The sequence below is a fragment of the Companilactobacillus sp. FL22-3 genome (assembly GCF_054881455.1).
Window position 1 is genome coordinate 57,672 of sequence record NZ_JBTYYZ010000006.1, and the last position, 57,671, is coordinate 115,342.

The following is a 57,671-nucleotide window of genomic DNA, read 5'->3' on the forward strand; positions in this document are numbered from 1 at the left end:
GATTAATGATATGGAAATTGTTAAGCGAGTTCATGAAGTTGCTGATAAATATCAAGCAACAATGGCGCAAGTAGCACTAGCATGGCTGTTGCAAAAGAAACAAGTTGTTGCTCCAATCATTGGCGCTACGAAACCAGATCACTTGGCAAGCTCAGTTGATGCCTTGGAATTGAAGCTGACTTCAGAAGATGTAGCTTACCTCGAAGAACCATATCAACCTCATGCAGTCGTTGGCGCTTTTTCCAAACAAAATCACGATTATACACGTTAAGGAGAAGTTTATGAAAATTGACAGTTTTGCCCATGTTTTGCCGATTGGTTTACTTAAACAGCTGCAACATGCTGTACCTGATATTATCGAACAAAATCCTTTTTTGAAGATTCCGGCTTTAACTGATATGACGATTAGAAAAGAGTCTTTCCCTACAGATGTAAAACAAATCATTTCTAACGTCAATCTGAATCCAGAAGATTACTTAGATGGTGCAAGTTCTAGCAAGTTATGTATTGCTGTGAATGAAGAACTACTTCAGTTAGTTCATGATAATTCTGATATTTTTACGAAGGCTGTCGCAATGGTACCAATGAATAATATCCCTAAAGCTGTACAAATAATTGAACAACAAGTAAAAGGTCAGTTTGTAGGAATCCAACTCTTTACAAGGGCTTTAGGTAAGTCGATTGCTGATCCGGAGTTTGAAGCGGTCTTTGAAACGATGGCAAAAAAAGATTTGCCGATTTTTTTACATCCAGTTTTTGATGATAGGAAACCAGATAACAATATTACTTTTAGTTGGGAATATGAATTGACACAAGCAATGTACCAAATTGTTCAAGCGGGTTATTTTGAAAAATACCCTAACTTAAAAATCATCGTTCATCATGCTGGAGCGATGGTGCCATTTTTTGCTGGTCGGATCAAATATACGATGTCAGAACAACAATATGAAGATTTTCAAAAGTTTTATGTCGACACGGCTATTTTGGGCAATCCTAAGGCATTAGAGCTAGCAGTCGATTTCTTTGGTGCTGATCATGTGTTATTTGGAACGGATGCACCTTTTGCCGTGATGCCAAATGGTGATACATCAGAAATTATTCAGGCAATTGCACAGATGAATGTTTCAAAAGCGATTAAAGAAGATATTTATAATAATAATATTTTGAAATTGATTTAAGAGAGGGATACTAATGCCAAAAACACTTTATCTCATGCGCCACGGTCAAACTTTATTCAATCGACAACATAAGATTCAAGGTGCTTGTGATTCACCACTGACAACTCAAGGGATTGCTGATGCCAAATCAGTTGGACAGTATTTTCAAACAAAAGGAATTGCCTTCGATCATGCTTACACTTCAACTCAGGAACGAGCTGAGGATACTTTGAAATTAGTTACTTCACAACCATATCAGCGGTTAAAAGGTTTAAAAGAATGGAATTTTGGTGAGTTTGAAGGTGAGAGTGAGCGTCTAAATCCGCCATTTGATCCTAAAGTCGGTTCGATGGGGGATGCTTTCGTACCTTATGGTGGTGAGGGGGCAGATCAAGTTCAAGCTAGAATGGTCAAGACATTGACGAACGTAATGCAACAAGAAGACAACCAGCAAGTTTTAGCGGTCGGTCATGGCGGTGCCATCTATTTGTTTTTGAAGCAGTGGCTATCTTTGGATGAAATCGTTAAACATACTGATCTGCACAATTGTACGGTTCTGAAATTTAGTTTTGACGGTCATGATTTTACTTATGAAACGACGATCAATGTTGTCTAGACGAAATATGATAAACGAAAAAGACCCTGATTCCATGGAATCAAGGGCTTTTCTAGGCAATTTTCTAGTTATTCATTAATTCAGATAGCAATTCTTTAGCTGACTCGTGCAAACTGTCTTTTGACTTGTCATAGCCAAGGTGAGTATAGGTCTCGCCGACATAAACGTTATCTTGATAAAGTTTATTGAAGACTTTGTCGATAATTGGACGAGTTTTTGCTTCTTCTTGAACTGGTCCGAATGGGTTAGCGAAGAAAGTCGTACTCATACCGACTTCATCAGTTGTACCCAAGGCCTTACGTTTACCAGCAATGAAGGTAGCCTTAGCTTTTTCTTCATTAGGGAACTGGTGCAAGCCAATTTCAGCATCGTAGTTATTAGCATAAACCCACATGTCGATTGAATGGTGTTCAACAACGTGCTTGTATGTATTAGCAGGTAGAATAACTCGAGCGTTCTTTAATTCAGGGTTCAAGTAAATTCCCCGATCCATGTTATTAAAGGCTACAGAGCTGCTCAAATCATCCAATCGAACGAAAGCTCCAGTTTCGGTTCCTTGAGCATAGACATTACCGTCATCGTCGAAAGCAAAACTACCCATATCATCAAAGATAGTTTCGATGTTGATGATCTTGTCATCTGCGACTTCTTGTAAGGCTTCGATTGATTCAGATTTTCCAGCACCAGAGTCTCCAAAGAAGACAACGGACTTAGTTTTACCATTCGAGAAGCTGATTCGAACCATTGAGCCGTGGATAGGTAGATTATTTTCATAAATCATATGTAAATTGTGAACTGTCAGACACATTTTCTTCATATAACCAAAGTAGGTTGTCTTGTCGTTATATGGAACTTCCCCGATCCAGATGTCATTTTCCTCGTCGTGATAGTAATGGCTGACATTTCCTTCGGTTTCTTTAAGACCAAAGAGGATGATCTCGTCAGGTTTCTTACCGGCAACGCTAGCTTCATCTGCGACTTCGAACAAATTGGCTAGAGCAATACCACTGACAAAGTAGTCACGATGGAAGTAAATGAAAGCTAAACTTTCACCAATCTTAGCTGGGAAGCAGTACCAGTCATTTTGGGAACCGTCGAATTTTTCAATGGGATTGTCATTGACAGCACTGAAAACACCCTCACGCTTGTTACTCTTAGTGTGCATCATCATTGGGGGACGCATCATAATCGTATCTAAGAAACGGATACTTTGTAGTGATTGGTATTTGGCAGGCATGTCCCATTTAATTGATTGTGTTAGGACGCAGGCGTTAGTACCAGCGTTGATTTGGCGATATGCACGATTTGAAAAACCTTGTAGTTTTTCTTCAATAGCTCGATATAAACGAATAACGACCTCGTTGAAACGATTATCGATATTCATAAAATTGCCCTTAACGATAGCACTGCTATGTTTATTGATCAGAGAAACTCTAAAGTATGAACGGTAATATGAATAGAAATCTTCAATACTAGTTAAGATCTGTTCATTACCATATTTTTCATATGCGGGTTTATCGTCAATTAAAATAGCTTTCAAAATATTAATGTAAGTATCGGCAGCTAAGCCTTCAACTTTGTTAGTTACAGCAAGTTGACTTTCCTCAAGATAGAGGGCAACTAAATTATGGAAACCTTGGCTATTGATCAACTGAAAGACATCAGAAATATACTCCTCGTTGTAATTAATTACAGCAACTGATCGATTAGGATTGATGTAGAATGCTTTTGATTCGATAGCGTCGATTGAGTCAGACATATGTTAAAGTTCTCCTTTCAAATATAAGCTTAATAATCAGTTTATAGCATTTCTCAGCAAACTGATAGCTAAAATTAGAACTAATTTAATATTAGAAATATTTAAAAAAGCCAATTAGCGGCAACCACAATCAATTTGAATTTCGATTTGAAATATTTCAAATAAAAAAATTATTTGATTAAATTGATTGTAATCCTGGAGGAGAGCAAGGGTTACTTTCTGAAAAAATCAAAAATCATTTTCAGAGTGACAGATAACAATACTTATTTGCACAAAATCTATGCCAAAAGTTTTTTGATTTTTTTAAGTGATTCATTATTGTAAATATAATCGCCTAAATTGAGGCATTTGTGATCAAAAAATATATTCGTTTTTATTGAATTATGATGATTTAATACCAAAAATAAAAATTAAAGCGTTTACAAAACAAAAAATGCTCGTTATAATAATCCATGTAAGTTGAATAAAAAGTTGGATTGTTACTATTAAATTAGGCATGACCATGAGCTTCCCACAAAGGGCGAAGTTTATGGTCATTTTTTTTATGAAAGGAGGGGATGCTTTGTTAGTAGTAAATCGTGTTTATAATAACAACACAGTTCTGGTGGATGTTGGAAATAAAGATCAGGCAATTATTCAAGGTAAAGGTGTTGGATTTCAGAAGCGACACGGAGATGATATTTCACCCAAGGCGGTGGAAAGAATTTTTTATTTGAATACTAATGAAGCTAAAGAGAGATTTGGCACCTTATTGAAAGATGTACCTATAGATATTACAATGACCAGTTTTGCTATTATCGAAATGGCTAAGCAAACCTTCCACTATCCTGTTCTTGATTATATTTATGTAACATTAACTGATCACATATCACAAACTTACAAACATTTGATGTCGGGTAAATATCAAAAAAGTAGTGCACCTGATATTCGTGATAAGTATCCAGTTGAATATGAAATTGCTGACAGAGCGGTTGAGATGATCAATCATGATCTGAATGTGCATTTTCCTCGGGATGCAGCTCAACCAATTGCCTTACATTTCATCAATGCTCATGGTACTGAGGCAACCGAAGATATGGAAAAATTCGACGACAAAGACTTTGGCACTAGTGTTAATAAAATTGTTCGTGCGGTTTTTTCAGAATATGGGATTACGAGAAATATAACTAACCAAAATTATTTTGATCGACTAATGATCCATTTACAGTATTTGGTTGCACGGATACAAACCAATGAGCAGGATAAGCGTATTTTGAATCAAGATATTGAAGCTGATTTTCAAAAACTTTATCCAAAATCATACAAAATAGCTAATGAGATTTGTAACAAAATTGAATCTCGACTGAACATTACATTAAATGATAACGAATTAGTTTATTTTGTGATTCACATTCAACGGTTAATTCAAGAAAAATAAAATTCTAGGAGGTCAGAAATGGCAACTAAAGAAGAAATATCAATGACAGGATTTTCAATCGTCGCCTATGCGGGTGATGCTAAAACTAGCTTGATTGAGGCATTGCAACACGCTCAAAAAGGCGAATTTGATAAAGCTAATGCTTGTGTTGAGGAGGCTAATCAGTCGATTGTTGATGCGCACAATGAACAAACGAAGCTTCTGAGTAAAGAAGCAGGTGGCGAGGATATGGACGTCACTTTTATCATGGTCCATGGTCAAGATACTTTGATGACAACGATGATGTTGCTTGATGAAGTTAAATTTTTCATTGATGAGTATAAGCGAATTGATAAGATTGAAAAGAATTTAGGTATGAAATAAAAGGAGGCTATGCTATGGATGTTGAATTAAATCGTGTAAAGAAGTTACCAAAAAACTTTGTGTGGGGTGGAGCAACCGCCGCATATCAAGTTGAAGGGGCTACGAAGGCTGATGGTAAAGGTAAAACGATGTGGGATGATTATCTAAAAGCTCAAGGTCGTTTTTCGCCTGATCCAGCAAGTGATTTTTATCATTTATATCCTGAAGATATTGCGTTGTCCAAGAAGTACGGATTAAATGCGATTCGAGTCTCAATTTCTTGGACAAGAATTTTTCCAGAAGGATACGGCAAGCCTGTTCAAGCTGGAGTAGATTATTATCATAGACTGTTTAAAGAATGCTTAGACAACGGCATTGAGCCATATGTATCACTTCATCATTTTGATTCACCTAAAACTTTGTTTGATGATGGTGATTGGTTAAATCGTAAAAATATCGATTATTTTGTCGATTACGCTAAATTCTGTTTTGATGAATTTACTGAAGTTAAACATTGGTTCACCATCAATGAATTGATTTCCTTGGCTTATTCACAATATATTCAAGGAAACTTTCCACCAAACCATAGATTTGATGTGACTAGCGCTATTCAAGCCGAACACAATGAATTATTAGCTCATGCCCGAGTAGTTAACTTATTCAAAGATGGAAACTATGATGGAAAGATAGGCTTGATTCATGTTCTTCAACCAGTTTATCCATATCCTAATACACCCGAGAATCAACATGCGGCAGATCTTAGCGATGCCTTCATGAATGCCTTTCTACTAGATGGAACCTTTAAAGGTGAATACACAGATAAGACTATGAAGCTGATCAATGAAATTTTGGATGCTAATGATGCCAAATTAGATATTGAACCTGGTGATATGGATATCTTGAAGAAGGCTTCTACCAGAAACGATTACTTTGGTTTGAATTATTATCAACCATCATTCTTTGCTGCATACGATGGTGAGAGTACAAACCATTTCAACGGAACTGGTGAAAAGGGAACATCATCATTCAAATTCAAAGGAGTTGGTCAAGCAGTTAAGAATCCTGATATTCCAACAACAGATTGGGATTGGAATATTTATCCAGAAGGTTTGTACGATATTTTGAAGAGAGTCAGTTCACAATATCCAGAAAGTAAGGAAATTTTTATTACAGAAAATGGTTTGGGTCTAAAAGAAGAATTGCCAGCTGGTGCTACTCAAGATACGATCATTAATGACGACAAACGAATTGATTTTGTTGATCAGCATATGGAAGCAATTTTGAAAGCACGTAGTGAAGGAGTTAATGTAAACGGTTACTTTATTTGGTCGCTACAAGACCAGTTCTCTTGGGCTAATGGTTACAATAAGCGTTATGGTTTATTCTTTATAGACTTTGCAACACAAAAACGATACATCAAGAAGAGTGCACTTTGGTATAAGGCACTCGCTGATACAATGAAATAATAGCTTCTAGTTGTGGATTGTTACTATTAAATTAGGCATGACCGCAGTTGGGATATAGTGGGGAAAACTATATTCTGCTGCGGTCATTTTTTGTGCAATTTATTCAGCATAATAAAAAAGGGGTGTCATTATGCAATTTATTATCGATCGACTAGAGAAACATCAGAAATTCTTTGATAAAATCTCTAAAAATATTTACTTGATGGCTATCAAAGATGGATTTTTGGCCGCAATGCCAATTATCTTGTTCTCAAGTATTTTCATTCTTTTAACATCTGTACCTCCACTACTAGGGATCAATCTCTCAAGTGGATTGAATGATTGGTTTAATAAAATTTATAACTATACGATGGGATTTGTTGGTTTATATGTAGCTGGTACAACCGCAAAAGCTTTTACTGGTTCAATTAACCAACGTATCAAAGGTGGAAGATTTATTAACAGTACTTCAACCATGATGGCTGCAATGTGTGGTTTCATGCTTTTAGCTATTGGAACAACTAAGAGTGGTGCTTATCTTGGTGATTACTTTGGTACAAAAGGTATCCTTTCATCATTCGTTTCAGCATTTTTAACTGTACACATGTACAAGTTCTGTGTTGAACGAGATATTACTATCAAAATGCCAAAAGAAGTTCCTGGTGCTATTGCTCAGAACTTCCGTGACGTTTTCCCATTTTCATTTTCAATCCTTGCAATGGGTATCATTGATGTTGCTATCCGTGCTTGGTTACACGTTCCATTTAGTGAAATGCTAGCTACATTGATTGCTCCATTATTTAAAGGAGCTGAAAGTTATTGGGGTATGGCAATTATCTGGTTCTTGATCCCATTATTCTGGTTTATGGGTATTCACGGACCATCAGTTGTAAAACCTGCTATTACAGCTGCACTTTATGGTAATACAACTGCTAACTTGGCTTTGTTTAAAGCCGGCAACTTCCCATTCCACTCACTAACAGAAAACTTTGGTAATTATATTGGTGAACTTGGTGGTACTGGTGCTACGTTCGTTGTTCCATTCATCTTTATGTTTTTGATGAAATCAAAACAATTAAAGGCAATCGGTAAGGCCTCATTTATTCCTGTAATGTTTGCCGTTAACGAACCACTTTTGTTCGGTGCTCCAATTATCTTGAATCCTTACTTCTTCATTCCATTTGTCTTGTCACCAGTTGTTAATGTTTTGATTGGTAAAATGTTTATTGATTTGTTTAAGATGAGAGGATTCATGTATATCTTGTCATGGGCTTTACCTGGGCCTATTGGTGCCTTTCTAGATACTAATTTCCAACCAATTTCACTTGTTTTAGTACTCGTTCTATTAGTACTAGATACATTGATCTATCTACCATTCTGTAAAGCATACGATGCTTCATTGGTTAAACAAGAAGCAGAAGTTGACGCTGCTGACAGTGAAACTGATGCCGCTATTGAAACAACAGATACAAACGATTCAACTGATACAACACCTGCTACAGCTACTGCTTCTGTAGCAACTTCAGCAACTGCAACGACTGAAGAAACAAACGCCGAAGATTCATTTGCCAAGAAATTAAGTCATGAAGTTAAGGTTCTAGTTCTTTGTGCCGGTGGTGGTACGAGTGAACAATTAGCTAATGCCTTAACTGACGGTGCTGAAAAATATGATGTTCCAATCGTTGCCAGTGCTGGTGCTTATGGATCACATCACGATATCTTGCCAAATTACGACTTAGTTGTTTTAGCTCCACAAGTTAGAACTTACTATGACGATTTAAAAGCTGATACTGATCGTTTAGGTATTCAACTAGTTGCTACAAAGGGACAACAATACATTGCATTAACTCGTGATTCTAAGAAAGCATTAGACTTTGTATTGGATAATTTGAATAAAAAAGATGATGAAAAGAAGTAATTATTGACTAATTATCTTCATCTTCAATCACTTTATTAAAAATTAATAAAGACATGTGATCAATGAAGTGCCTTAAAGTGTTAGATTTTTGTCTAACTTTTATGGGTCACTTCATAAAAACTCACATGTCTTTTTAATATCTAAAATTTCAAATTGATGATTCTTTGCACCCGCAAAGACGTAATACTAAATCTTGGCAAAAGCTTGTTTCAAATCTGCCAACAAGTCGACTTCATCTTCAATTCCAACTGACAAGCGGATCAATTCATCAGTAATACCATTTTGAAGACGAATGTCCCGTGGAATAGCGGCATGTGTCATTACGGCAGGGACTTCGATCAAACTTTCGATTCCACCTAAACTTTCTGCTAGGTCGATCAATTTTAAACTTTCGACGAATTTCTTAGCATCAAGTCCAGCTTTCAGTTCAAAGGAAATCATTGCTCCAAAGCCACGCATTTGTTTTTTAGCGATGGCATAACCTGTGGAATCAGGATTGCCTGGATAATAAACTTTGGCAACCTTATCGTTATCTCGCAAATAGTTGTAGATCAATTGGGCATTTTCGTGATGAACTCGCATTCTTACGCCCAAGGTCTTAATACCACGCATCAAAAGCCAACTGTCATCAGGTCCGAGCACACTACCAATTGAGTTCTGAAGAAAGGCTAGTTCTTTGGCAATCTGTGAATCATTAGTAACCGCTAGACCGGCTACAACGTCACTATGACCACCAAGATATTTGGTAGCACTGTGAACGACGATATCAACGCCTAAAGTTAGAGGGTTTTGGTTATAAGGTGTGGCAAAAGTATTGTCGACGATCGTTTTTAAATTATGTTTTTGGGCAATGTCTGAAACAGCCTTTATATCAGTGATTTTTAATAGAGGGTTAGTCGGTGTTTCAAAGTAAATGGCTTTAGTGTTTGCCTGAATCGCTGCCTCAATTGCTTCAAGATCACGGGTATCTACTACGGTGAATTCTAAGCCAAAGCGTTTGAGGACTTTGTTCACTAGCCGAAAAGTCCCGCCATAGACATCATTGCCAATAATGATATGATCGCCCGCTGAAAAGAGGGAAAATACGGCATGAATGGCGGCTGAACCTGAAGCAAAGGCAAAGCCATCAGTGCCATTTTCGATAGTGGCGATTAGTTCTTCGAGAGCGTGTCGAGTTGGGTTGCCAGTTCGGGCATATTCCCACTTAGGTTGGGCTCCCAGTTGGTGTTGGTGAAAAGTCGATGAGCGATAGACAGGGATTGAAACAGCTCCAGTTGTTTCGTCTTCGCTGATACCGCCGTGGATCAATTTAGTATTAAATTTCATAATTAAAGATTCTCCTTTGTTTTTGAGCGTAAAAAAAGGGCACAAATCAAATTGATTTGCACCCTACGCGTGATTTACCAGTAGTCTAGTTCGATTTTAGATACTCAAACTGACGGCACGCATAGAATGCGAACCGCAACAACATGAAGATGTTTGAGTATTGATTAAAATCATTGTCATAGCCTCCTAGTAAGTGATGAATTGAGAATAGTTTAATTAAGTTTGTTTGTCAAATAATTATTATTTTAATAATTGATTGTAGCTAGTGACTTTATTTTTACCGTTATCTCTAGTTAACATTGTCAAACTAGAGTTTCGAGGACTAACCGTTACATCAAAATCACCATCGTTATAACGGTCAGTGATGGAGCGAATCGTCGTTCCATGTGAAACTAATAGGATTTTATCGCCATCGTGGGCGATTTCGTCGATTTTTTCAAAACCCTTATTGACCCGAGTCCAGTATTCTTCAGCGTTTTCGGCGTCATGGAATGGATCGGCTTCTTTCATGAAGTCTTTCGTAGCATCCATACCATATTTAGCGATAATTTCACTGAAGCTGTGAGCACCATGAGGTTCTCCTACCATAAACCAGGCTTCAGGAGAATTCATACCCTCAAAGTAACCATAGAATTCTTCACGAAATTCCGTTAATTTAACTGGAGTAATTTTGTCATGATTGATATTTTCATCAACGATCAATTTGCAAGTGTCGATAGCCCGACGAGCATCAGATGAATAAGCGGCCGCAAAGTCGACATCTTTTAAGGCATGGGCAGCTTTTTTAGCTACTTTTACTCCCTCAGGGGCAAGGGGGGTATCAGACCAACCTTGCATTTTGTTATATTTGTTAAACCACGTCCGTCCGTGGCGAACCAAATAAATCTGGTATTTTGCCATATAAGCGTCCTCCTCAATATTGTAGTTTTATTGTACTACATTCAGATGAGGGATTGATTGTACTTGGTTATTAGATTTTGACCATGGTCACGTTCCATTAAGGTTAAACTGGCATTAGCAGGGATGTCGTTGATCTCTAAGCCAGAAGTTGGGTAACGTAAAGCAAATCCTAGGATGGTGATACTGTGAGTCACTAACAGTATTTTATCGCCGTCTTGAGCTATTCGATCAATTTTCTTGAAACCACGATCGATTCGCCCCCAGTATTCCTCCGCATTTTCAGCATCATGTAAAGGATCAGCTTCTTTCACAAAATTCAAAGCATCATCGAAGCCATAATTTTTAACTATTTCAGTGAAAGAAGTAGCGTTATGCGGTTTACCGATTGCAAACCATGATTCATCAATACTGCGTCCTTCAAAATAGCCATAGAATTGTTCACGAAATTCCGATAGTTCTTGAGGCACTAGTTTATTTTTATTCCGACGGGTGATGATTCTGGTCGTATCAAGAGCCCGTTTCATATCAGAAGTGAAAGCAGCCTTGAAGTCAGTACTCTTCAATGTCTCAGCTGCTTTTTGTGCAACCTCAACCCCATCGTCGGTTAAAGGAGTGTCAGACCAACCTTGCATTTTTTGATACTCGTTATACCAAGTTCTGCCGTGTCTTACTAAATAAATTTGATAAGCCATTAATTTACGCCTCCTAGCAGAATAAGTTTACTATATTAGAGTCTTATCTTTAGTTATTTTGCTTATGATTGTGTAAAGTAAAGTTATTGAGAGAGTTTGGAGGAACAATTTTATGAAAATAGCGGTTATTGGTGCTAATGGAAAAGAAGGTTCTTTGATCGTCAAAGAAGCTTTGAGTCGTGGGTTAGATGTGACATCGATCGTTCGGGATGCAAAAAAATCGCTGACTGATAAATATTTGGTCAGGGATGTCTACAGTTTGGCATCCGCAGATATTGAAGATTTCGATGTTTTAGTCGATGCCTTAGGCTTTTTTGGACCAACAGTTAAAGAATATGTTCCCGCAGTTGAACATTTGATTGAAATTATCGGTGATTCAAATACGAGATTGATGGTTGTAGGTGGTGCAGGTTCACTGTATGTTGATAAAGATCACACCCAACAACTATATCAACAAGATGATTTTCCGGCCCCAATTAAAGAATTAAGTGAAGAAATGGGTAAGTCCTTAGATGTCTTGCGTAATAGTAAGATCAATTGGACCTTTATCAGTCCTGCAGCTGATTTCGATTACGAAGGAGCTAAGACTGGTAAATATGTATTAGCTGGTGAGGAATTGACCTTTGACTCTAATGGCGAAAGTAAAATCAGCTATTCTGACTATGCGATTGCTATGGTGGACGAAATTTTATCTGGTCAGAACCAAAAAGAGAGAATCAGTGTAAGGTGGTAATTGAATAATGAAAATACTTTTAGCATATACAAGTATGACCGGTCGCAATGAAAAAATTGCCAATTATTTAGCCGATTATCTACGTGAAAAAGGTGCACAAGTCGACTTACAACAAATTGTTGACGCTGACGCCTACGAATTGGTGAAATATGACGCTTTTATCGTTGAGACATATACGTATAACGATGGGGAGATCCCTGATGAAGCACAGGATTTCTATGATGATATCAAAGACATCGACTTGGAAAGAGCTAAGTTTGCTGTTTTAGGTTCCAGCTCAAAGCAACATATTCACTTTGGCCGAGCCGTTGATTACTTCACCATGCAACTAAACTCCAGTAATGGTGAGCAAGTAGCCGATTCAGTGAAAATTGATCAAGACCCTGATGAAGATGACTTCAAGCGGATTCGTGATTTAGGAGATCGAGTTTTTAATAGTATTAAATAAAAGAAGTTTCTATCGATATCCAATTAGGTTGGATTGGTCGATGGAAACTTCTTTTTTTGAGTTCTAAAGTAAATGAGATGACTTACTACTAAAATTTCTCCTCAAACGTATACTCATTAGAAATAATGGGCTGGATTTAAAGATTATTTAATATAGTAACATAGTTTGAAATTTGGTTCTAAAGCAAGTGAGATGACTTACTACTAAAACGATCGTCCAGTCGAGGGTGGGAAGTTCGTAGGTTCTTAAGTAAATGAGATGACTTACTACTAAAACACGTACACGATTAAAATTGACGTTTCAAAAGGTTCTTAAGTAAATGAGATGACTTACTACTAAAACTACAAGTTCGTAGCTGATGAGTTTGAACAAGGTTCTTAAGTAAATGAGATGACTTACTACTAAAACAACAGTGCATGGAATACATCCATACGATCGGGTTCTTAAGTAAATGAGATGACTTACTACTAAAACTTGAACTCTAACACTCATTCCTTTTCAGGTGGTTCTTAAGTAAATGAGATGACTTACTACTAAAACAGTGACCAGCTTTTTGTACTTTCTTTCCGGGGTTCTTAAGTAAATGAGATGACTTACTACTAAAACCCTTGAGTGTTTTGAGCTAAGCTCTTACCAGGTTCTTAAGTAAATGAGATGACTTACTACTAAAACACATTTACAGACGTTGATTGGAAAGTTGATGGTTCTTAAGTAAATGAGATGACTTACTACTAAAACACATTACTAACCTTTCTATGCTATTAGATAGGTTCTTAAGTAAATGAGATGACTTACTACTAAAACCGTTATTTTTTAATCAATCACTAATAATCGAATCTAACATGGTCATTATCGATTGAATAAACCCTTGCATCTAAGGTCTCATCCTTCAACATCATAGGATAGGATTCGAAGCTAACGATTGATAAGTTAACAGATTTTAAGTATTTGTTTATCTCATTTAGTTGTTCAGAGTTAAGTAAACGCTCTAAACTATAAAAGACTAATATTTTTTTGTTAAAAAATTCTGAATAAAAGCTTACTACGTCCATAAGTTTATCACAGTAATTCTGCCATTTACTAGTATCCATGAAGATTCCTTTTGCCTTTAAGATTTTTTCAAAGTCGGCATAAAAATCTAGATTTAAGGGGACAGAATACGGTGTGATAGATGCAAAAACTAGATCATTGAGTTCAGAATTGATACCTTCAATTTTATCTTTTAAAACAGTAGAATCACTGATCAATTTTTTCAAGACAACTTTTAATTGTGCAGCAGAATTTATATCAAAATTATTGAGATCGCCAATTAATGCAATATCTGCGAGGTGTTCCTCGATAGGATCATCAGGATCTGTATAAAAATGTAAAATTCTATCTTGGTCGTCAACCAAAGTAGTGTGTGTTTTGAGATTGTGTAAACGAAAGATCAACTGTGAGTATTCGTTCTTATTTTGAAAGTTTAGCAATGTTAGACCGTAGTTTAATTCAAATGGCTGATAAGGAAAAATCGTAAGAGTATTTGTCATATTACAGTTAACCTCTCAAAAGTATTCTCTTCAGAGTTGTCTTTTTTTCCTGTAAGAAAGCTCATTGCTGCAAACTGCTTCTCAGTCACAATCAATGATTGTACTAAGCCTTTTGGGTGCATATATTGAATTTAAAATAGAAGTACGATAAAATGAATTTGGTTCATAAGTAAATGAGATGACTTACTGAATTAATTAAAATAAACATAAATGTTAAATAGCCTAACGGCTGCTCCCGCGTGGGGGCTTTTTTTTTGCACTTTTTACTCTACATGGAAAATACTCTGGTATAAGCCGGTGACAGATTGATAAATTAAATCAATGTCTTTAATTTGGACACCATTACTTTTTCGTCCAAAACGACTCTTTTTTATTTCACCAAATTCAATTTTGGCATTGCTTGAGTTTGCATGAAGCATTATTAATAATTGTTGCAAAGTATTTACTTGTTCTATTTGTGTAGCTCCCATGAATTCATCTCTGATTGAAACTAAATATTTCTTCTCATTGCTATAGAAAGGATAGAAGACGCTCATTTTATCAATGATGGTATCAAAGATTTTAAGCAAATAGTCTTCGTCATAAAATGACAAAATTTGCTCATATTCCGTCTTTGGACCATGTAATAAAGTCAAAAGAGCCACATATTCTGCTGGTAAGATCAATTGTTGTGCATTAGCGATTTCTTTTTCTGATTGTAATGTTAAATAACCACTTTGAGTACTATGTATTAGTTGGCTAATCGGAATCTTAGTTTTGAGTATTTCTATTTTATTATTATGTTTAACATTATCTTCCAGCCATTTTTGTAACGAAAGTTTACCTTCATCAATTAGAGCGGCTAGTCTTATGGGGACGGATATCAAACTCGTCTTTTTATTATCAACTTTAACAATGGTTAGATATGCTGAATTCGCGCTACTGTAACCGCCATAAATAGTCGGATCCAAGTCTTTCTTTTTAGCAATTATTTTTTTGATTTTAGGATCGTGTGGGGAATAAAGTGTTTGATTGTAGAATTCACCAGATTTGATTTCCGTTCTTCTTGTGACGTTATATGGTTTGTAACGGAATATCTTAATAACTTGGTTTTTGAATTCCATATTCCAGATTTCTTCTTTATTAGCGTCAACGACTGTATCTCCAGCGACCATGGGGGTTAAAATAAAACCGTTTTTTTGGTTGTCAGGCATCTTACCATTTTTTTGAAAATTATTTTGTGCGATCGCAAAAAACTTACGATATTCTTTCTTAACCAAAAGCATCTCATCACTTGGGAATTTTTTGAGGCGATATAATCCTAGAAGACATGCTAAGTAGGCGTCTTGGGCATGATGGAAGTCATTGACATCACGATTTTTAATGAACTCGGGATGTTGGAAATGGTAATTGTCATTTTGTTGACTGAAGGCAGCTCGGAAACTACTTGTTAAGTTTGCTCTTGATTGAATGCAGGTGGTGCCTTGATCTTTATACATATTATCGAGAATATCGGCTACGTTTTTAATGATTTGGGAAGTTTGAACCAATTGACGATTAATAAAATTATTCAAATCGTCGTCCGAAATGACACGTCTAGTCAAATTTTTGAATTTCTTTGGACCCATCATGCCTTTATCTTTCATGTATGTCCAACGTTCAATATTTTTGTCGATAATAGCAGGATCAAGTAATAGATTGTCAGCCTTTCTCTGGTTTTCAGTGGCCAAGACTAGGGCCTTATTCTCAAGCGAATTATCTGGAATATATGTTCGTGGCAAAATATGGTCAACTTGATACTCTGATAGTTTATCAAGTTCCAATTGTTCGCCTGAATAGAGGGACTTTCCATTTTGAAGGAAGTACAACATCAGTCTTTCATTGGAGAGATCTTTATTGTGGTTTTTTAGTTCATCACGGATATTCTTATTAGGAATCAGATATTTACGTAAATCAGTTTTTATTTTTTTAGTATCTTTGGATAGTGAAGCGTAAAGTTTTTTTAATTGCTTTTTGCGTGAATCGGTTACAGAGGAAGATTGATCTTCTCGAGTGAATTCTAAAAAGATGTGCTCTGGCGCATGTCCCATAATTTTTACAATTTCTTGAACAATATTTATCGATTGGATAATACTACGTTTTAAGGCTGGCGAAGTATGAATGTCATCAACAAGCTCTTTAATGTCAACGTCATCTTTTTTATCAGAATTATAGTCGTCGATTTTGGTCTTAAATTTGTAGTTATCATCATTCAAGATACTATTGAAATTCTTTTTAGTAGCCCACATTAAATTCAAAATTGAGTAATTTTCTGATTGATGTGATTGAGCTGTAGTAGTTTCAGTTTTGAGACCACAAAGTAGTTTTTTGGATAATCTTCCCCAGCCACGATAGCGAATGTTGGAGAGCTGTTTAATTTGTTTAGGAGTGTATGAATATTTGGAAGTGTTTAATTTTTCAGACAGTATTTTTTTATCCTCGAAAACAGTGAACCACTCGATTAATTCTTCCAATTGTGGTTGATTAGCTGGATCTTCAACGAAGGCTTGATCAAAGATACTTTTTAGGTCAATGAAGGTTGATAAACAGGAGATGAATTCAGATCCTTTCGCTAACCCCATAATAGTAGGAGCGGTGTAGTAACTATTAGCGATGAGCCATTTGGCCAATTGTTCACTGGTAACTTTTTTATACCGTTTGAAAAGGTCATTAAAAATTTGTTGCTTGGCAGGTAAAGGCAGTTTTGATCCTTTGGGATCGGTCTTTAAATCTTTGGTTACTCTAATATTATTTAATTCATTTAGAACTTCATATCGTTGATATATTAGACTATTTTTCGGTAAAACCGGTTCACCGACTAAGTAAGTATCAGTAGAGGTCATTTTTTTTATGAAATTATTCGAAGACTTTTCACGATCGACAACTTCGTCAAAGTTCCAAGGTCTAGCTTTCTTTTGAACCTTTTTCTCCATCCAGGCAAAGGGATTCTTTTTATCATTTTGAAGAGGTCCGACATAATAGGGAATCCGGAAGCTGAGAATAGAAATAAGTTTATCTCGGTTCTCTTTTAGGAAGGGGTAGTACTTCGATTGATTATCAATTATTTTTTCCATCTCAATAAGATTCAACTGAAAAGGAATTACCCCGTTTTCACTAGTACGTTGTTTTAATAAGTAGGTGTGTGCGTTGATCTTTTTTAACGCTTCTTGAGCCAGATTTTTAGGAGTTGCTTTTTCCAAAAATGGAGTTATATCTTTATAAAGCTGATCAGCTGTAAGGTCACTGTTAATGTACTTTTTATATGCTTGTTGTGCCTGTTTGGTTAACTCAGAATCTGTAGAATTAGACCACATTTTCCTTAAATTGGATAAATCATTTCGGTGTCCGTTATATTGTTCGATTTTAGCTAAACTCAAATAGGTTTGACCATGTAAAATATTATTTAAGGTTATGGTGCTATATATTTTATTGGCAGAAGTAATCAGATGAATTTGCTTGTCAGATAACAGACTGTCTAAATTTAGTAGCTTGGTTTCAATATCTTTATCTGAAAACGATAATTTAGAATCACTTTTCTCTAAATCGGTATTGAATATATTATTCAAGTTAGCTGAATTGCCTAAAATAAGTTTCAAAATTTCTTGCAAATATTTTTTTGAGTCTTTATCTAAAGTTAATGAATTAATCACTGTGTCTTTTTTGAAAGTAGGACTAGTATCTTTAGCTAATAAACTTTCTGCAATTTTTTCGAAATCAGTTTTAGCTGGGAAGCCGGTTTCCAAAGGTAACTCTTGATTGAACTCGATTAACATCTTTGTAAAGTCATTATTCATTTCAGAGATGTTGAATTTTCGATATTCGTACGTGAAATTACCACGATATTTGATGATATTATGTAAAGCTAGATAAATTAACCTAACGTCAAACTTTTTATCATTGAGCATTAAGTCACGTCTTAGGTGATAAATCGTCCGATAATCGTGATAGTAATCGCTGTCAGTATAGTCTTTGTCAATGAATAAGTTGTATTTATCACGTGACCGTGAAGGATCTTTTTTGGAAACCCAAGAGGAGTTAAGTCGCATTAGAAAAGAAGGGTCAATTTTGGCAAGCTCCTGGCTAAAGATTTCGTTGAGCCAATTGATTCTATTGCGTCGGCGTCTATATCTTCTTCTAGTCGAGCGACTAGTCCGTCGTTTAGCAGCGGTTTCAGCTTCACTAAATAAGCGCACACCCCAGAGATTCTTTTTCTTGATATTAAGTAATTCGTAGTTTTTGTTGGTAACAGACCATCCTACAGAACTTGTACCAATGTCTAAACCGATATAATATGGTTCTTCTCTTTTATCCATTCCATTCTCCTTAAACGCTTTACTAAGCTTGATTAAAATTTAACTATATACTAAACTAAAGCTATTATCTTCTCAATAGCAATTCGCATTTACATATTTTTTCAATCATTCTTAATCTTACATAGGGGGGAATTATGACTGCAATAAGTAGTATAGGGTTAGTGATTGTTACTTTGGCTGTGGTTTTTTATATCGTGAAAGTAATTTTAAATGTAAAAAATAGGCCCAAAAGAACAAAATATCTAAAATATTTAGCAATTAGCTTTGTATTAATGATTTTTTTCACGATTATGAGTGCTATCTCAGTTGGGAGTGATTCGGCAGATAAAAGTAGAACGACTTCTGCCGATACAGCTGCCAAAGTCGTAAAGAAACAAAAGTACATTGGCAAAGACAAGTATCAAATAGCCAAAAAAGAGAATGTGGCTTTGATCGCAAAGAAAAAAGATCTTGAGAAGCAAAATGATAAGCTTCAAGATCAAAAGGATCAGATTGAAAGTGCTGATCAAGCGCAAAAACAAAAAGAGGCTGAGGCTCAAGCGGCGGCTCAAAAGCAACAAGAAGAACAAGCTAAGGCAGCTGAGAAGCAACAAGCTGCAGCTTCTCAACAACAATCCCAAACGACTAATTCACAACCACGTGGTGATATGAATACAGCAGATTCTGGAGATATTATTGGTAACTCGAATACCCATGTATATCACGTCCCCGGACAGGCTGGATATAACATGAATTCAGCGAATGCGGTCCACTTTAGTAGCGAACAAGAGGCCATCAATGCTGGTTATCGGAGGTCTAAACGTTAATGAAAAAACTAGTTAAACTTTTAATTTTATTATCATTAGTTCCTGCCACGGCAACTTTTACGCAAGAAAGCCAAGCAGCTAATAAGCATGTCCAAACTGAATATAATTATACTTACCAGAAAAAAGCTAAGAAGCTTGTTTCAAAAAATAAAAAGTTAAAAAAATCGATTACGAAGCTGCAACAAGAGATTGCAGACAATCAAAAATATATCGATGAACATAATAACCAGCAAAATAAAAACGCTGATAATACAGACTTAGCGAACCTAGATTATAATGGCTCGCAAGAAATTATCGTTAATAACAATAATCCCAAATTTAATGACAATGATTTGAGTACTGCCAAAGGTGCCTGGCAAACTTATGGCGATTTGGATAATCTCAATCGAGTCACTGCCGCCAATGCAATGCTAAATGTTTCTTTAATGCCAAAAGCTAAACGGGAACCATTGCACTGGAATCCAACTGGTTGGCATAATAAACGGATCAGTGGTGGTTGGTTGTATAATCGTAGCCATTTGATCGGCTATCAACTAACGGGTCAAAATGATAATCCTAAGAACTTGATGACCGGAACTCGTTCTTTGAATAGTCCTGAGATGTTAGCACATGAAATGGATATCGCATATTACTTAAAACAAAGCAACGCCCATTATATTCGATATCGTGTTACACCAATCTTTCGTGGTGATGAATTATTGCCACGAGGGGTACAAATGGAAGCACAATCTATCGGTGATAACTCAGTTCATTTCAATGTTTATATTTTCAACGTTCAATCAGGCGTGACGTTAAATTATGCTGACGGAACTAGTCAGGTTGGTTAAAAGTTTCTATAAACTAAAGCAATTATCTAATGTCTTTCATAAAAAAATTCCAGTGAATCAACCATCTCAATTGGTTAATTTCATTGGAATTTTTTGTTATCTGTAAATCAAATGATATTTTTTCACTTTGGTTACTGACTAAACCGTCGAGCAGGACTTAAACTATCATTCTTTTTACCAGCAATTATTGCTTCCTCGGTTTGAATTTTAGCCTTTAAGAGGGTTAATCGTTCAGTCGAGTCGGTTAATTCAGCCTGTGCTTTTTGATATTGCTTCAACAACATGGCGTGGCGTTTTTTTACAGCTGCTGGACCGGATTTTTGACAAAGCTCTTGATAAGACCTTATTTCGCTGATAGTTAAGCCTAATTCTCGTAGAAATTTGATTCCTTGTAGCCAAGTAATGGCTTCATTATCAAAGATTCGTTCACCCTCTGAATCTCTAGTCATGGAAGGAATTAAACCTAAGTCGCTATAGTAACGGATGCTGGAGACCGAAAGACCAACTTGCTTACTGATTTCAGAAATTTTCATGTGTTATCAAATCCTTGAATGAATTTACATTTGAGTAGTTGGTCGAATGACGATCTCATTGATTGTGGTATCTTCGGGTGCGTTGATAGCAAAAGCGATCGCTTCGGCTATTCGGTCAGCACTAATTGCATAGTCAGCATAAAATTTGTCAGTGATTTCTTTATTCTCAGGGTCTTTAACATGGTCTGGTAATTCAGTATCAATCGCTCCAGGAGAGATGACGGATACCCGAATATTACTTTTAGCAGCTGCCTCTTCTTTTCTCAAAGATTCACTGATAGCTCGAACGCCAAATTTAGTGGCCGAATAAACTCCAGAACCAATGCTCGCGGTATGACCAGCAACTGAAGAGATATTGATGATTTGTCCACTATTTTCTTTTCGCAAGATAGGTAAGACAGCATCAATTCCATTTAAGGTGCCTTTCAAATTTACATCGATCATTTGATTCCATTCGTAGATACGCCCCTTAATTAATTCTGAACGAGGCATTAGACCAGCGTTGTTAATCCAGACATCGATTTTTCTAAAAGTGTCCAGAGTAAATTGAGCTAAGTCTTCAACTTGGTTTAGATCGGTGACATCGGTGACCTTGTAAGCCGCAATACCATCGGTTTTAGTGATATCTTGTACGATATTTTTTAGCTTATCCTCACGGCGGGCAGCTAAAACGACCTTATTGCCTTGTCTGGCCAAAATCCTAGCTGCAGCCTCACCGATACCGCTGGAAGCACCAGTTATAACAATCACTTTTTTCATGTCAAATGCTCCTTACAAAATGATTATTGTTTTGGAGTCAGCATAGCATCTTTAATTGGGGAGATTAATTTTTTGAATCGTTGAAGGGGCATTGAATTATACGAATCATTGCTGTAGTGGGGAGGATTAGTTTATTTTCGTTACGAAATGTACAAAAAAAGACATAACCGAATCATCAGTTATGTCTAATACATTATTTCTCTTTAGATTTTTTACCAGAACGTTTAATCATTGAACTAATAATAAAGGCGACCACGACTACCATAAAGACAAAGGTAATGATCGTGTTCAGGTATTCTAAGTTGGCTGTCAATTTAACGAAGTTCATTAAGGTGATGTAAACGCAATAGAGGGCTACAAAACTTAATAAGATCGTATCGGCAGTCCAAACCTTTTCTTTATCACGATGTGAATACTTAGAAATTAAATAAATAATGTAGATAACGATCAAAAGAACTGCAACCATTGATGTAATGGCATTTTTGGCTAGTTCAAAATTTGCAGGAACCATAAATTTACCCCCGAAAAGCTTTCTCTCTAATAATGAAAAACTGGCTTCTCCTGAACAGAAGAGTGTTCAAGAAAACCCAGTTTATTCAAAATCTCTTAATTTAAAGTTTTAAATTAGTCTTTTGAAACTTTGTCTTTCCATGAAGTAGCAGTTTCAGCAAGAACTTCGTTCAATTCTTCGATGTTCTTCTTACCTTGATCGTTCATCCACTTCTTACCAGCTTCTTCGCCGTCTTTAGCGAATGGTTCGATGGCACCTTTCCATGTAGCACGTCCACATAGAACACCATTGAACTTAGCATCAGCATCTTTAGCTAGGTGTAATTCATCTCTGAAGGCCTTAGCAGAAACGCCGGCACTCAAGAAGATGTATGGCAAGTCTGTAGCATCACTTTGTTCCTTGAAGTACTTGATAGCTTCATCCTTTGTGTAAACAACAGGGTTGTCGCCGTTAAATCCTTCAACGTAGTCAAGGTTAATAGGAACTTCAACCTTCAAAACATCAATGTGATATTGTGGCTTTGAGAATTCTTTCATAGCTTCGATAACCTTGTGAGGCTTTACCTTAGCGTATTCAGCACTCTTAACATCACCGATTGAGTCGTCATATGTAACAAGTTCAACGAAGAAAGGAATATCTTCGGCAACACATTCGTCACCAACTCTTTCTACAAAGGCTTCTTTTTGGTCAATAATTGATTTATCTTCGTCTGGATCGATGTAAAGCAAGAACTTGATTGAGTCGGCTCCGGCTTCCTTAAGACGACGTACTGACCAGATTGAGATCAAGTCTGGTAATCTACCAGGTTCAGTTGCGTCATAACCTGTCTTTTCGTATGAAACCAATAGTCCTGAACCTTCAGCTCTAACTTTAGCTGCTGGAAGACCATATTCTGGGTCCAAAAGGATAGCTGAAGCATAAGGTGTCAATTCTGAAGAAATTGCTTTCTTGAATTCAACGATATCTTCTTCGTTAGCTGGCTTATTTGCGGCTGCGGCTAACATCTTCTTTAGTGATCCACGTTGATCGATAGCAAGAGCTGCAATAACTCCGTTCTTGTCAGACATTTTTTCTAGTGCTGCGTACTTCTTTGCTGTTGTCATATACATTCATTCCTCCGAATAATAAATTAAACATTAGTACTTAACTATGTCTACCTTTTCAAAATAATCTTTATACTGACTAATGTCAATATATCCAGTTTTTTCCTGTAAGGTATTCAGGATTCCAACTGTCATAGCTCGTTTCATAATATCTTCTGGTTGTTCGTTTTTGACGATACCTGCGGCTAAACCAGCAACGGTTGAATCGCCTGATCCAACTGGGTTTACGGCGTTAATTTTTGGAATGTTAACTTTGAAGAAGTCTTGATGGTATTTAACGAATGCGCCGTGTGAACCTAGTGAAACAACGACCCAAGGAATATCTTGGAAGATATCCTCAGTTGCTAGTTTGTCCTTGAGATCATTTAAATCGCCAATTTCTTTGCCAATCAATTGAGCAATTTCATCTTGGTTGGGCTTAATCATAAATGGTTTAACATCGCTTTCTAGTGCTAAACGTAAGGCCTCGTTAGAGCTATCGAGGATAACTGGTACGTTATGTTTAGCGGCGACTTGAACCATCTTGGAGTAGAGTGCCTTTGATAAACCTTGAGGCAAACTACCAGAGATTGTTACTAATTTGAAGCTACTTACTTGGTCCTCGAAATGTTTAAGAAAACTGTTCTCGTCATCTTTTGAAAGGATAGGACCTGCTTCAAGAATCTCAGTTTGGTCGCCATTATCGTGTAAAATAGCGATACAATTGCGAGACTCTTGACTTATTTTCATAAAAGCATGGTCGACATCGTTTTCGTCAAGTTGGTTAGTAATATATTGACCAATCGTGCCACCAATAATTCCTGACGCTGTGACTTCGACGCCTAATTGTTTGAGAACCCTTGTAACGTTTAATCCCTTGCCACCAGCTGTCTTGGAAACATCCTTAACACGATTGACTGTATCGATTTTTAGATGTTCTAGTGGGTAAGAGATATCAACAGAAGGATTCATGGTGATTGTTAAAACTGAATTACTCATTGTGTGGACCCCTTTATTAAATTTAAAATAGTCAATTTCGGCCATTAAAAATGGGTTCTATGAAACAATTTATCGAGTTAGTCCAGCCTCAAGCACTGTACAGATACGTTCAGTGCTTGAGGCCGGGCTAACTTTTTATTTCATATAGCCCTTGATGAGTTACACAATGGTAGCTCACTTGATTTGTGTGTATATTTTTTTGATTGAATTTTTGTTTGGATTTAGCGATTTTGCGGTAAAGATAATTTACTTTTGTTGAGTTGGGCAAATCCTCGGAAATTCCCGGGCTTGTTCCACTCTCTAGTCGTGATAGAATCCTTCGTCCCACAACTTCATTTCATGGTCATAGAAGTGTGGATTGTCATGTTGTTCTGGGTTGTCTTTGCTTTCAACGGCATCGATTTTCTTAACTAGGTCGTCGTCTTCGCCAAGATACTTAGCTGCTAGGAAGGTCTTAACGATTTCTTCTGCAAGGTGTTCACCAACAACGGCACCACCAAAACTGATGACGTTTGCATTTAGGTGTTCCTTAGCATATTTAGCGGCTGTTGTATCAGCAACTAAAGCTGCACGAACTCCTTGGTTCTTGTCAGCGGCTGTTGAAATACCAACACCTGTACCACAAAGGACAACACCGTAATCTGCTTTGCCATCACGAACAAGGTTAGCAACACGTAGTCCGTAGATAGGGTAGTGTGTTCTTGTGTGGTCGTATGTACCAACATCAATAACCTTGTGGCCCATAGCCTTTAACATTTCTGAAATCTTGATTTTAGTATCTGTAACAATATGGTCGTTTCCTAATGCAATAATCATAAATTAATTCCCTCCTACTAATATAATTTCTCTAGCATGTCCAAACGGATTTGGTGACGTCCACCAGCGTAGTTGACACCTAAGTATTCATCAACGATTGATTCGGCACGTTTCTTACCAACGATACCAGCACCAATAGCAATTGCCTTAGCACCGTTGTGTTCTGTAGTCATATGAGCTGTATTTTCTTCAGTAACGTTAGCTGTTACCATGCCATGGATCTTGTTACTTGCCATAGCTGATCCTGTACCATATTCATCAAACATAATTCCACGGTCTGTTTTGCCATCAAGTACGGCGTGTGAGACTGCAACTGATGAATCTACGAAGTCAGCAGCTGGTTCTTCTGAAAGGTCAACGATTTCGTAACCTTTTCCTTCATTTTCAAGATAGTTCTTGATGTAGTTTTTTAATTCAAATCCTGCTTTATCTGAAGCTAATGCGATTTTCATAAAAATAATCCCTCCAATTATTTGGTAATAAGTCTTACATACTGTTGATAATAATCGATAGTTTCTTTGGAAGTGCCTTTGTTAGTCACAAGATAATCAACATCATCAAGGCTGTAGAAAGTATAGAAATCATTGCGATTTAACTTATATTTATCAGCTACGATGTATTTTGTCTGTGAGTTATTTAAAGCGACGCTTTGAATTCGACCTTCCTCAGTATTGGCAGTCATAATCTGAGAATTCTGAATCCCATTGACGCCAACAAATGCTTTGTCGAATTTTAGTCCACTGACAGCATTGCTTGCCAAAGCCCCGATCAATGTTCCTGAACGGCTTCGATAAATTCCACCAGCTAAAATCAATTCACAATTTAATTCTGAATTTTTAAAGCTTTCAAAGACAGGAATACTGATGGTGACGACTCTCAAAGAATTAATATCTTTCGTAATGTTTTGAGCAATCAGTTCCAACGTTGTTCCTGGACCAATAAAGACTGTATCGAAATTATCGATTTGATTAGCTGCTAATTTGGCTAATTCTTGTTTCTCTTTAATATGAACTTGACGCTTTTCCACATGAGATGCTTCCTCTAATGGAGAAACGCTGATTTTTTGAGCTCCACCGTGAATTCGGATCAACTTACCAGATTCTGATAATTCTTCGAGATCACGTCGGATAGTCATATCAGAGCAATCCAACAATGTAGTTAAATCATTAACAGTAACAATATCGTTTTTATCTAATTCCGATAGTATCTTTAGAAAGCGCTCTTTCTTTAACAAAAGATCACCTCTCTTTGTTTACTATTGTTCGTTACAAACATAATTTAGCACCTGAATGTTTACTTGTCAATCGTTTTTGACATGTAAATGTTTATTTTTGTGTAAGCATTTACTGCACTGATATAGTTTAAAAATTCCCGTTCCTATACTTAATATAGGAAAACACATTAAGACTATTATATTTTTTTATTTTGTATTGACATATTTTCTGCAAGCGTTTACTATTGTTGTTGTAAACAAAAACAAACAAGTGAACAGGTAGGTGATGGTGTTAATGGGTGAATTGGCTACTGATCAACTGTTTAGCGAAAGTGAAGTCTATATTTCAAAGGCTTCAACACAAGAGGAAGTGTTTCGTGAAATAGCTGATTCTTTACTAAAAAAAGATTTAGTAACTAAAGATTTAGTAACTAAAGATTTCATTAACAACTTGTTGGAACGCGAAAAGAACTATCCTACTGGAATTGACATGTCAGTCGTATCTGCAAAGATTCCTAACATTGCAATCCCACATACCGAGAGTGAATTCGTAAAATCAAGAATGATCGTTCCAATTAAGTTGGACAAAGAAATTTCTTTCCATAATATGATAGATCCTTCGAAAGAATTTCCAGTGAAGTTCTTGTTCATGATTTTAAACAATGATCCAGAAGGCCAATCGAATATATTGGCACAAATCATGGACTTCATGGCTCGTACTTCTGAAAACGAGCTTGTACCATTCTTTAAGAGTGAAAATCCTAAAGAAATCTATTCTTTCTTGAATAGAAAGTTTACTCAATACGCTAAGAACAACGAATAAGGAGAGTGTAAATTATGTTTAAAATTTTAGCTGCTTGTGGTGCCGGAGTTAACTCAAGTCACCAAATCAAAGATGCTTTGGAAGAAGAAATGAGCAACCGTGGTTATGACGTACAATGTGACGCTGTTATGGTCAAAGATATTACTGAAGATATGTTGAAAGATTACGATCTATTCACACCAATCGCTGATACTGACCTTGGATTCACACCTAGTTGCCCAGTTGTTGATGCTGGTCCTATCCTTTACAGAATGCCTGCTATGGCAAAGCCTGTTTACGATCAAGTAGAACAAGCTATTAAAGATAGTGGCAAAGCTTAAAAAACTGTTCATCTAGGGGGAAACAGAAATGTCAGGAATTATTCATTTTGCTAACTTGATATTCAAGCCTTTGATTGACCTTGGCGCTGCACCAATGATGTTAATCGTCTTGACTATCATCGCTTTGATCTTTAGAGTTAAATTCTCTAAAGCTTTGGAGGGTGGTATTAAATTAGCCATCGCTCTTACTGCTATCAGTGCCGTTATTGGTTTGTTGACAACAGCTTTCCAAGACGCCTTGAATGCGTTCGTTAAGTCAACTGGTATTCAACTATCAGTAACCGACTTAGGCTGGGCTCCACTTGCTACTATTACTTGGGGTTCACCATATACATTGTTCTTCTTGCTTGTAATGGTTATCGTAAATATCGTTATGATCGTTTTGGACAAGACTAATACACTTGATGTTGATATTTTTGATATCTGGCATCTAGCTTTCGTTGGTTTGTTAGCTATGTTCTTCGGCGCAAACTTATTAATCACAACATTGCTTGTTATCTTTATTGGTGTTTTGAAGATTATCAATTCAGATTTGATGAAACCTACTTTTAATGATCTTTTACACGCACCAGCTTCAAACCCAATGACAACAACACATATGAACTACATGATGAACCCAATCATCATGGTATTTGATAAGATTTTCGATGTTATTTTCCCATGGTTAGATAAATTCGACTTCGATGCTGCTGCATTGAACAAGAAGATCGGTTTCTGGGGAAGTAAATTCGCTATCGGTATTTATTTAGGTATCTTTATTGGTTTACTTTCACACCAAGGTATTAAGGAAATCTTTACACTATCATTCACAGCCGCATTCTGTTTGGAACTATTCTCATTGATCGGTTCATGGTTTATTGCCGCTGTTGAACCATTATCACAAGGTATTACAGACTTTGCTAACAAGAAACTTAAAGGTCGTACAATGAACGTTGGACTTGACTGGCCATTTATCGCTGGTCGTGCTGAAATCTGGGCTGCTGCTAACGTTTTGGCTCCTATCATGCTTCTTGAAGCACTTGTATTACCTGGTAACAAGATCTTGCCTTTAGGTGGTATTATCGCCATGGGTGTTACACCAGCTTTGCTAGTTGTTACACGTGGTAAGATTATCCGTATGATCGTTATTGGTGCTATTGAATTGCCTCTATTCCTATGGGCAGGTACATTGTCAGCACCAATGGTTACAGCTACAGCTAAGAAACTTGGCGCATTCCCTAAGGGACTTGCATCAGGTACAATGATTTCCCACTCAACAATGGAAGGTCCTATTGAAAAATTCCTAGCTTACTTAGTAGGTAACGCTTCAACTGGTCAAATCAAGTTTATCCTTTATGCTGCATTAGCACTTGCTGCATACCTATTGATCTTCATCTGGTACGCAAAGCAAATGAAGAAGAGAAACAAGATTTATGCTGACGAAGCTGCTGCTAAAGCTGCTAAATAATTAGAAAAGAATATAAGAAAATCCCAAAGTTAATTCTTTGGGATTTTTTTGTAGTCAATTATAAAATAATTAAATTTTAAGCACGTCTAATAAAAATATTTAGTCATACTTAATCATAATGTAAAAATAAGTGAAAGCTCACAGTTATTCAAGCTACCTATTGTATAATAAAATTAAGGAGATGACCGGTATGAGCAGAACACCATATACTTTCCAAGATACTGATGCTTTTAAAAGTACAGAACAATTAATTATTAGAGGCCGCTTCTTTGCCACGACGGTATCTGATAAATTCAATCAATTTGAACCGAAGAAAAGGAATATTCATAAGATCCTGAATATTAAGAATAAGCTACTAGTTCCAGAACTCTTAGCGGTAAAACGGGAACGAATGTCTAAGTCACTCTTTGCTTTTTTTCGGGGAACAGTTGATGTAATGCATTATGATATGTCACGCAATGAGAATAGTGGTATCAAAGTTCTAGTGGGTGGGGATGCCCATTTAGGAAACTTTGGTTTCTATGGCTCTTCTGAAGGGCAATTATTGTTCGATATGAATGATTTTGACGAAGCTCACTTAGGTCATTGGGAATATGATTTGAAGCGATTATTGGTCAGTGCCTTGATTGTTGCCAGAGCACATGGCTTTGAGGAAGCTGATGTGCAAGAGTTTTTATTGACTGTGGTCGATACTTACTTTGACACTCTCAAACATATGACAAAAATCTCTGAAATGAAGCGATTTATTTTGCCAAATACTTTGCAAAACATTACTGAGATTTTTGGTAAATTGAAGGATAACGAGGAATATTTCCAGGAATCTTTCAATAAGATGATTGCCAAGAGCATCAAAAAAGCTCAAAAGAGCAATTCAAAATTGGTCATTGAAAAATATACTGAGGTTAGTGCCAGTGGAGAACGTCGATTCGTCGAAAACAAACCAGTAACTCAACATATCAGCGAAAAGGATTACAAAGATGTGGTCGAGGGTTACAAGAAGTACAAGAAGAATCAACGTAGCGATGTTAGGTTATTTTTGGAAGACTTTGATATTATTGACATTGTGCGGCACAGTGTCGGTGTAGGGAGTGTGGGAACTCTCTGCTACTTGATCTTGTTGCAAGATTTAGACAGTAATTACTTGGTACTTCAAGCTAAACAAGCTTTGCCAATTTATAATGATGATAAACTTTATTCTGATGTGGATGTCAGTCAGGGACAGAATATTGTTAACAGTCAATTGATTTTGCAGAGTGCATCCGATCCATTTTTAGGGGCCTTTGATACCAAGAAATACAGTTTTTACATGCGGCAATTTAAAGATATGAAATCTTCAATTAATTTAGACAAACTAGACTTTGAATCATTTGAGGACTATACGAAAGTTTGCGTAATTTTATTAGCCAGAGCTCATTCACATTCGCCTAACTATCCATTGATCATTGGATTTGGTGAGGAATACGCTGATATTGCTAATTCGTTAATGAACTTTACTAATAGTTATGTCAAACAAGTCGAATACGATTATGATTCGTTTAAAAAAGAACAGAGGGATGAAGGATAAATTTAGAAATGAAGGTTAACTAGCTATATGAAGGATGAATATTATAATAGGGATTTAAGTTGGATATTATTTGATAATCGAGTAATCGATCAAGCTTATGACGAGAAGGTTCCATATTTGGAAAAGTTAAAATTCTTGTCGATTGCTTCAAATAACTTAGATGAATTTTTCCGAGTCAGAATGCATAACATTTTAACTTTGATGAAACATAACGAGTCTGAAAAACGGACCGGTTTTTCGGGTGAAGAATTGTTAAGCTTGGCTTACGAATTTAATACACGAAATATTGAAAAAGAGTATATGGCCTACCATTCATTAATGAAGGAAGCTAAAGAAAAGAAGCTTTTTAAGTTGATGAAGTTCGGTGACTTGAATGATTCAGAGAAGAAACATATTAAAAAACTTTATAATAAGAAAATTTTACCGCGCTTAGACATGCAACGATTCATGAAGGAATTCAAGTTTAGACGTAATTTGAATTTACTGATGGAAACTCCCAATTATGTTTATACGTGCCCAATTCCTGAGGATCTAGGACGTTTGATGGAAACTGGTGTCGACAACCACTTTATCTTGATTGAAGATGTGATTCGTCACTGTGCTTCTGACATGATTCGAAAATATCAGATTTCTAAATTCTATGTTTTCCGTGTCACTTACGACCAAAATAAGCCTTATGATTTTTTGAATGAAAATTCAACTGATCAAGAGTATTTGAGTGAAATGATCAAGTATGTTGATACTAGAGATTTAAGAAAGATCACTCGAGTTGAATTTGCATGTAACGGCGATAAAAAGGGACGCGAGTATTTTGCTAAGTTGTTCAACATTAGTAAAAAGAGCGTCTACAAGATTCAAGGACCAGTCGATCTTAAATTTTTGAACACGATTTTTAAGATGTACAAGGATCATCCTGCTTTAGTTTCTGCACCATTTGAAGGACTACAATGGAACAGCTCTAACGATATTTTGCAATATTTGAATAAGTCACCCATTTTAGTTCAGTATCCGTACGATTCGTTCCAAGTTTTCGTTGATTATTTAGAAGCAGCTGTCAACGATCCTAAAACGACTAAAATCTGTATAACGATTTATCGAACGGAAGAGAATTCTGACTTATTGAGACTGCTTCAAGAAGCTGCCAACAAAGGAATCGACGTTACAGCAGTGGTGGAATTGCGAGCTAGATTTGACGAAGTTCATAATATTGAAGTGGCTAAATTGCTTCAAGAATCCGGCGTTAGGGTGCTGTTCGGGGATAAGGTCAATAAAGTTCACTCGAAAATCTGTTTAGTTTTGCATGCTGATAATACTGGTTATGTTCAAATTGGAACTGGTAATTATAACGCCATAACGTCACATGTTTTTTCTGATATAAGTTATTTCACAAGCAATCAAGAGTATGTGGATGATGCCACGAAGTTTTTCAACTACTTGATCACTGGTCAAAAAACGCCATATAAACTTTTGGCAACTTCACCTAATGGGATCAACGACATGATCGTGACCAATATTAAAAAGGCGACTGAGGCGTATAAACGTGATGGTCAAGGCGAAGTCTTTATGAAAGTTAATGGATTGACAGATGTCGATATCATCAATGCAATCTACGCTGCAGCTAAAGAAGGCTTGCCATTCCACTTGATCGTCCGTGGTCCATGTTCACTCAAATTAGGTGTTTGCGGTCCCAAGGAAGATATTCGGGTGAAGAGTATCGTCGGTGAACTGCTAGAGCACAGTCGAATTTATAAGTTTCAATATGGTAAGGATCATACTGATGTTTGGATTTCATCGGCGGATATGATGACTAGAAATTTGGAACGACGTGTTGAAATAGCAGTACCTGTTTTGGAAGAAAAGCCTAAGCGTCAGTTGTTGAAAATCGTGAAGATGTATTGGCGAGATACGGAAAATTCATATTATATGAATGAAGACGGCGATTATGTTAAGAAAAAGGTTCATAATGGCTTTTCCGCACAACAAACTTGGTTACGACAATTGAAGTATCGTAAATATATACATACAAAATAAGAACTCGTCTGTTCTTTGTTAGAGAATGACGATGGTCCTTTTGTGGCTACTGGATGAAATAATTTGATTTCATTTGGTACCATGAAGGGCTTTTTTTGTTTGTGTTTTTTCATATATAAAAAAACAGCTATATAGCAGTATTTCTACTGATATATAGCTGTTTTAGAACCCAATTTCTTCCGGTTTACTACGTTTTATAAATCACACGCAAAAAACGCGTGCAATTCATAAACCTAGGTAAATCCTCGGAAATTCCCAGGCTTGTTTCACTCTCTAGTCGTTGAAGTTTCCGCTTTCTACGTCTTTGATGAATGTTTCCAAATGATCGAAGTAAACTGGTGCATTGTCGATCATGTGATGGTGTCCACCGTTTGGTGTAGTTACTAAGCGGGCATGTGGAATTTCTTTTTGCATAATTCTAGCAGATGAAAGTGGCATTGTTTCATGTTCACCGAATGTTAATAATGTAGGAACGGTGATTTCTTTGAGATGTTTTCTGAAGTGCCAATCTTTTAGTTTACCCGTGATAACAAATTCGTTGTCACCTTGGAATGTGTTATAGACAGGAACAGCGGTTGTGTCAACCAAGTGTCTGATGGAAATTGGTTGTTTACGGTCAACGTATTCTGCATTTAAGATGTCAACATAGCTTTGATATGTAGGATCGGATAACTTGTTTTCTGCTTCGATCTTTTCCATGTACTTAACTTTTTCAGGACCAAGTGTATCTAGACGGCATTTGTTGACGTTTTTAACGTATTCGTCAATTTCGTCAACCATACTTGAGATGATGGCACCTTTTAGATGTTGACCATATTTAGCAGCGTACATTTGAACTAATGCGCCACCCCATGATTGGCCGATTAGATAAAAATTATCTAGTCCTAGTTTTTGTCTAACTTCTTCAACTTCTTCCAAGAAGTAGTCGTAAGTCAGATACTTTTTAGCAATTTCGGGATCGCTGTAGTCGGGTTGGTCGGAGTACCATGATCCTAATTGATCATAAAATGTAACTTGAACGCCAAGATCAGCTAATTTATCGCCGAAGTTCTCCCAGTATTCGTGATTTCCACCAGGTCCACCGTGGAGGCACAGCAATTTGATATCACCGTGGCCAGTTGTGTGGGTCCATAAGTGATACCCGTTGTCTAAAGTAAGGATTGTTGTTCCTTGTTTCATAAATTTCACCTTCCTGCTTATGATAAGTATAAGTATATATCTATTTCTTAGTCCTTTTCAAACATTCTATAATATTATTTGAAACTTTCTAATTATGGTAAAATTGAATGTGTTAGAGAGGACGAGATGATGAGGAAAATATTGCGAAGTTTAGTGCTTGTGGGAGTACTTTTAGGCTTTTTTTGCATGATGAATCTCATTGTTCAAGCTGATACAGTCGAGTCAAATCAAGAAGTTAACTTCAAGGTTTATAAGTCTGGTTCCAATTCAATTTCACCAGTCGATAACTTTTTTACCAGAAGGGCTGCGGTCAAGGCCAATGATAATGGTAGTTACCAAGTTTCTCTGTTAACTAAAGATACTGATTTTAGTGATCTCAATATTTTATCAATCGACGGTCATAAACCTGCCACCCAAGTAAAGGGCAATAATTTGAAGTCAGTTAGTTTTGAAATCGACAAGCTATCAGACTTGAAGAAGAGTTTGACAGCGGTTGTTCAAACCAAAGTTTTCGATTCTAAAATTGATCAAACTACGGTCACAATCACTTTTGATTTTGATTCGTTACGTCCTGAAGGTGCTAAAAATCCTGCCATGTCCGGTTTAAAGCAAGTGACAAAAGCTGATAAAAAATCTTCAACATCTTCCAACTTAAATGTAAGCTCAACGGAAGATAAAATTATTTCCACACCAAACAAAACACAAACTACAACGACCAAGTTACCTAATCTGCTGTCAGATATTGATGGAGTAAAAGTTAAGACTACAACTTCAAGCAATCAGGATAAGGATCAGGGAAATTCCTTGCCACAGATGAATAATTTAACTAATTATATTTTGATAGTTATTGGAATTATTATCGCAATTTCCATATTTGCCTTGTTGAAGGGAACTTATTGGAAAGGGCCTAAGTAGCCGATAATTTTCAGAAAAAGAATTGTCTTTTTGCTTTGCTTTGATAGGGGAATGTGTTAATAATATTCTGATAATAAAAAATCTACCATTTGGAGGAAGCCATCATGAGTGCTATCAGTGAGGAAGAGATTGTCACTCTTTGTGGTCAAGTGGGGACGATTCTACTAGAAAATGGTGCTGAAACAGCTCGTGTTGAAAACACAGTCGAATATATCGGAAGAGCTGCAAGTATACCAGTTGTTTGTCATGCGACAATGACTGGTATTTTTGTTAGTTCTGAAAAGAGCGCCAAAACTCGGATCTTCAAAGTTCGGGTCGGGGATTTTAATTTACAAAAAGTAGATGAGATCAATACTTTATCCAGAGAATTTACAAGTCAAAAGATAACTTTTGAACAGTTACGCCGAGAGGTCATGCGAGTTAAAGATGAGACCTTGGATTTTTCATGGATTACTAAGTGTATCGGTGCTGGATTAGTTTCCATGCCACCGATGTTATTATTTAAAGCCACTTGGGGTGACCTAGGATTGGCTTTCTTCGTTGGGATTATAGGCTACTTAGCTGCACAATTCGTTGGTCACAATACTAAAATACCTTATATTCCAGTCGCTATTGGGAGTCTATTGATCAGCATGATTGCACATATCTTAGGTGTAAGTGGGGTGGCACATGATGCTAACTATATTATTATCAGTGCTTTGATGCCGTTAGTTCCAGGGGTGCCAATGACCAATTCGTTGCGGGAAATTATTGAGCGAAACACTATTTCCGGTTTAGTCAGAGCAACTGATGCTGTTATGTCAGGTATTTCAATCGGTAGTGGTGTGATTATTGGGCAAATTGTAATTAAAGCGATCATGGGAGGTTAGTTATGTCAGAAATAATTTATGGATTTATTTTTGGCTTCTTATCCAGCGTTGGCTTCGGTATTATTACCAACAATCCTAGACGGACACTAGTTCCAGCAGGTATTATCGGTGCCAGTGCCTGGGTGGTCTACATTATTGTCAGTTGGTATAACCATGGTTTGATCATGCCTAATTTAATGGGAGCGATTGTGATTGGTATCTTCGGCAATCTGGGGGCAATTTTAGTAAAAGCACCAGTTAATATCTTCTATGTTCCCTGTTTAGTTTCATTGGTTCCCGGAGCTATTTTATACAATAGTATGCGTAATTTTACTTTAGGCAATGATAGTTTAGCTGCTTATGGCTTTATTGAGGCATTGACTGTAGGGATGTCCTTAGCAATTGGTTTCATTATCGCAGAAGTGATAGCCAATAAACTTTATCCTCCTTTAAAAAGATATTTGAACAAACGAGAAAATAAATAGAATGAAATAAACAACGCCTTTTGACTCTCATTGCAGAATCAAAGGGCTTTTTTAGTAGGATGGATTGTCAAATCAAGTTAGATTTCTCAAAAAGATTATCTAATATAAAAGCTAAAAATGGGATTTTGGGGTTTTTCGTAAATTGTTGTAATTAGTATCATAATTTTTGTTGAAAAGACAGGAGTAGAGAGTGTTAAGAATATATTCTATAGATATCTGAGATGAAAAATTTGATACACCGTAAGGTAGGGTCTCTTTTTGAGGTATTAGCAAAACGACGGTGGCATAAAGTGCAAGAGGGCTTTGTTCATCGTCGGTTATAGCAATGATAGGAGTACCATTTTGTCGAAAATGTTTAGCATCATTTACTATTTCAGCAGTTGTTCCACTTCTAGATATGATGATTGCAACATCTTTGTCATCCGAATTTATTGAAAGATAAAACTGCTCAGCCTGTAAGGGCATTAAAAGAATATGATAATTAATTTGTAATAGTTTTAATTGAAAATCAGATAGTCTTATGAAGTTGCTACTAACGCCGATACCGTATATATTATGAGAATTTTTTATAAGAGTGATAGCATTATTTAATTTTTTTGTAGTTAGAAGATGCTGAGTTGCTGTGATAGTTTCAATAGATAATCTAGATATTTTACTGGAAACTGTTAGTGGATCGTCATTTTTTGAAAATGGGGTATTAGCATCAACATTTTCGATGGTTAGTAGTTTTTGCTCATAATCGCGAGCTAAATTAATTTTAAAATCCTTGAAACCAGTGGTTTTACATTTTTTACAAAACCTCACAATTCCCGCAGTAGAAATATGAGTATTTTTAGAGAGTTCATAAATTGACATAGACAAAACAATTTCAGTATTGTTCAAAATATATTGTGATAAGACTAAGTAACTGCTTGTAAAATTATTCTTTTCACGTAGTTCATTTATGATTTGGGTCATTCTAGTTCTCCTCGTAAATGTTTGTTTCGATGTTTATAAGATTTTGTTTACGTTTTAGTGAAACATAGTTTCATTATGACTTAATAGTGTTCCCTCTGATAGTTATACAACATATTATAATTATAGAATTTAGAAAAGGAGATTATCTATTATGGATGGAATGACGAACTTTGTAGAAAAGAATATTGTTCCTAAGGTATCTAAAGTAACTGACTTAAGATACTTCCAAGCTCTTCGTAACGGATTTTTTGCTATTATGCCATTAACCATTATTGGTTCAATTTTTATGTTAATTACGGATTTTCCAGTTAGTGGATATCCAGAATTTATGGCTAATATTTTTGGCTCTCATTGGGCAGACTTTATTTCACCTGCCTATCGTGCAACTTTCAATATGATGGGTCTGATGTTTGCTGGAACTATGTCCTATAAACTTGCTGAAAGCTACAATTTGGACAAGTTAATGGGAATGGTTCTAGGAATCGTTTCCTATGTCGTTGTGTTACCTAAGACTGTTACAACGGATAAAGGTGTAACAGTAGAAAAAGTATTGTCTTTTGATTGGTTAGGTACACAGGGTGTTATTACCGCAATTATTACATCAATAATTACTATTGAAATATTACATTTTTGTGTGAAGAAGAATATTGGTATTAAGATGCCAGATAGCGTTCCTGCAATGGTTAGTAAAGCATTTAGTGCCTTAGTTCCAGGTTTCTTCATTGTCCTAGTTTCTTTAATCATTAATGGAATTGGAACTGTATTATCTGGCTCTTTTCCAAACATGATCTACTCAGTTATTCAGGCTCCTATACAGGGAATTATTGGGGCTCCATTTGCCATTATTTTAGTTGCTGGATTAAATGGGTTGCTATGGTGGTTTGGAATTCATCCAACTGTTATCAATTCAATGCTTTATCCAATTCTTTATGCTAATGCCGATAAAAATCAACAGTTGGCGGAATTAGGGAAATTGACGGCAGGACATGGAAATTATGGAACAGTCCAAATGCTTGATCAATTTGCAACCATTGGTGGGGCTGGATGTACTATTGGTCTTGCCATTACAATGTTTATTATCGCAAGGTCATCCAGAATGAAAGCAATGTCTAAAATTGCTTTTATTCCATCATTCTTTAATATTAATGAACCTTTGATTTTTGGATTGCCAGTTATTTTTAACCCATTAATGTTGATTCCTGTGACTTTGGCTCCAATTGTTTCAGTATCAGTGGCTTTCTTATCCATGTCAGTTGGCTTTATGCCGATGTTTACTAATATTCAAGCTCCTTGGGCGACTCCATTTGGTTTCTCTGGATTTCTTGTCGGAGGGTGGCAAGGATTGGTAACTCAATTAGTTTGTGTTGTTTTAGTTGTACTAATTTATTACCCATTCGTCAAAGCACTAGATAATCAATATCGTAAGGAAGAAGAAGGAGATACTTCCGTCGAATACTAAAAGAGGTAGTTATTTTGGAAAAAGAAAATGTTTATAACGTTTGTAGTGAAGTGGACTTGAAATCAATAGAACCTTATGTACCCATGGCTCCAGACATTGTACAGACTACTTCATTTCATTTCTCAAATTATGAGGAATTTATTGATTATAGTTCAGATGAAAAAAATCATTTTGTTTATACTAGAGGTTCAAATCCAACCATTAAATCACTTGAAGAAAAATTGGCCAAATTGGAACATGGTGAAAAATGTAAGGTGTTCAGTTCTGGAATGGGAGCCATTTCGGCAACGATATTCACACTCTTACAAGCCGGTGATCATGTTTTAATGTTAAACACGATTTATGGTGAAGCAGTTTCGTTTGGAAGATACTTAAAAAAATATAGTGTGGAATGTGACAGGGTAGATATTAAAAATAGTGATGATATTTTAAATTATATTAAACCAGAAACAAAAATGATTTATTTTGAAAGTCCATCATCGCAAAAATTTGAAATGATAGATTTAGAAAAAGTTTCAAAGCTTGCTAGAGACAGGAATATCTATACAGTAATTGATGCTACTTGGGCATCACCTATTTTCCAAAGTCCATTGGATTATGGTATTGATGTTGTTATTCATTCATTATCCAAATATATAGGGGGACATTCAGATAGTGTTGGTGGAGCTATAATAGGTAAAGCTGAAATTATTGATAATATTTTTGAAAATGGACATCAATCCTTGGGAGCAGTAATAAGTCCGTTTAATGCATGGTTAACGATTCGCGGACTTAGAACATTACCTGTTAGAATGACACAATTCGATCAGAGTATTAGATACGTATTAGACGCTTTAAAGAATGATAATAGAATTGAAAAGATATATCATCCATATTTAGCAACAGGCGAACAAAAAGAAATTGCGGATAAATATTTGACTGGGTATGGTTCGCTGTTTGGAATTGATTTCAAAGATAAAGATTTCGACAAATTAAAGATTTTCGTTAATTCATTGAAAATTATTTCAATCGGAGTCAGTTGGGGAGGCTTTGAAAGTTTAGCGTTACCATCTTTCAAGGGTAACAATGAATCTAATTTGGAAGAACGAGGCCTACCAATCTCACACGTTAGAATGTATGTTGGTCTTGAGGATCCTAAAAGTATTGTTGAAGATATTTATCAAGCAATGAACATGGCATACGGCAAATAAAAAAATCCTAATTAGGGTGAAAGATTAACTAAAAATTTTAGTAACTTTGGTGAGATCCATTAGTGTATCAGGGCTGTGCAAAGGGAAAGATAGCAGAATCGAGGCAGTTTTTATTGAATAAATAGTTTGTCTCGCTTAATACTCAATTGAGAACGTGATCAATAATCTTTTTTGAAATCATTACTACCATAAATATCGGTGGAATCGATCAAATTGATGCCACTGTGTCCATGATTTTAGTAGATGCTTGATTCTAGTGTGATTTCTCGAATCTTTAATGTGAAACTATTATACGAACTCATAACTTAAGAACTCCTTTAGATGATTTTTGAAATCACTTTATTCTATGGGGCTCAGGTTATGAGTTCTTTTTTCTAATGTATTGAACTCTAATTGTAAGATTGTTGGGCAGGTAGTTGAAAGTTTCCCCAAACATGGTTTTAAATGCAACTTTTTTATCAAAAATCCTAAAACTTGATTCACATCAATTTTTAAAACCACCTTACCCCTTAGAATATGTCTTGTAAGTTAAGAAAGAGGTAAGCAAAATGACAAAGTTAAACGTATGGATTACGAAACATCAAAATAAAATTACTGCTGCAATTGCAATTTTGATCGTATTGAGTTTACTTTCAGAATACGTTTTAAAATTTGGAACTGCTGCGACAGTCTTCATGATCGTAGCCAGTATCCTCGGAGCAATTCCAGTAGCTCTACATGCTTTTACCGCTTTGCAAAATAAGGTTATCAGTATTGAATTATTGGTAACGATCGCGGTTATTGGTGCCTTTATTATTGGAGAATATGAAGAGTCAGCCGTCGTAACTTTTCTTTTTCTCTTTGGTAACTATTTGGAACAGAAGACTTTGGAAAAGACTCGTTCTTCCGTTAAGAGTTTGACACAAATGGCTTCTACAACCGCCGAATTAGTCAATGAAGATGGTCAAACTGAAACAGTTGACGTCGATGACTTGGACGAAGGCGACCATGTCTTGGTTAAACCGGGTGGTCAAATTCCTGTTGATGGCAAAATCATCGATGGTACAGGTTATATGAATGAAGCTTCAATTACTGGTGAATCAACACCAGTGAAAAAGGGTATCGGCGATAAAGTTTTCGCTGGATCTTTGACCGATAATGGAACTATTACAGTTGAAACGACTTCCGTTGGTGAAGATACTACTTTTGGTAAAATCATCGAACTAGTTGAAGAAGCTCAAGATAGTCAATCACCAGCTGCTCGTTTTATTGATAAATTTGCTACATATTACACACCCGCTGTTTTAATTATTGGTATTTTAGTTTGGGCGATCACACGTGACTTCCCACTAGCTATCATAGTTCTTGTTTTAGGATGCCCAGGTGCTTTGGTTATTGGTGCACCAGTTTCCAACGTTGCCGGAATTGGTAATGGTGCGAAAAACGGAATTCTGATGAAAGGCGGCAATGCCGTAAATAGTTTTTCACATGTTGATACTTTAGTTTTGGATAAAACTGGTACTTTAACAACTGGCCAAATGAGTGTAACTGACGTGGATAACTTTGGTGACAAAGCAGAAAACTTAGCCTTGTTAGCTGCAGTTGAAAAGACTTCAGATCATCCACTAGGACAAGCAATCGTTAAATATGCGACTGATCAAAAAATTACTGCAACACCTGCACTACCAGAACTAGATACTGTAAAGGGCCAAGGTTTAGTTGGCCAAAATGATGATTTCAAGATTCTAGTCGGTAATGAACGTTTGATGAAAGCTAACGATGTCAAAATTTCCGCTGAACAAAGACAAGCTATCGATAAGCGAATGAATGATGGTGATTCAGTTGTCTTAATGGCTATCGATCAAGAGTTGAGATTAGTCGTTGGTGTCAATGATCAATTGAGAAGTGATGCCCGTGAAGGTCTCCAAGCTTTGAAAGACGCTGGTTTGAAACGAATCGTCATGTTAACTGGTGATAACAAAGTAGCTGCTCAAAGAGTCGCTGACAGATTACCAATTGATGAAGTTCATGCAGAATTATTGCCCGAAGATAAAGTAACTTTTGTTAAAAAATTCCAAGCTCAAGGTAGCACAGTAGCCTTCGTTGGTGATGGTATCAATGATAGTCCATCCCTTGCTACAGCTGATATCGGGATTGGTATGGGAACCGGAACTGACGTTGCTATTGAAACAGCTGATATTATCTTGGTTAAATCTAGTTTCGATGCTTTAGCACATGCTTATATTTTGGCTAAAAAGACAGTTGCTAATACTAAAGAAAATATCGTTATCGCTGTTGGTACCGTAGCACTATTGTTGCTCGGCTTGATTGTTGGCGTTATCCATATGGGTAGCGGAATGTTTGTCCACGAAGTAAGTATCTTAGTCGTTATCTTCAATGCGATGAGATTAATTAGAAATAAATCTTCAAAACTTGATTCAAATCAAGTTCTCAAGACAGCAAACTAATTAGAATAGTGTTTGTAAGTTAGTTGAGCAAGTGATTTTCGAATTACTTGCGAGCTGTAAGTGCTTCAAGCTTGAAACATTTACAGCTCGTGGGTATTTGAAACTTCACTAGCGATGAATTAAGAAATATGGAGGAATCGATTATGGCAAAAGCAATTTTACAATTAGGTGAATTAACATGCCCATCATGTATGACAAAAATTCAAAAGGCCGTTGAAAATCAAGACGGTGTTTCAAACGTAAAGGTCCTCTTCAACGCTGGTAAAGTAAGAGCAGACTTTGATGAAAGCAAGACTTCAGCTGACAAGTTGGCTCAAGTTATTACTGATCTTGGATATGAAGTTCTAAAAGTTAAAGTTAAGGAGCTAGCATAATGACAGAATTAACAATTGATGAAAAATTCGCTGCTGAACAAAAGCAGGCTGACGCAGATCACCACAAACCTACAGCTGGAGCAATGACAGGACACATCGTTTCCAATCATTTTCTTTTGAATATCAAGTTGCATCAGATTGCTTGGTTTATCAAGGGAAGCAATGCTGAAAGTTATAAATCAGTTTTAAAACAGACAATTGACGAAAATAATGCTTGGTATGATAAGATAGCTGATGAATTACTTGATGAAGGCCAATTACCTCCATCCACTATGAAAGAGTACTCAGACTACGCTATGATTGAAGAAGATGGCAAGAATAAATATTTGAGCGCTGATGAGATGATTCAAACAGTCGTTAATGATTTCAATACGGATAATATGTTCGTTACTAGAGCAATCAAATTGGCTGAAAACGAAGATCGTCCTTTTATGGCTCAAGTATTAGTTCAATTGTTAGGTTTCAATAATCATCAAATTAGAATCTATCAAGCTTTACTTGGTAAAAGCGCACGTGAAGGTTTTGAAGAGGAAGACGACGAAGATTTCGACTAAGGAGCGATAATTGATGGCAAAGTTGGCACATGACCACACTGCAGAAGATTGTGTAGAGTTAGTTTCTATTTTCAAAAATTTATCAACCGCTGATAAAAAGACGATTGCAACCTTGGTGACTCACCATCACTATAAGAGTGGCGAATATCTTTTTTCAGCCGGGGATAAAGCTGATTCCTTGATCATTGTGGCTCATGGACAGGCGAAAGTTTTTCAAATGTCAGCCAATGGGAAAGAGCAGATGTTGCGCATCCTTCAAACTGGAGACTTCGATGGTGAGGCAGCCTTGTTCGCTGATTCGGAGCATGCCAGTTATGCTCAAGCTTTGATGGACACCGCCGTTTGCCAGATTACCCGTAGTGATTTTCAAAAGTTGATGCAACAGACGCCAGAATTGACAGTTAATATGGTCAACGCCCTAGGACGTCGAGTAGGCCAGTTGGAGCAACAGACAACTGAAGTTACGACTGCTAGCGTTGAAAGCCGTTTGGCCAACTACCTTTTGGAAACAAGTGCTGGACTTGATAATGATGTCTTTACTTTGCCCCTCAAGAAAAAAGATATCGCAACTTATCTGGGTACGACCCCCGAGACAATTAGTCGGAAACTAACAGCCTTAAGTGACCAAGGTTTGATTGAGAAAATAACTAATAATAAATTTAAAATCTTAGACGCTGATCGATTAATGATGATCGATTAAATAAAAAAAGATCCTGAGTAAAATATTGTATTTTACTCAGGATCTTTTGTGCTTTTATGCCGAAATATCAATACGAAATTTCTAAATGAATCTATCTCATCCTACGGCGATGTAGTACAACTACATTCATTGTTCCAACTAATAAGACAAGTCCTAGAAGTGTTAAAGCTGATTGATTTTTATCACCAGTTTGTGGGAACTTTTGAGAGCTATAGTCATTATTTGAAGTTGCATTATTAGATTCTAGTGCTGGACTAGAAGGTAAGACTGCACTTGGTTTGTTAGGACTTAATGGTCCAGGTTCATAAGGACTTTCCGCATTTGGTAACTCAACAACAGGTTGTTCAGTACCAGGTTTCTCGGTACTTGGTTGTTCAGTACCAGGTTTCTCGGTACTTGGTTGTTCAGTACCAGGTTTCTCGGTACTTGGTTGTTCAGTACCAGGTTTCTCGGTACTTGGTTGTTCGGTACCAGGTTTCTCGGTACTTGGTTGTTCAGTACCAGGTTTTTCGGTACTTGGCAATTCAGTGCCAGGTTTCTCGGTACTTGGTTGTTCAGTGCCGGGTTGTTCGGTACCAGGCTGTTCGGTACCAGGATTTTCAGTACCGGGCTGTTCGGTACCAGGTTGCTCAGTACCAGGGTTTTCAGTGCCGGGTTGCTCAGTAACGGGTTGTTCGGTACCAGGGTTTTCAGTACCAGGATTTTCAGTACCAGGCTGCTCGGTACCGGGTTGTTCGGTGCCAGGGTTTTCGGTGCCAGGTTGCTCAGTACCAGGAGTTTCGATCACTGGAGGTGCTGGGCGATCCACTGATGAATCAGCCGTTTCGGAATGTCCTTCTTGGTCAGTCATCGTAACTTGATTAGTAAAGGTATCCTCACCAGTTGGTTCGTTGGTGGTGGATTGATATACCAATCTCATATCTCCGACAAAGCTACCTGTGGCTACAACTGTAATTGTGTTTCCATTTTTAGTAACAGTTATGGGGATAGGAAAGCCTCGGTTGTCCAGTAGTTTGGCACTATTATCAACGTAAGTGTGGTTGGGACCCAGTGTATCAACAAACGTTGGATCAGTTATACCGCTACCTTGAATAAACACATTGACTTCCCAGTTAATTGTAGTGGGTTTGTCCGGATCAACCCAGGCCGCAGATTTATTTAAAATAATCTGTGATAGTGTTTCGGTAGTTTCAGGGGTAGTTCCGTTAACACCAACACGAATAAACCCTTTACGGTTCAATGGTGTCAGTGGCAAAACGCCATTTAAAACAACTGTTCCAGTTGGGGCACCCTTTTTGACTGTAATCGTACCGATAGTGACTCCCAAAGAGTTTAGCATTGGAAATGATCTATCAGAAGTGATTTGAACATTGTCAGGTATACCAAAAGTTAAAGTATCGCCTTCAGAAACCTTAACTCCGTTGGGAATACTCCACTGATAATTCAAGGTGTATTTACTGCTTTCTGGTAATTCAGCATTATGCTCATATGTTTGTCCGTCTGAGTCTGAAATTACTGCGCTATTACTATCGAGTCCTACGACCTCAGTAATATCACGTGCAAAAACTTGATTAGACGTTGAAACTAGAACAAGCAAAAAACTAGCAATAATGGCCGATACCAATATTGTTATTCTTTTCAAATTCATCCCTCCTTAATCAAAGGATTTTCTATCGTAATCTAAATTATTTTTTTTGATAGCTTTGATCGATGCTTAATTTAGCATAAAATTGGGATAATAAAATACTATATGACAAATTGTACTATTATTTATATTGTTATTTTATAACAATTTATGTTATATTACTCTGCTTTTAATAAAACAAATAGCAGTCTTAAACTCCTATCTTATTAGGAATCTAAGACTGCTTTATTTATTATATATTTAACAACTAATCTTTCTGAAGTGGCTGATTAATTACCAACTTTAACACTAGGTTCAACTTGCACCATAGTTTCAATATCTTCCGTTTGAAATTTCTTTGACAATTGAGTCAACATTTCGTCAGTCATCTTATCCAGATCAAACTTAGGACAAAAGCCCCATTCACTGATAGCATCGTCAGCATTGATGTAGTTGGGCCAAGAATCGGCGATTTTTTGAAGTTTAGGGTCTACTTGATAGCTTAATTCAAAATCGGGAATATGTCGTCTGATCGAAGTAGCAATACTTTCAGGATCAAAGCTAATCGAGGTGATATTAAAGGCGTTTCGATGGATCAACTTGTCTGGGTCAGCATTCATTAACTTCACTACAGCGTCGATTGCATCATCCATGTACATCATATCCATTAAAGTTTTATCGGCAATCGGTGAACGGTATTTTTTGTGCTTCAAAGCTTCGTAATATATATCGACGGCGTAATCAGTCGTGCCACCACCTGGGGCTACTTTATAAGAAATTAGTCCGGGGAAACGGACTGAACGTGTGTCGATGTCGTATCTTTCATAGTAGTAGTTTGCTAATAGTTCTCCAGAGACCTTGGTCACACCATAAATAGTTGAGGGATGCATTACTGTGTCTTGGGGTGTGTCGTCAGGATCAGCGTCTGGTCCATAGGCTGCAATCGAGGATGGAGCAAAGAATTTGGTTCCAGCACCCAATTCACGTGCTACTTCTAAAGCGTTTATCAATCCCGTCATATTTAATTCCCATGCAAAAGCCGGATTCTTTTCGGCCTTAGCTGATAAAAGTGCTGCCAAATGAATAATAGTATCGACTTTATTCGCCGTCGCAATTCTTAAGAAAGCGTCAAAATCTTTCACATCTAAAACTTCAAAATGACCATTTTCGACAACGGGATTACCGTCAATTCGTCTGATATCAGTTGAGATAACATTCTCTGGGCCTAAGTCATTACGTAATCTTTCAGTCAGTTCGGAACCAATTTGTCCTAAAGCACCAGTGATCAATACTTTTTTCATGAGGAGTTACTCCTTTCAATATTGAACTGCTTTGTTAAGAATATTTAATTCGGTACCAACTTGTTCATAAACTGCGATTGCTTGGTCTAGCATGTCTTTAGTATGAGATGCGTTGGGCATATTTCTAATACGACCAGTCCCTAAAGGAACAGTTGGATAGACGATTGGTTTAGCATAGACGCCATTTTCAATTAACTTTTGGGAAAATTTCTGAGCTAATTTTTCATCGCCAACAATGACGGGAGTGATCGGTGTTTGCGATTTACCGATATTATAGCCAATGTCTTGCAGCGAGTCTTTGAAATAATTCGCATTGTCCCACAGCTTTTCAACATATTGCGGATTGTTTTGAATCAACTCGATAGCTTTGATACATCCAGCAGCCGCACCGGGGGTTAGTGAGGTTGAGAATAAGAAAGGCCGGGCTTGTGATTTTAACCAAGTAATCAATTGTTTTGTACCAGCTATATAACCGCCAACGACGCCAATTCCTTTGGAAAGGGTACCCATTTGTAAGTCGACATGATCTTGCAAGTGAAATTCTTTCACCGTTCCAGCACCATGTCCCATAACTCCAGTTCCGTGAGCATCGTCCACGTAAGTAATGATGTCATTTTCTTCACAAATTTTGACGATTTCTGGGATATTGGCAATGTCGCCGTCCATTGAAAAAACGCCATCGGTGATATACATGATTTTTCGATAGATATTATCTGATCTTAATTGTTGAGCTTTCATCTTTAAGTCTGCCATATCCTGATGTTTGACACGGATAATCTTGGCTCCAGAAAGTCGAGCTCCATCGATGATTGAGGCATGATTCAGTTCATCGGAAAGTATCGCGTCACCTTTTTTCATGATGGCAGGGATAGTACCCAAGTTAGCGTTGAATCCAGATTGGAAAGCAATTGCGGCTTCTGTCCCCTTAAATTCAGCAATTTTTTCTTCTAATTGTTGGTGAATATCTAGAGTACCGTTAATGGTGCGAACGGCTCCGGCTCCAGCACCAAATTTCTTAGTGGCATCGATTGAAGCTTGAATCACCTCTTGATTGGTCGCAAAACCGAGATAATTATTGGAAGCTAAATTGATCAATCTTTTGCCAGCAATTTCAATTATGGGACCATTACTACCTTGCAAAGTATCGATAGTGTTGAAAAGACCGTTTTTCTTCAATTCGTCGATACCGGTGGTCAAAAAGTTTGTCAGTGTGGTTGAACTCATTTGTAGACTCCTTTGCAATTGATATTGTCCGTACATCCGTACTATACAAGACGGAGAAACCGCTTACAAAGACTTAGCTTGTTAAGCTATCCACATACTAAAGATAGTTCAAGCTGGCTCTAGTTAGTTGGCCTAATAGACGTTTTGTCAAGTGATTAAAAAGTTGAAGTTATATTTAGGGAATATAAAAACTCTAAAAAAACATGACTATATTTATATTTTTTATTAAAAAATATATTCATAGTGTAGAGGATTCGTTATATAATGAGTCGATGAGTTCAGGCTTAGGGGAGAATGACTATGAGGAAAATATTCTTGGCACTTTTGATTTTTGGGGCTTTAGTGTTAACGGGGACAACCAATGTTGAAGCCGCAACAAATAGCAATAATACCGATATAAAAATCGATGGTAATTTTAATGATTGGAAAGATAAACCAATTACTAAATCGAATAGAGGTCTGATAAAGAAGGAGTCTTTAGTAGCTGACAAAGATAACGTGTATTTTTATGCGAGCATGTCACCAAGACATGGTGTTGGTTATCAAGAGATCGCACGTTCAGGTTATAAGTTAACTGTTGGTGACAAAACGTTTCTGCTAACAGTCGATCCAGATGATTATGCGAGTGGCAATCGGCTGACGACGATGAACGTTCAAGAAATTGATGGCGATGGCAAAATTAATAAAGTTGCTGAGTCTTCACAAGTTTATATAAAAAGTAAGGTTAATCAAGGAAACGGTAAAGGTTTTAAATTAGATATGGAATTTAAATTGCCTTTGTCAGAGTTGGGTATAACTAATACAGCTTCACAAGATATTACGCTCTCAAATGAGGACTTAGGAAGTAAAACTTTGCACGTTGTAGGTGGAAGTACTGGTCCAGTCTTGTTAGCAATCAGTGGCTTAGCCATAGCTTTATTTGCGATTTTTAAAATGCCTAGAATCAAAAGACTTAGGGAGACGTCTAATGAATAGTTTTTTGTTACTGGGTATCATTATTTGGATATATTTGCTGTCAGTTGTAAGAAGAGCTCGACTGACGGCTTTTTCTTTTCTTGTCGGCAGTGTTGGCTGTTTTTTTGTCTTGATGACCTTAAGCACGCCTTATTGGGTTTGGTTTTTTACTCACGGAGTGATCGACGGTGTTGCAATAGTTGAAAAACTTATAAAAATGGGCTCTGTTTATCCGAAGTACGGATGGATCTACATTACGAATCAAGCCACTCCGGTTACTTTGCAAATTGACTATGAATGTTCAGGGATAATTGAAACAATGGCTTATATGAGTTTATTGCTTTTTTATCCGACATATTCACGTAAAGAAAAATTTTTTTATTCAATACTCGGCTTGGTTTGGATCTATTTAGCCAATGTTGTTAGATTGATTATCGTTGTGGCAATGGTCTATTTGGGTGGGGCAGACGTCTTTTATTTGGCACATTCAATTTTGGGAAGATTAGTCTTTTACCTGTTGATCATTGTCTTGTATTACAACGTCTTCACTTATTCACATTGGGCGCAAGAATTCTACAAGCTGTTTAAAAAGAAAGTAAGAAGTGTATGAAATATTTTTGGTATTTAACAATTAGACAAATGGGATTTTGGCTGACCTGGATCTTGATTCCCATTGTGATCGAAATAATTCCTGCCGTTATTTCTGCTATCAGGCTGGCTGCCAGAAATGCTCAGACTGTTAAAGAAGAAATGCCGCTTAAATTGCCGTTTATTACGATAATAATACCGGTCTATAATTCGGAAGCGACGCTTTACAATTGTATTAAATCAATTAAGGATTCAACATATCCTGACAAGTTAATTCAAATTATAGTAGCTGATAATCAAAGTACGGATAATAGTTTTGGTGAATTTGCCAGAGCACAAAACAAATTTAATTTGAACATGCAATTGCTTAACACAATTAAGGGGAAAGCTAATGCCTTGAATGCTTCGATTTATGAGGCAATTGGCGTGTATGTAATCAATATTGACAGTGATGGAACCTTGGAAAAGCATGCTTTGATGAATATGGTTTTAAAATTTGAGAATAATATTGATATTTCAGCCATGACGGGAACTATTTTACCTAGAAAAGATTTGATCAAGCGAACTAAAAAGCCTTTCTTAAGATTGTTGCGACAGAATGAGTACTTTGAGTATGCTCAAGCTTTTCTTTCCGGTCGGGTGATCGAATCTTATGAGAATCAATTATTTACCATGTCTGGCGCTTTCTCGGCTTTTCGAAAATCCGTGATTATGAAAACCTTCATGTATGATACGAATACATTAGGTGAAGATACTGAGATGACCTTTCAAATTCGTGATCGGCTGAAGAAAAAGATCTTAATTTGTACTAATGCTATTTTTTATATTGAACCAATCGATGGGTTAGATGCCCTCTATCGACAACGGCAACGGTGGCATCGTGGTGAATTAGAAGTAATTAAGTCGTATATGAACAATAATGCGGACGTAAAGTTTTTCTTCAAGAATTTTTTGGTGCGACGTTTGGTAATTGATCACACCTTTTTATTTCCAAAGATGATTTGGATGTTTGCTAGTTTTGTTCTCTTGTTCTACCGCTATTCACCAGTGGTTTTGGGAATTTCGTATCTTATTATTTATTTTTTGTACGCGATGGTTTCAATTCTGAATAATTTATGTGTGCGAATGTTGTTGAGGGAATTCGAGAATGAACGGCGATTTTATATCAAACTCACATGGGTAGCTTGGACTTTGCCATTTTATAATTTCATCTGTTCTTGTTTTAGATTAGTGGGAACATTGAATGTAGCTAGCAATAGCCACGAGTGGAATGCTTTGAGTTTTAAAGAAGAAATACAGCGAATTTTAAAAGTTTTTGGGAAAGATATTCGGAGTCTGGAGAGGGATAAAAGTTGAATATAGAAGGTTATGAAACATACAGTACTTATAAGTTAACATCTTATATCAATGCTAGTCATGCTGTCCGTTGGGAAAATGGCATTGGAAAAGAACACATGCATACTTGGGCGATTATTTGTGAGATACATGTCAATCATGAACAAATGGTGCCTTTTAACGTGATTGAAAATGAATTGAAGGAAGTGTCACAACGGGTTTCGGGGAAGTTTTTAAATGAAGTACCACCCTTTGATCGTATAAACCCTACTTTAGAAAATTTGACCACTTATTTCTTCAGCGTCATTAACGATATTTTACGTAAAAGAGATGCAGTTTTAACTCGTTTAGAGATTGGCGAATCTCCAACTAGATTTTATTGCATAACCTTGAAATAACAGGGGTGCGTATGAAGAATAAAGTCTTTATTTTTGGCAGTAAATTAATTAAATATTTGTTTTATTTTTTATTTCTATTAACTTGTTATTTTGCGATTACCTCGCCCAATCTGATTTTGGGTGATAATAATGTAACTGGTTCAGGGACGACTATAGTGACGGCTCTATTTATAATTACCGCTTTAATTGTGATCGGAACTTTTTTGACGTTTGAATCTTGGGCGGACTTATTAAAATATATTTTTATTGATCGTCAGTGGGTAACATCAATTACTTCATTAAGTGTGGTAGTGATAATTCAGATAGTCTTCGTATTGAATGTTCATCCAGCAATTGGTTTTGATCCGGGAGCGATTCATCGGGCGTTGATTCAGACAACTGATATTGAAACCAGAGCTTACTTTTCACTTAACATGAATAATATTGCCACGATGTTATGGCAACACCAGTTGGCATTATTTTTTAAAAATCATTCATGGTTGCTGTTTGACCTGATAACTCTGTTTTTCGTTGACCTTTCGGCAGTGTTGAATATTTGTAGCGTGTTAGTTATCGATCCTAAAAAAGTTCCGCTGGCCATTTATATGCATGCATTGTGGCTATCGGTCTTTCCAATGATAATCGTGCCTTATACTGACGCTTGGGTATTACCATTCGTTTCGATGTATATTTTTCTGTATTGTTTGTTGCGATACGGGAAATTAAATTTGATTTGGAAAAGTATTGTGGCACTTTTATTAGGAATTACGGTTGCTGGGACCTACTTTATCAAACCGTCAGCCATCATTGGGATAATCGCCATCGGCTTAATCGAATTGCTATATTTATTCAAAGGTAAATTTTCAAAGGAAAGAATGATTATTGAGTTTATCTTGGGGTTGATAATCTTAATTGGCGCCGTACCAACTTATTCGATTACAAATTATGCCATCGATCACCAAAAATACATTAAGGTCAATGCTGAACGTGCCATTGTGCCATTGCATTTTATCAGTATGGGAGTTTCTGGTGATGGCGGCTACAACGCTCACGATGCTTTAATGATGGCTAAGATGCCTAGTAAACAAGCCCAAACGGCCTATTCCAAAAAAGTGCTAGAAAAACGGCTTCAAAAGAAAGGTTTCTGGGGCTATCTGAAATTTCTTCTCCAAAAGCACGCTAATAATACGGCTGATGGAACTTTTGCCTGGATCAAAGAAGGACATTTTATCAGCGATAATCCTAAACCGTCCTCAAAAGGATTGGCTGGTAAAATCCGTAATTTCGTTTATCTATATGGTAAAAACTTGGGCGATTTTCGATATATAGCTCAAGTGTGGTGGGTATTTTTGTTAGCAACGATTCTTTTTAATTGGAAAGATGACCGTAAAATCGTGCAGTTATTGCGATTGACCATTATTGGAGGCTTTATGTTCTTGCTGATCTTTGAAGGTGGAAGAAGCCGCTATCTAATTCAATTCCTGCCAGCGTTTCTTATCTTGTCAGCTCTCAGCTGGGGTAAGTCATGGCAAAAATTGACCGAATTATTTGCATGGACCAAATTATAAAATAACGTAGCTTATAAAAAAGCTGCGTTATTTTTATGGATACGTGTTATCCGAATTATTATCGCTGGTTTCGTTGAAATGTTCGGTAATAGATGATATTTTAAAAAGACCAAATGTTGAATATGGGGGATCGAATATGTCTACTCCAGAAGAAATTCTGCAAAAGAGTATCACGACCGGAGTTAGTAAATTGAAAAAGACGTTGTTGGCCAAAATGTTGCTGGGCTTTATCGGTGGAGCGTTAATATCAATTGGCTTCTTAGCTTATGTACGGGTGACAGCATCAATTCCCAGTGCTTTGGGGAGTGTCAAAGCGCTAGTCGGTGCAACCGTTTTTCCTATTGGGTTGATTGCTATCCTCTTAGCTGGGGGAGAACTGGCTACTGGAAACATGATGGCCGTGGGAACGGCGCTCTATTCGAAAAAGATTAAATTAAGTGACTACTTGATGAACTTAGCAGTGATTACCTTATTTAATTTCTTAGGGGCAGTCTTTGTAGCTTATTTCTTTGGTCATGTGACAGGTTTAACTCATGCACAGCCTTTTGCTCAAGCGGTGATCAACATTGCCAACAGTAAGACTAGTGCTAGCTTTTTTTCAGCTTTTGTTTCCGGAATCGGCTGTAACTGGTTAGTTGGGTTAGCGGTGTGGTTAGCTATGGGTGCAAAAGATGCAGCTGGCAAGATTTGGGGGATCTGGTTTCCAATCATGATTTTCGTGGCAATTGGTTTTCAGCATAGTATTGCCAATTGTTTTATTATTCCGGCCGCTATTTTTGAAGGTGGGAGTAACTGGTGGCTCTTTTTCCAAAACTTCGTCCCAGTTTATCTAGGTAATATCGTTGGGGGAATTGTTTTTGTTGCCGGATTTTATCATCTGAGTTATAAAAAATAATAAATCTAAATGTTGGTTAATTATCGAATATTGAGATAAAATAGATGGCAAGTTATTGAGGGATGGCAGGAAGATGCTGTCCTTTTTTATTTTCCAAAGTTATGATAACGCTTTGATGGATTTTTGAAATCTCAGCATAATAGTGGTAACATAATATAACTTTAATTTAAGAGGTTATTATGATGACAGACAAACCTAAGGTTAACGAACAGGACGAAAAGCAACGTGAACAAGCACATTTGAATGATGTGGTTGCACAAATTAAAAAGTCCGAAAGCTGTCTTCAGGAACATATTGAAGTCGCTGAAGATGACTTAAAAGTTATTAATAATGCTTTCGATGATATTCACATTGGAATGGATGGCGATTCGATCTCAATGGATGCAGCCCTATCCATTCATCAACAGCAACAGATGCTTGACGAAAGAAACAACAGTTGGCAACAGTCGAAACAACGTTTAGGCATTCTCAAAAAGCTGGAAAAGACACCTTTCTTTGCACGATTAGACTTCCAGGAAAAAGGTGAACCCAAAAAGGAGACCGTTTATATTGGTTTAAGTTCTTTTACTGACCGCAATGATCACTTTTTAGTTTACGATTGGCGAGCACCAATTTCTTCTATTTATTATGATGGTAAATTGGGCGATGTAACTTACCAAACTCCCGATGGGGAACAGCAAGTTGAATTATACTTGAAACGTCAGTTTTTGGTGGAAGATGGCAAGATCAGAGCTTACTTTGACACGCAAGAAACGATCGGTGACCAAATGCTCTTGGAAGTCTTAGATGGTAAATCTTCGACACATATGAAAGGGATCGTTAAGACGATTCAGAGTGAACAAAACAAGATCATTCGTGATACTAAGTCGAAATTATTGTTTGTTCAAGGAGCTGCTGGTTCTGGTAAAACTTCAGCTATCCTTCAACGGATCGCTTTCTTGCTATATCGCTATCGTGGGACGTTAACATCCAGTCAGGTAGTAATGTTCTCACCTAACTCGTTGTTCAATGACTATATCAAAGATGTTTTGCCAGAAATGGGTGAACAAAACATGGTGCAAATGACTTACAAGCAATTTTTAGCACGCCGTTTACCTAACTTAACAGTCGAAAGCTTATCTGATCAATTTGAAACAGTTGTCGATACTAATAGTAAATCCGTCAGCAAGTTCGTCTCGGATATTGAGTTTTTCAAGATACTGACTAATTATAGTAAGCTACTCGGTCAAAGCGGAATGGCTTTTAAGGACATCAAGTTCCAAGGCAAAGTCTTTATTGCGAAGGAAAAAATTCAAGAAATCTACTATAGTTATGGTTCCCAATATAATTTGGGCAATCGTTTGGATGCGACGGTCGATCGTTTGGTCAAAATGTTGCATCGTAAAATTGGTGCGGAAATGCGCTCGAAGTGGGTTGCGGAAAGAATCGAGAATTTGAGTCAGGAACAGTTGCAAGCTTTATATAACACCGCTGATCAGGAATTTAAGAATGGCGATGAAGAGAAGAAGTTCTTAGCTCGTAAGATCGTCACGGCAATGATGCAAGGCGTTTATAAGAATATCAAGCGTCTGCGTTTCTTGAACGTTGCCAGCAACTATATGAACTTTCTCAAAGCTGTCCCTAAGATCGTCAACTTAAAAGATTACGAAATTACTGACGAACAATGGGATCAATATGTAGAGAATTTTGTCACAGCTTTCCAAAATAAACAAATTTCGATGAATAATCTTAGTCCTTACCTTTACTTGTATGATTTGGTGACTGGTAAACACGGTGAATTGGACATGAAATTTGTCTTCATCGACGAGATTCAAGATTATACGCCATTCCAATTGGCCTACATGAAATATAAATTCCCACGGGCTCGTTACACGATGTTAGGTGACTTGAATCAATCGATCTTTACTAAGAAAAATAGTCAGACCTTGCTGACGGAAGCTCAAAGTTTGTTCAATGCCGATGAAACGAGAGTAGTTCAATTAGTTCACTCATATCGTTCGACAAAACAAATTACGGACTTTACGAAAGCTATTTTGACAAATGGCCAAAAGATTGAGCCGTTCAATCGTAACGGTGATTTGCCAAATATGCTATTGGCTAAGGATATCGATCAATCGATTCAACAAGTGATGACGCAGCTACAAGAAAATAATCAACATAAATATACGACCGCCATCATTGCTAAAACTTTGGCTGATGCGGAAGAATTGCATAAGCTGTTAAAAGCTCAAGGTGTGCAATCAACTTTGATCCGTTCTGAAAACCAACGCTTGGCTACAGGCACGATCGTCTTGCCATCATTCTTGGCTAAGGGACTGGAATTCGATGCGGTCATTATGTGGGATGCATCTAAGGACAAATTTGACGAAGACGAACAACAATTAGTCTATACGATTGCTTCTAGAGCAATGCACAAGTTGACCATTACTGTAATTGGAGCACCATCACAATTATTGGAACGTGTGCCCGAAAAGTATTATCAAGTAGCTCAACCTAAAATTTAATCGTTTTAAAGAACGCAAATACCTGCCGATTCTAAATATGGAATTGGTAGGTATTTTCTTTTTTGGATAATATTTTTAATCAAGGATTGTTAAAGCTCTTCCCGAATAATATACTTAAAGCTAGATATTTTTTGGGGGAAATTAAGTGAAAATTAAATGGGTATATAAGATCAGTGGCATAATTATTGCGTCGTTAGCGATAATTCTCTTAGTTGTCGGACACTTTTCGCAACACAATGAGGTCCAAAAGGATGTCAAAGTTGAAACTAAAAAAGACGCGAGAAAAGATATTAAAAAGGCCCCTCAAGTTCGAGAGGACAAAGGAATGGTCAGCTTAAAGAATTTCAAGTACGATCAGTCTTCGGAGAAGAAGTCTTATCCAGATTTGAACCAACATCCTAATGCTTGGATCGATGTCGATATAGCGACGCAACGGACGTATATCAAAGATGGTAAAACGACGTTATACGAAATGTATTCTTCAACTGGTAAACATGATACGACCCCACGGGGAACTTATTACATTCAAAATGAACGGGGAGATTTTTTCTACACCAAGCCGTTAAAGATGGGAGCCTATTACTGGGTATCATTTTTACATCATGGTGAGTATTTATTCCATACTACACCGACAGATGTTAACGGGAAGTATGATGACAAGATCGCCAAAACCTTGGGGAACGAACCATCGTCACATGGCTGTATTCATCTTTCCACACCTGATTGCAAGTGGGTCTATGATAATGTGCCAACAGGAATGAAAGTTGTTATCCACGGAAAATACCATGCTTAAGCAATTAAGATCGAATAATGAAAGCGGATTTATTGTCATGGCAATCGAAATGTTTTAAGTTGAATATATACTTAAACTTTCGGAGGTCAGCTTGATGAGTGAAAAATTTGATTATGACGTACTTTACATTGGATCTGGACACGCAACATTCGATGGAGCGACACCCTTAGCTAAGATTGGGGTCAAAGTTGGGGTTATTGAAAGTGGACTAGTTGGTGGAACTTGTCCTAATCGTGGCTGCAACGCCAAAATAACTTTGGATGAGCCAGTTAAAATGACCCGTGAAGCTGAAAGAATGGCCGGTGTTTTAAAGGGTGATTTAACGATTGACTGGACTAAGAATGTAGCTCATAAACAGGAGATCATCGATAATCTGCCTCAAGATTTAACTAATCGTCTAGAAAACGCTGGGGCTACGATTATGAAAGGCCATGCGACTTTTAAAGATAACCACACCGTTTTGATCGATAATAAAACTTCAGTGACAGCTGAAAAGATCGTGATAGCCACTGGTTTGAAACCTCATCGTTTAGATATCGTGGGCACAGAGTTGGCTCATGATAGCGAAGACTTTATGAATTTGACCACTTTGCCCAAAGACATCACCATCATTGGTTCGGGCTACATTGGGATGGAATTTGCGACAATTGCCAACGCTTCCGGAGCCAATGTCACTGTGATGTTGCATTCAGATAAAGTTTTACGCAAGTTCTATCAACCGTACGTCAAGATGGTAGTTGATGATCTCAAGCACCGTGGCGTAAAGTTTATCGAAAAAGCTAACGTGCAATCCTTTGAGAAAACAGCTACGGCCTTTAAAGTTAACTACGGCAATGGCCAATCCTTAGTTACTGATTGGATCTTAGACGCAACCGGCCGAATTCCTAATCTAGAGAATTTAGCTTTGGAAAATGTCGGTGTTAAATATGACCACAGTGGTGTGTTCGTCAATGATTATTTACAAACAAACGTTGAGAACATCTATGCTGCAGGGGATGTGGTCGCCAATGACTTACCAAAAGTTACCCCAGCCGCTTACTTTGAATCGCTCTACTT

53 protein-coding genes and 1 CRISPR repeat array (2 of these 54 cut by a window edge) are annotated in these 57,671 nt (G+C 36.9%); of the genes, 34 read left to right on the forward strand and 19 right to left on the reverse strand.

Annotated features, from left to right (window positions below; genetic code table 11):
- The 3 genes in view from ACYT32_RS06750 to ACYT32_RS06760 are tightly spaced (at most 13 nt apart) and all read left to right on the forward strand, a layout consistent with a single transcriptional unit that may run on beyond the window.
- A protein-coding gene (locus tag ACYT32_RS06750; protein WP_395265371.1) for an aldo/keto reductase crosses the window boundary here: on the forward strand, window positions 1-271 show its 3' portion. The gene continues 740 nt to the left of window position 1, outside the view; only the last 271 of its 1,011 coding nucleotides appear in the window; its start codon lies beyond the left edge, outside the window; its stop codon occupies window positions 269-271.
- 10 nt (window positions 272-281) lie between these two features.
- Complete coding sequence (locus ACYT32_RS06755) at window positions 282-1,178, forward strand: amidohydrolase family protein (protein ID WP_395265370.1); 897 nt, start codon at window positions 282-284, stop codon at window positions 1,176-1,178.
- Window positions 1,179-1,191: 13 nt separating this feature from the next.
- On the forward strand, window positions 1,192-1,773 hold the full coding sequence (locus ACYT32_RS06760; protein ID WP_395265368.1) for a histidine phosphatase family protein: 582 nt from the start codon (window positions 1,192-1,194) through the stop codon (window positions 1,771-1,773).
- Between the two features lie 64 nt (window positions 1,774-1,837).
- Here the strand turns inward: ACYT32_RS06760 and ACYT32_RS06765 are convergent, their stop codons facing one another.
- The gene (locus ACYT32_RS06765; protein ID WP_395265367.1) at window positions 1,838-3,532 is read right to left on the reverse strand and encodes a phosphoenolpyruvate carboxykinase (ATP); all 1,695 of its coding nucleotides are present in this window, start codon (window positions 3,530-3,532) and stop codon (window positions 1,838-1,840) included.
- Between the two features lie 562 nt (window positions 3,533-4,094).
- Here ACYT32_RS06765 and ACYT32_RS06770 point away from each other — a divergent pair.
- The 4 genes from ACYT32_RS06770 (at window position 4,095) to ACYT32_RS06785 (ending at window position 8,654) form a co-directional block, all read left to right on the forward strand.
- On the forward strand, window positions 4,095-4,949 hold the full coding sequence (locus ACYT32_RS06770) for a PRD domain-containing protein (protein ID WP_395265366.1): 855 nt from the start codon (window positions 4,095-4,097) through the stop codon (window positions 4,947-4,949).
- Window positions 4,950-4,967: 18 nt separating this feature from the next.
- Window positions 4,968-5,312, forward strand: a complete 345-nt coding sequence (locus ACYT32_RS06775; protein WP_395265365.1) for a PTS lactose/cellobiose transporter subunit IIA — start codon at window positions 4,968-4,970, stop codon at window positions 5,310-5,312.
- A gap of 14 nt (window positions 5,313-5,326) precedes the next feature.
- Complete coding sequence (gene lacG / locus ACYT32_RS06780; RefSeq protein WP_395265364.1) at window positions 5,327-6,757, forward strand: 6-phospho-beta-galactosidase; 1,431 nt, start codon at window positions 5,327-5,329, stop codon at window positions 6,755-6,757.
- Between the two features lie 130 nt (window positions 6,758-6,887).
- Window positions 6,888-8,654 (forward strand): PTS lactose transporter subunit IIBC, encoded by a 1,767-nt coding sequence (locus ACYT32_RS06785; RefSeq protein ID WP_395265363.1) that lies wholly within the window; start codon window positions 6,888-6,890, stop codon window positions 8,652-8,654.
- 186 nt (window positions 8,655-8,840) lie between these two features.
- Here the strand turns inward: ACYT32_RS06785 and ACYT32_RS06790 are convergent, their stop codons facing one another.
- The 3 genes from ACYT32_RS06790 to ACYT32_RS06800 all read right to left on the reverse strand — a co-directional run bounded on the left by ACYT32_RS06790 (window position 8,841) and on the right by ACYT32_RS06800 (window position 11,572).
- Window positions 8,841-9,980 carry a trans-sulfuration enzyme family protein gene (locus ACYT32_RS06790; RefSeq protein WP_395265361.1) on the reverse strand — a complete coding sequence of 380 codons (1,140 nt, stop codon included), beginning with the start codon at window positions 9,978-9,980 and terminating at the stop codon, window positions 8,841-8,843.
- Between the two features lie 240 nt (window positions 9,981-10,220).
- Window positions 10,221-10,880: a histidine phosphatase family protein gene (locus tag ACYT32_RS06795; RefSeq protein WP_395265360.1), complete on the reverse strand. Its 660-nt coding sequence runs from the start codon at window positions 10,878-10,880 to the stop codon at window positions 10,221-10,223.
- A 41-nt stretch (window positions 10,881-10,921) separates the two neighbouring features.
- Entirely contained in the window at window positions 10,922-11,572 is a 651-nt protein-coding gene (locus tag ACYT32_RS06800) for a histidine phosphatase family protein (protein WP_395265359.1), read from the reverse strand.
- Window positions 11,573-11,684: 112 nt separating this feature from the next.
- Here ACYT32_RS06800 and ACYT32_RS06805 point away from each other — a divergent pair, with 112 nt between their 5' ends.
- Window positions 11,685-12,305, forward strand: coding sequence for an NAD(P)-dependent oxidoreductase (locus tag ACYT32_RS06805; protein ID WP_395265358.1), 621 nt, complete (start codon window positions 11,685-11,687; stop codon window positions 12,303-12,305).
- A gap of 7 nt (window positions 12,306-12,312) precedes the next feature.
- Entirely contained in the window at window positions 12,313-12,753 is a 441-nt protein-coding gene (locus ACYT32_RS06810; protein ID WP_395265357.1) for a flavodoxin domain-containing protein, read from the forward strand.
- 59 nt (window positions 12,754-12,812) lie between these two features.
- Window positions 12,813-13,557: direct repeats of the CRISPR family, unit length 36 nt; unit sequence GGTTCTTAAGTAAATGAGATGACTTACTACTAAAAC.
- Window positions 13,558-13,577: 20 nt separating this feature from the next.
- On the opposite strand, the gene csn2 is transcribed toward ACYT32_RS06810, so the two are convergent.
- Entirely contained in the window at window positions 13,578-14,282 is a 705-nt protein-coding gene (gene csn2, locus ACYT32_RS06815; RefSeq protein ID WP_395265356.1) for a type II-A CRISPR-associated protein Csn2, read from the reverse strand.
- Between the two features lie 263 nt (window positions 14,283-14,545).
- Entirely contained in the window at window positions 14,546-18,613 is a 4,068-nt protein-coding gene (gene cas9, locus ACYT32_RS06820) for a type II CRISPR RNA-guided endonuclease Cas9 (protein ID WP_395265355.1), read from the reverse strand.
- Window positions 18,614-18,747: 134 nt separating this feature from the next.
- Here cas9 and ACYT32_RS06825 point away from each other — a divergent pair, with 134 nt between their 5' ends.
- Together ACYT32_RS06825 and ACYT32_RS06830 are read left to right on the forward strand one after the other, a co-directional pair.
- On the forward strand, window positions 18,748-19,419 hold the full coding sequence (locus ACYT32_RS06825; RefSeq protein WP_395265354.1) for a sunset domain-containing protein: 672 nt from the start codon (window positions 18,748-18,750) through the stop codon (window positions 19,417-19,419).
- Entirely contained in the window at window positions 19,419-20,246 is an 828-nt protein-coding gene (locus tag ACYT32_RS06830; protein WP_395265353.1) for a DNA/RNA non-specific endonuclease, read from the forward strand. The genes ACYT32_RS06825 and ACYT32_RS06830 overlap by 1 nt, the downstream gene beginning before the upstream one ends.
- 131 nt (window positions 20,247-20,377) lie before the next feature.
- On the opposite strand, the gene ACYT32_RS06835 is transcribed toward ACYT32_RS06830, so the two are convergent.
- The 8 genes from ACYT32_RS06835 to ACYT32_RS06870 all read right to left on the reverse strand — a co-directional run bounded on the left by ACYT32_RS06835 (window position 20,378) and on the right by ACYT32_RS06870 (window position 26,180).
- A complete protein-coding gene (locus ACYT32_RS06835) occupies window positions 20,378-20,779 on the reverse strand; it encodes a MerR family transcriptional regulator (RefSeq protein WP_395265352.1) in 402 nt (133 codons plus the stop codon).
- A 24-nt stretch (window positions 20,780-20,803) separates the two neighbouring features.
- The gene (locus tag ACYT32_RS06840) at window positions 20,804-21,538 is read right to left on the reverse strand and encodes an SDR family oxidoreductase (protein ID WP_395265351.1); all 735 of its coding nucleotides are present in this window, start codon (window positions 21,536-21,538) and stop codon (window positions 20,804-20,806) included.
- Between the two features lie 193 nt (window positions 21,539-21,731).
- Window positions 21,732-22,049 carry a hypothetical protein gene (locus ACYT32_RS06845; RefSeq protein WP_395265350.1) on the reverse strand — a complete coding sequence of 106 codons (318 nt, stop codon included), beginning with the start codon at window positions 22,047-22,049 and terminating at the stop codon, window positions 21,732-21,734.
- Window positions 22,050-22,162: 113 nt separating this feature from the next.
- Window positions 22,163-23,158 carry a tagatose-bisphosphate aldolase gene (lacD, locus tag ACYT32_RS06850; protein ID WP_395265349.1) on the reverse strand — a complete coding sequence of 332 codons (996 nt, stop codon included), beginning with the start codon at window positions 23,156-23,158 and terminating at the stop codon, window positions 22,163-22,165.
- Between the two features lie 27 nt (window positions 23,159-23,185).
- Window positions 23,186-24,130 (reverse strand): hexose kinase, encoded by a 945-nt coding sequence (locus ACYT32_RS06855; RefSeq protein ID WP_395265348.1) that lies wholly within the window; start codon window positions 24,128-24,130, stop codon window positions 23,186-23,188.
- A gap of 300 nt (window positions 24,131-24,430) precedes the next feature.
- Window positions 24,431-24,946, reverse strand: a complete 516-nt coding sequence (gene lacB / locus ACYT32_RS06860; RefSeq protein WP_395265347.1) for a galactose-6-phosphate isomerase subunit LacB — start codon at window positions 24,944-24,946, stop codon at window positions 24,431-24,433.
- Window positions 24,947-24,963: 17 nt separating this feature from the next.
- Window positions 24,964-25,398 carry a galactose-6-phosphate isomerase subunit LacA gene (lacA, locus tag ACYT32_RS06865; RefSeq protein ID WP_395265346.1) on the reverse strand — a complete coding sequence of 145 codons (435 nt, stop codon included), beginning with the start codon at window positions 25,396-25,398 and terminating at the stop codon, window positions 24,964-24,966.
- A 17-nt stretch (window positions 25,399-25,415) separates the two neighbouring features.
- Window positions 25,416-26,180 (reverse strand): DeoR/GlpR family DNA-binding transcription regulator, encoded by a 765-nt coding sequence (locus tag ACYT32_RS06870; RefSeq protein WP_395265344.1) that lies wholly within the window; start codon window positions 26,178-26,180, stop codon window positions 25,416-25,418.
- A 274-nt stretch (window positions 26,181-26,454) separates the two neighbouring features.
- On the opposite strand from ACYT32_RS06870, the gene ACYT32_RS06875 reads away from it, so the two are divergent.
- The 5 genes from ACYT32_RS06875 to ppk1 all read left to right on the forward strand — a co-directional run bounded on the left by ACYT32_RS06875 (window position 26,455) and on the right by ppk1 (window position 32,344).
- Complete coding sequence (locus ACYT32_RS06875) at window positions 26,455-26,982, forward strand: PTS sugar transporter subunit IIA (RefSeq protein WP_395265343.1); 528 nt, start codon at window positions 26,455-26,457, stop codon at window positions 26,980-26,982.
- Between the two features lie 14 nt (window positions 26,983-26,996).
- A complete protein-coding gene (locus tag ACYT32_RS06880) occupies window positions 26,997-27,302 on the forward strand; it encodes a PTS sugar transporter subunit IIB (protein ID WP_395265341.1) in 306 nt (101 codons plus the stop codon).
- 28 nt (window positions 27,303-27,330) lie between these two features.
- The gene (locus tag ACYT32_RS06885) at window positions 27,331-28,749 is read left to right on the forward strand and encodes a PTS galactitol transporter subunit IIC (protein WP_395265340.1); all 1,419 of its coding nucleotides are present in this window, start codon (window positions 27,331-27,333) and stop codon (window positions 28,747-28,749) included.
- A gap of 190 nt (window positions 28,750-28,939) precedes the next feature.
- The gene (locus tag ACYT32_RS06890) at window positions 28,940-30,313 is read left to right on the forward strand and encodes a DUF2252 domain-containing protein (RefSeq protein ID WP_395265339.1); all 1,374 of its coding nucleotides are present in this window, start codon (window positions 28,940-28,942) and stop codon (window positions 30,311-30,313) included.
- Between the two features lie 27 nt (window positions 30,314-30,340).
- Window positions 30,341-32,344, forward strand: a complete 2,004-nt coding sequence (gene ppk1 / locus ACYT32_RS06895; RefSeq protein ID WP_395265338.1) for a polyphosphate kinase 1 — start codon at window positions 30,341-30,343, stop codon at window positions 32,342-32,344.
- A gap of 273 nt (window positions 32,345-32,617) precedes the next feature.
- On the opposite strand, the gene ACYT32_RS06900 is transcribed toward ppk1, so the two are convergent.
- Window positions 32,618-33,523, reverse strand: a complete 906-nt coding sequence (locus ACYT32_RS06900) for a proline-specific peptidase family protein (protein WP_395265337.1) — start codon at window positions 33,521-33,523, stop codon at window positions 32,618-32,620.
- A 126-nt stretch (window positions 33,524-33,649) separates the two neighbouring features.
- Here ACYT32_RS06900 and ACYT32_RS06905 point away from each other — a divergent pair, with 126 nt between their 5' ends.
- The 3 genes from ACYT32_RS06905 (at window position 33,650) to ACYT32_RS06915 (ending at window position 35,771) form a co-directional block, all read left to right on the forward strand.
- Window positions 33,650-34,438: a hypothetical protein gene (locus ACYT32_RS06905; RefSeq protein WP_395265336.1), complete on the forward strand. Its 789-nt coding sequence runs from the start codon at window positions 33,650-33,652 to the stop codon at window positions 34,436-34,438.
- Between the two features lie 104 nt (window positions 34,439-34,542).
- The gene (locus tag ACYT32_RS06910) at window positions 34,543-35,307 is read left to right on the forward strand and encodes a threonine/serine exporter family protein (protein ID WP_395265335.1); all 765 of its coding nucleotides are present in this window, start codon (window positions 34,543-34,545) and stop codon (window positions 35,305-35,307) included.
- A gap of 2 nt (window positions 35,308-35,309) precedes the next feature.
- Window positions 35,310-35,771 (forward strand): threonine/serine exporter family protein, encoded by a 462-nt coding sequence (locus ACYT32_RS06915; RefSeq protein ID WP_395265334.1) that lies wholly within the window; start codon window positions 35,310-35,312, stop codon window positions 35,769-35,771.
- A 111-nt stretch (window positions 35,772-35,882) separates the two neighbouring features.
- Here the strand turns inward: ACYT32_RS06915 and ACYT32_RS06920 are convergent, their stop codons facing one another.
- Complete coding sequence (locus ACYT32_RS06920) at window positions 35,883-36,728, reverse strand: MurR/RpiR family transcriptional regulator (protein WP_395265333.1); 846 nt, start codon at window positions 36,726-36,728, stop codon at window positions 35,883-35,885.
- A gap of 151 nt (window positions 36,729-36,879) precedes the next feature.
- Between ACYT32_RS06920 and ACYT32_RS06925 the strand changes: the two genes are divergently transcribed.
- The 6 genes from ACYT32_RS06925 (at window position 36,880) to ACYT32_RS06950 (ending at window position 43,452) form a co-directional block, all read left to right on the forward strand.
- Window positions 36,880-38,187 (forward strand): PTS sugar transporter subunit IIC, encoded by a 1,308-nt coding sequence (locus ACYT32_RS06925; RefSeq protein ID WP_395265332.1) that lies wholly within the window; start codon window positions 36,880-36,882, stop codon window positions 38,185-38,187.
- A gap of 14 nt (window positions 38,188-38,201) precedes the next feature.
- Window positions 38,202-39,377, forward strand: coding sequence for an aminotransferase class I/II-fold pyridoxal phosphate-dependent enzyme (locus ACYT32_RS06930; protein ID WP_395265331.1), 1,176 nt, complete (start codon window positions 38,202-38,204; stop codon window positions 39,375-39,377).
- A 548-nt stretch (window positions 39,378-39,925) separates the two neighbouring features.
- Window positions 39,926-41,824: a heavy metal translocating P-type ATPase gene (locus ACYT32_RS06935; RefSeq protein ID WP_395265330.1), complete on the forward strand. Its 1,899-nt coding sequence runs from the start codon at window positions 39,926-39,928 to the stop codon at window positions 41,822-41,824.
- Between the two features lie 143 nt (window positions 41,825-41,967).
- The gene (locus ACYT32_RS06940; protein ID WP_395265329.1) at window positions 41,968-42,198 is read left to right on the forward strand and encodes a heavy-metal-associated domain-containing protein; all 231 of its coding nucleotides are present in this window, start codon (window positions 41,968-41,970) and stop codon (window positions 42,196-42,198) included.
- Window positions 42,198-42,752, forward strand: coding sequence for a ferritin-like domain-containing protein (locus tag ACYT32_RS06945; RefSeq protein WP_395265328.1), 555 nt, complete (start codon window positions 42,198-42,200; stop codon window positions 42,750-42,752). The genes ACYT32_RS06940 and ACYT32_RS06945 overlap by 1 nt, the downstream gene beginning before the upstream one ends.
- A gap of 13 nt (window positions 42,753-42,765) precedes the next feature.
- Complete coding sequence (locus ACYT32_RS06950) at window positions 42,766-43,452, forward strand: Crp/Fnr family transcriptional regulator (RefSeq protein WP_395265327.1); 687 nt, start codon at window positions 42,766-42,768, stop codon at window positions 43,450-43,452.
- 91 nt (window positions 43,453-43,543) lie between these two features.
- Here the strand turns inward: ACYT32_RS06950 and ACYT32_RS06955 are convergent, their stop codons facing one another.
- From ACYT32_RS06955 to ACYT32_RS06965, 3 genes are all read right to left on the reverse strand, one after another.
- Window positions 43,544-45,094 carry an Ig-like domain-containing protein gene (locus tag ACYT32_RS06955; protein ID WP_395265326.1) on the reverse strand — a complete coding sequence of 517 codons (1,551 nt, stop codon included), beginning with the start codon at window positions 45,092-45,094 and terminating at the stop codon, window positions 43,544-43,546.
- A gap of 272 nt (window positions 45,095-45,366) precedes the next feature.
- Complete coding sequence (locus ACYT32_RS06960) at window positions 45,367-46,377, reverse strand: NAD-dependent epimerase/dehydratase family protein (RefSeq protein ID WP_395265325.1); 1,011 nt, start codon at window positions 46,375-46,377, stop codon at window positions 45,367-45,369.
- A 15-nt stretch (window positions 46,378-46,392) separates the two neighbouring features.
- Window positions 46,393-47,601, reverse strand: coding sequence for a glycine C-acetyltransferase (locus ACYT32_RS06965; protein WP_395265324.1), 1,209 nt, complete (start codon window positions 47,599-47,601; stop codon window positions 46,393-46,395).
- A gap of 300 nt (window positions 47,602-47,901) precedes the next feature.
- Between ACYT32_RS06965 and ACYT32_RS06970 the strand changes: the two genes are divergently transcribed.
- From ACYT32_RS06970 to ACYT32_RS07010, 9 genes are all read left to right on the forward strand, one after another.
- Window positions 47,902-48,576 (forward strand): Firmicu-CTERM sorting domain-containing protein, encoded by a 675-nt coding sequence (locus ACYT32_RS06970; RefSeq protein ID WP_395265323.1) that lies wholly within the window; start codon window positions 47,902-47,904, stop codon window positions 48,574-48,576.
- Window positions 48,569-49,165, forward strand: a complete 597-nt coding sequence (gene xrtG, locus ACYT32_RS06975; RefSeq protein ID WP_395265322.1) for an exosortase family protein XrtG — start codon at window positions 48,569-48,571, stop codon at window positions 49,163-49,165. The genes ACYT32_RS06970 and xrtG overlap by 8 nt, the downstream gene beginning before the upstream one ends.
- Window positions 49,162-50,499, forward strand: coding sequence for a TIGR03111 family XrtG-associated glycosyltransferase (locus ACYT32_RS06980; RefSeq protein WP_395265321.1), 1,338 nt, complete (start codon window positions 49,162-49,164; stop codon window positions 50,497-50,499). Before xrtG ends, ACYT32_RS06980 begins: the two co-directional genes overlap by 4 nt.
- Window positions 50,496-50,876, forward strand: coding sequence for a 6-carboxytetrahydropterin synthase (locus ACYT32_RS06985; protein ID WP_395265320.1), 381 nt, complete (start codon window positions 50,496-50,498; stop codon window positions 50,874-50,876). Before ACYT32_RS06980 ends, ACYT32_RS06985 begins: the two co-directional genes overlap by 4 nt.
- A gap of 11 nt (window positions 50,877-50,887) precedes the next feature.
- Window positions 50,888-52,423, forward strand: coding sequence for a TIGR03766 family XrtG-associated glycosyltransferase (locus ACYT32_RS06990; protein ID WP_395265319.1), 1,536 nt, complete (start codon window positions 50,888-50,890; stop codon window positions 52,421-52,423).
- A 136-nt stretch (window positions 52,424-52,559) separates the two neighbouring features.
- Window positions 52,560-53,318 carry a formate/nitrite transporter family protein gene (locus ACYT32_RS06995; protein WP_395265318.1) on the forward strand — a complete coding sequence of 253 codons (759 nt, stop codon included), beginning with the start codon at window positions 52,560-52,562 and terminating at the stop codon, window positions 53,316-53,318.
- A gap of 182 nt (window positions 53,319-53,500) precedes the next feature.
- Window positions 53,501-55,822, forward strand: coding sequence for an RNA polymerase recycling motor HelD (gene helD, locus ACYT32_RS07000; protein WP_395265431.1), 2,322 nt, complete (start codon window positions 53,501-53,503; stop codon window positions 55,820-55,822).
- 145 nt (window positions 55,823-55,967) lie between these two features.
- Complete coding sequence (locus ACYT32_RS07005) at window positions 55,968-56,615, forward strand: L,D-transpeptidase (protein WP_395265317.1); 648 nt, start codon at window positions 55,968-55,970, stop codon at window positions 56,613-56,615.
- Between the two features lie 94 nt (window positions 56,616-56,709).
- Window positions 56,710-57,671, forward strand: the 5' portion of a protein-coding gene (locus tag ACYT32_RS07010; protein WP_395265316.1) for a dihydrolipoyl dehydrogenase family protein. It continues 373 nt past the right edge of the window; only the first 962 of its 1,335 coding nucleotides appear in the window; its start codon is at window positions 56,710-56,712; the stop codon falls past the right edge of the window.

Bases quoted from the DNA above. Each gene is read 5' to 3' on its own strand.
- ACYT32_RS06755 (WP_395265370.1), top strand. From the start codon at position 282: ATGAAAATTGACAGTTTTGCCCATGTTTTGCCGATTGGTTTACTTAAA.
- ACYT32_RS06760 (WP_395265368.1), top strand. From the start codon at position 1,192: ATGCCAAAAACACTTTATCTCATGCGCCACGGTCAAACTTTATTCAAT.
- ACYT32_RS06765 (WP_395265367.1), bottom strand. From the start codon at position 3,532: ATGTCTGACTCAATCGACGCTATCGAATCAAAAGCATTCTACATCAAT.
- ACYT32_RS06775 (WP_395265365.1), top strand. From the start codon at position 4,968: ATGGCAACTAAAGAAGAAATATCAATGACAGGATTTTCAATCGTCGCC.
- lacG (WP_395265364.1), top strand. From the start codon at position 5,327: ATGGATGTTGAATTAAATCGTGTAAAGAAGTTACCAAAAAACTTTGTG.
- ACYT32_RS06785 (WP_395265363.1), top strand. From the start codon at position 6,888: ATGCAATTTATTATCGATCGACTAGAGAAACATCAGAAATTCTTTGAT.
- ACYT32_RS06790 (WP_395265361.1), bottom strand. From the start codon at position 9,980: ATGAAATTTAATACTAAATTGATCCACGGCGGTATCAGCGAAGACGAA.
- ACYT32_RS06795 (WP_395265360.1), bottom strand. From the start codon at position 10,880: ATGGCAAAATACCAGATTTATTTGGTTCGCCACGGACGGACGTGGTTT.
- ACYT32_RS06800 (WP_395265359.1), bottom strand. From the start codon at position 11,572: ATGGCTTATCAAATTTATTTAGTAAGACACGGCAGAACTTGGTATAAC.
- ACYT32_RS06805 (WP_395265358.1), top strand. From the start codon at position 11,685: ATGAAAATAGCGGTTATTGGTGCTAATGGAAAAGAAGGTTCTTTGATC.
- ACYT32_RS06810 (WP_395265357.1), top strand. From the start codon at position 12,313: ATGAAAATACTTTTAGCATATACAAGTATGACCGGTCGCAATGAAAAA.
- csn2 (WP_395265356.1), bottom strand. From the start codon at position 14,282: ATGACAAATACTCTTACGATTTTTCCTTATCAGCCATTTGAATTAAAC.
- cas9 (WP_395265355.1), bottom strand. From the start codon at position 18,613: ATGGATAAAAGAGAAGAACCATATTATATCGGTTTAGACATTGGTACA.
- ACYT32_RS06825 (WP_395265354.1), top strand. From the start codon at position 18,748: ATGACTGCAATAAGTAGTATAGGGTTAGTGATTGTTACTTTGGCTGTG.
- ACYT32_RS06830 (WP_395265353.1), top strand. From the start codon at position 19,419: ATGAAAAAACTAGTTAAACTTTTAATTTTATTATCATTAGTTCCTGCC.
- ACYT32_RS06835 (WP_395265352.1), bottom strand. From the start codon at position 20,779: ATGAAAATTTCTGAAATCAGTAAGCAAGTTGGTCTTTCGGTCTCCAGC.
- ACYT32_RS06840 (WP_395265351.1), bottom strand. From the start codon at position 21,538: ATGAAAAAAGTGATTGTTATAACTGGTGCTTCCAGCGGTATCGGTGAG.
- ACYT32_RS06845 (WP_395265350.1), bottom strand. From the start codon at position 22,049: ATGGTTCCTGCAAATTTTGAACTAGCCAAAAATGCCATTACATCAATG.
- lacD (WP_395265349.1), bottom strand. From the start codon at position 23,158: ATGTATATGACAACAGCAAAGAAGTACGCAGCACTAGAAAAAATGTCT.
- ACYT32_RS06855 (WP_395265348.1), bottom strand. From the start codon at position 24,130: ATGAGTAATTCAGTTTTAACAATCACCATGAATCCTTCTGTTGATATC.
- lacB (WP_395265347.1), bottom strand. From the start codon at position 24,946: ATGATTATTGCATTAGGAAACGACCATATTGTTACAGATACTAAAATC.
- lacA (WP_395265346.1), bottom strand. From the start codon at position 25,398: ATGAAAATCGCATTAGCTTCAGATAAAGCAGGATTTGAATTAAAAAAC.
- ACYT32_RS06875 (WP_395265343.1), top strand. From the start codon at position 26,455: ATGGGTGAATTGGCTACTGATCAACTGTTTAGCGAAAGTGAAGTCTAT.
- ACYT32_RS06880 (WP_395265341.1), top strand. From the start codon at position 26,997: ATGTTTAAAATTTTAGCTGCTTGTGGTGCCGGAGTTAACTCAAGTCAC.
- ACYT32_RS06885 (WP_395265340.1), top strand. From the start codon at position 27,331: ATGTCAGGAATTATTCATTTTGCTAACTTGATATTCAAGCCTTTGATT.
- ACYT32_RS06890 (WP_395265339.1), top strand. From the start codon at position 28,940: ATGAGCAGAACACCATATACTTTCCAAGATACTGATGCTTTTAAAAGT.
- ppk1 (WP_395265338.1), top strand. From the start codon at position 30,341: ATGAAGGATGAATATTATAATAGGGATTTAAGTTGGATATTATTTGAT.
- ACYT32_RS06900 (WP_395265337.1), bottom strand. From the start codon at position 33,523: ATGAAACAAGGAACAACAATCCTTACTTTAGACAACGGGTATCACTTA.
- ACYT32_RS06905 (WP_395265336.1), top strand. From the start codon at position 33,650: ATGATGAGGAAAATATTGCGAAGTTTAGTGCTTGTGGGAGTACTTTTA.
- ACYT32_RS06910 (WP_395265335.1), top strand. From the start codon at position 34,543: ATGAGTGCTATCAGTGAGGAAGAGATTGTCACTCTTTGTGGTCAAGTG.
- ACYT32_RS06915 (WP_395265334.1), top strand. From the start codon at position 35,310: ATGTCAGAAATAATTTATGGATTTATTTTTGGCTTCTTATCCAGCGTT.
- ACYT32_RS06920 (WP_395265333.1), bottom strand. From the start codon at position 36,728: ATGACCCAAATCATAAATGAACTACGTGAAAAGAATAATTTTACAAGC.
- ACYT32_RS06925 (WP_395265332.1), top strand. From the start codon at position 36,880: ATGGATGGAATGACGAACTTTGTAGAAAAGAATATTGTTCCTAAGGTA.
- ACYT32_RS06935 (WP_395265330.1), top strand. From the start codon at position 39,926: ATGACAAAGTTAAACGTATGGATTACGAAACATCAAAATAAAATTACT.
- ACYT32_RS06940 (WP_395265329.1), top strand. From the start codon at position 41,968: ATGGCAAAAGCAATTTTACAATTAGGTGAATTAACATGCCCATCATGT.
- ACYT32_RS06945 (WP_395265328.1), top strand. From the start codon at position 42,198: ATGACAGAATTAACAATTGATGAAAAATTCGCTGCTGAACAAAAGCAG.
- ACYT32_RS06950 (WP_395265327.1), top strand. From the start codon at position 42,766: ATGGCAAAGTTGGCACATGACCACACTGCAGAAGATTGTGTAGAGTTA.
- ACYT32_RS06960 (WP_395265325.1), bottom strand. From the start codon at position 46,377: ATGAAAAAAGTATTGATCACTGGTGCTTTAGGACAAATTGGTTCCGAA.
- ACYT32_RS06965 (WP_395265324.1), bottom strand. From the start codon at position 47,601: ATGAGTTCAACCACACTGACAAACTTTTTGACCACCGGTATCGACGAA.
- ACYT32_RS06970 (WP_395265323.1), top strand. From the start codon at position 47,902: ATGAGGAAAATATTCTTGGCACTTTTGATTTTTGGGGCTTTAGTGTTA.
- xrtG (WP_395265322.1), top strand. From the start codon at position 48,569: ATGAATAGTTTTTTGTTACTGGGTATCATTATTTGGATATATTTGCTG.
- ACYT32_RS06980 (WP_395265321.1), top strand. From the start codon at position 49,162: ATGAAATATTTTTGGTATTTAACAATTAGACAAATGGGATTTTGGCTG.
- ACYT32_RS06990 (WP_395265319.1), top strand. From the start codon at position 50,888: ATGAAGAATAAAGTCTTTATTTTTGGCAGTAAATTAATTAAATATTTG.
- ACYT32_RS06995 (WP_395265318.1), top strand. From the start codon at position 52,560: ATGTCTACTCCAGAAGAAATTCTGCAAAAGAGTATCACGACCGGAGTT.
- helD (WP_395265431.1), top strand. From the start codon at position 53,501: ATGACAGACAAACCTAAGGTTAACGAACAGGACGAAAAGCAACGTGAA.